The sequence below is a fragment of the Rhodococcus sp. F64268 genome, assembly GCF_023015605.1.
Lineage (GTDB): Bacteria > Actinomycetota > Actinomycetes > Mycobacteriales > Mycobacteriaceae > Rhodococcus.
Genome location: NZ_JALKAI010000005.1, coordinates 172,112 through 222,889 on the forward strand (window position 1 = coordinate 172,112; position 50,778 = coordinate 222,889).

Below are 50,778 nucleotides of genomic sequence, written 5' to 3' on the forward strand. Positions count from 1 at the left end.
AGGGCCCGGAGGCAGTGCGAAACCGTCGATCGTCTCGGCGGTGCAATCGCGCCACGCAAGGTCGTTCTGCGGTACCGGGAGCTGGGCCGTACCCGGGTCGCGTTGTTCGGGTTCGGCCGGTTGCTCGCCTCCCACGTCCTGGACGACAGCCACATCGGGACGGATCGAGGGACCCGCTCCGCACGCGGCCACCACCGACGCAACTGCGAGCCAACACACAGCGAGCACCCCGGTTCTGCGCATGCGGACAGCCTGCCAGGTGCGCGCAGTGACGGTGCGCACCGGTGCGCTCGGACGCCGAGGCCGCGTACCGTTCTCCTGCTCCGATTCGGTGAACTCACCGTGAAGGGTCTGTGAAGTAGGTCCCATTACCCGGTCCTGTGCTGGATGTGCCATTTGCCGCCACTATCCTGGTGTAATGCACGAACGCCTCGTCGACCGGAATCCGGTGGTGCCCGCAGACCAACTTGTGGCACAGATGGTGCCGCCCGCCATGTTCGACGAGGTGAGTTTCGCGTCGTACATTCCGGATCCCGAACAGCCCAGTCAGGCAGCGGCCGTTGCTGCGGCCGAAGCTTTCGTCGGTAAGGTCGGCAAGATCCGCAGCGGCAAGCGCGGGTTGTTCGGCAGGAAGGCTCCGTCCACGGGTGCGGGTCTCTACCTCGACGGCGGATTCGGCGTGGGCAAGACGCACCTCTTGGCCTCGATCTTCCACAGTGCACCCTCGCCCAAAGCCTTCGGCACCTTCGTCGAACTCACCCATGTCGTCGGTGCGCTCGGTTTCAACAAGGCTGTCGAGGAGCTGTCGAGTCACAGCGTGTTGTGCATCGATGAGTTCGAGCTCGACGATCCCGGCGACACGATGCTCGTGTCGAGGCTGCTGACCGAGTTGTCGGCGCGCGGTGTGTCGATCGTCGCCACTTCCAATACCCTTCCCGGGCAGCTCGGCGAGGGCAGGTTCGCTGCGCAGGACTTCCTCCGTGAGATCAAGAAGCTCGGTTCCATCTTCGAGACACTGCGCGTCGACGGTCCCGACTATCGTCACCGGGACCTTCCACCTGCACCCGAACCGGTCGACTCGAAGGTCCTCGTCGAACGTGCCAACGAGATTCCAGGCGCGACGCTCGACGATTTCGACGAGTTGTGTGCCCACCTCAGTACGCTCCACCCGTCGCGCTACGGGAAACTGGTCGAGGGTGTCAGCGCGGTGTTCCTCAACGGCGTCCACCCGGCCCAGGACCAGTCCGTTGCACTTCGACTGGTGGTCCTCGCCGACCGGCTCTACGACGCGAGTGTCCCCGTGACGGTTGCAGGAGCGAAGCTCGACGAGATCTTCACTCCCGAGATGGTGGCCGGCGGCTACCGCAAGAAGTATCTGCGCGCCACCTCGCGCCTTCTCGCGCTGTCGCGTTTCGAGGTCCCCGCCTGACCTTGCCGTCCGGTCGGCAGTTCCGGTTCACAGGTCCGGATCTGCCGGCAGTTCCGGCGCTGGTGCGTTCCTGAGACGGCCATTCACAGGATGCGTTGCATCACGTAGTCCTCGTGGACCTGCGACCCCACCGTGAATCTGCGTTCGCCTACGACCTCGAAACCTTGTTTCGCATAGAAGCGACGGGCTCGCGCGTTCTGCTGATTGACGCCGAGCCACAATCCGGCGTGGCCGCCAGAACGTCCGAGCTCTACGGCGGCGCCCATGAGTGCGTTCGAGACCCCCGTGCCGTGCCGACCGGAGAGCACATAGAACTTGCTGATCTCGATCGACCGACGCGCGGTGAGCAACGCTGCAATCGCCGGATCGTCGGGTGGTGCGTCGATTGCCATGAGATACCCGACGATCTCACCTTCGATCGTGGCCTTGAGAACAGTTCTGGCGGGGTCCGTCAGATATTCACTGAAGCGCTCTGCCGTGAGTGCGGTCTCGATGAAGGCGGCAATGTCCGCACCCGTTGCATCGGGTGGGCATGCCAACGGGAACGTCGCTGCCGCCACGTCGGCGATGCTCTCGGCATCCCAGATGCCTGCGCGTTTCACAGATACAGGAGCGGTGGTTTCTTCGAGTGGGGGCGGCATGGTTCAAGTGAAGCAGCCGTAGTCGGACTCCCGCGTACCGACCTGGAGAATCCCGAAACTGGAGAATCCCGAAACTGGAGAATCCCGAAACTGGAGAATCCCGAAAATGGCTGAACCCCAGCCTTGGATGGGGGGTCATGGCTGGGGTTCATTACCATCGGGGGGGATGGCACTTCTCACGATACATGAGGGATTCCTCAGCTTCCAAGTTGCGGCCCGATTCACGCGGTCACGGTTTCGTCACATGCTCCGAGGCTCGACGTTTGCACTCGTCACATGTACGTCCTAGGGTGAGTGTCATGAAGCGCGTACTCGTAGTTCACCGCCGTAGCGGGGTCTGATTCGGACCGACCCCTCGCTGCGGGTCCCTGAGCTACGTGTCGGTCCTTCCTTCTCGCGGAAGAACCCTTCGATGAACGCCTTCGATTCGAACGCTGTCCACATGTCCGCTTCGGCTGAGGCAAGCATTCCCGTGTCATCTCGGCGAGACCGGTCTCGGCAAGGTCAGTATTGGCAAGGCCGGCTGCCCATGCCGTTGCGGGCCGAGGTTGCGGGACTCACCTGGGATGAGTTCGCAGCCCTCTACGGACCGCAGAACGGTCCGGTGCGTATGGGGGCATGGGCGGTCACAGCGGTGTCCGCGGGCCGCAGCTCGTATGAGGCAACACTTGCGGTGGGTGCGTCGATACACACCGCATCGGCTGTCACGAACGGTCCGGTGGCAGGAATGACGGCAATGCTCCACAGCCTCGGCATTCACCTCGAGATCCTGTCGTTTCATCAGGGCGAAGTCGGTGGAGCACCGGCGACGTTCCTCCTCTGCGGTCACGGGGACCGTCGGGGGTGGGCGATGGGAATCGGGCAGAGTGCAACCGAGTCCACGCTGCGCGCCATGATTGCCGGTGTGAACCGGCTCGGCACCGTCCACTGATCAGGAACGCAAAGTCCCCCTTCGGATTCCGAAGGGGGACTTTGATACTTCTGGTGCGCGATACTGGGATTGAACCAGTGACCTCTTCCGTGTCAGGGAAGCGCTCTCCCGCTGAGCTAATCGCGCCGGCTTCCAACGCCGGTGTGGAGCGGATGACGGGATTCGAACCCGCGACCCTCACCTTGGCAAGGTGATGCGCTACCAGCTGCGCTACATCCGCGTGTGCACGTTGTGGTGAAACCTGGGGCTGATCCACGTGCTGATCGACCCTGGTGCGCGATACTGGGATTGAACCAGTGACCTCTTCCGTGTCAGGGAAGCGCTCTCCCGCTGAGCTAATCGCGCGAGGTGGAGACGGGAATCGAACCCGTGTGCACGGCTTTGCAGGCCGTTGCCTCACCACTCGGCCACTCCACCATGAAAGGTCGAGTCCAACCTCTCGAGCGGATGACGGGATTCGAACCCGCGACCCTCACCTTGGCAAGGTGATGCGCTACCAGCTGCGCTACATCCGCATTCGCACCGTGGCGTTGTGCTCTCCGTGGTGCGGTTAAAAACTTAGCCGACCATCGCGGAATCACACAAATCTGCAGGTCAACGCAAGAAAACTCGGCAAGGATGGCGTTGGAAGTGCTGTGTGGGCGGTGTGAGAGGGGTTTCGAGTGCTCGAGAGAGAGACAGGAATGTGCGCTGAGTAGATGGGGCGGCGAGGGCTGCTCGCGCCCGATGTGCCGCCGAGTTACGCGTCCTGTTGCTCCGTTACTCGAGGGGGCGCTGCCCTGCGCGGCTGGATTCGGAGGAGCTGGTGGCGAGCGGTCGGTCGTGCGCAATTCCGAAAACTCAGTGTGACCTGCTGATTCGTGTTCGCGCGCAGGGGCGTGTTAAGTTTCTTTGCGTTCGAGCCGCTGCAAAGCGGCGCGGTCCCGTGGCTCAGTGGAAGAGCGTCCCGTTCACACCGGGGAGGTCGCTGGTTCGATCCCAGCCGGGACCACAGGTCCGCACAAGGGCACCCTGCACAGGGTGCCCTTTTTGCGTATCTTGGCATGCAACTGTCGAACGCAGCGGGAGTTGCGTGATCCGGCCGACGAGAGGTTCGTTGCCGGCTCGACGATGTGCGCGTCTGCGGCCACCGATGTCCGCGTGGGCGAGGTCGGGACAGACCGCGGTGGTTCGAGGAGGATGTGCAGGATGAGTGTCGCAGATGGCGCATGGCAGACCGTGGGGACGACCGGTGCCCGCTTCGGGTCCCGGCGTCCACGTCACCGCATGAAGCGGGACGATCTTGTATATTCGCCCCCTGAAGAGGGGGAGTGGTCGTCGGAGTCGAATGTTGTCGCTCCGCCGTCGGCCGAAGGGGGGACGCCGACCACCGCAGCACAGGCCGCTGTCACTGAGACGGGGCCCCGGGTGTCCCGCGCGAGGGATCGGACGTTCGACGGAACTGGGTACGAAAGCGCTGGGGGAGTCGGAAAATTGGAAGATCGCACATCATCGTTCGTGAGGCCCTTCGTCCGTATCGGTGGCCGTACCCGGAGCGATATGGACCTGCCGCTCGAGGCCCTCGTGTCCACGGTCCCGTCCTCGACGAGCCTGATGGCAGGCAAGTTCGCCGAGGAACACCGGGTGGTCGTCGGTCTGTGCGCACAACCGCGCTCGACCATGGAGGTGGCCGCTCTGGCGGGAATCCCCCTCGGGGTCGCCCGTGTGCTGATCGGCGACCTCGCGGGGGCGGGCATCCTGACCGTCCACAGCACGGTGGACCGGGTCGGGCCGGGCAGCGAACTTCTCGAACGGGTACTCACAGGGCTGCACTCGCTCTGAGAATTTCGGATGCCGCAACCGTGTTTCGTTCCGGCACGCCCTGTGTTCGCTGTGTGAGCGCATATCGATAGCATGGGGAGGTTGCCGACGCGCTGTGCCGCGTCGGGCAGCACCCCCCGAGAACAGGCATCGAGCCGAGGAGTCCAGCCAGTGACCACGCCCGCATCCGCGAAAACAGCCACGCTCGTCCGGGTGCCAGCGGGAACCACTGCCGGCGCCGCTGTGCGCGAAGCCGGATTGCCGGTCAAGGGACCCGACACGATCGTCGTCGTCCGCGACTCCGAGGGGGACCTGCGCGATCTGTCGTGGACGCCGGAGACCGACGCCGAGGTCGAGGCAGTCGCCGCGGACACCGAGGACGGCCGCAGCGTCATCCGGCACTCGACCGCGCATGTTCTGGCGCAGGCCGTGCAGCAGGAGTTCCCCGATGCCAAGCTCGGTATCGGCCCGCCGATCAAGGACGGCTTCTACTACGACTTCCAGGTCGAGCGCCCCTTCACTCCCGAGGATCTCGCGAAGCTCGAGAAGCGGATGAAGAAGATCGTCAAGGACGCGCAGCGCTTCTCCCGCCGCGTCGTCGAGAACCTCGAGGATGCCCGCGACGAACTGAAGAACGAGCCGTTCAAGCTCGAGCTGATCGACGACAAGTCAGGCATCGATGATCCCGAGATCATGGAGGTCGGGGGCGCCGAGCTCACCATCTACGACAACCTCAACCCGCGCACGGGCGAGGTCGTGTGGAAGGACCTGTGCCGCGGCCCGCACATCCCGACCACCAAGTTCATTCCCGCGTTCAAACTCACCCGCAGCTCCGCCGCGTACTGGCGAGGCGACCAGGACAACGCCGGCCTCCAGCGGATCTACGGCACCGCGTGGGAGTCCACCGATGCACTCGACCGCCACCTGGAACTGCTCGCCGAGGCCGAGCGCCGCGATCACCGCAAGCTGGGCGCCGAACTCGACCTGTTCTCGTTCCCTGACGAGCTCGGTTCGGGTCTTCCGGTGTTCCATCCCAAGGGCGGCATCATCCGCCAGGAGATGGAGAACTACTCGCGTCAGCGCCATGTCGACGCCGGATACGACTTCGTCAACACTCCGCACATCACCAAGGGGCACCTCTACGAGGTCTCGGGTCACCTCGATTGGTACAAGGACGGCATGTTCCCGGCGATGCACATCGACGAGGAACTGAACGACGACGGCACGATCCGCAAACCCGGCCAGGACTACTACCTCAAGCCGATGAACTGCCCGATGCACGACCTGATCTTCCGGTCGCGAGGGCGTTCCTACCGCGAGCTTCCGCTCCGCATGTTCGAGTTCGGCTCCGTCTATCGCTACGAGAAGTCCGGTGTCGTCCACGGACTCACACGTGTGCGGGGCATGACCCAGGACGACGCGCACATCTTCTGCACCCCCGAGCAGATGCGCGACGAGCTGACCACCGTCCTCGAGTTCATCCTCGATCTACTGAAGGATTACGGACTCGACGACTACTACCTCGAGCTCTCGACCAAGAACCCCAAGAAGTTCGTCGGTAGCGACGAGTTGTGGGAGACCGCCACCGACACGCTGCGTGAGGTCGCGGAGTCCTCGGGGCTGAACCTCGTGCCCGATCCGGGCGGCGCCGCCTTCTACGGACCGAAGATTTCGGTACAGGTCAACGACGCGCTCGGTCGCAACTGGCAGATGTCGACGATCCAACTCGACTTCAACCTCCCCGAGCGGTTCGAACTCGAATACACCGGATCCGACGGTGCCAAGCATCGCCCGGTGATGATCCACCGTGCACTGTTCGGCTCGATCGAGCGGTTCTTCGGTGTGCTCACCGAGCACTACGCCGGTGCGTTCCCCGCATGGCTCTCGCCGGTCCAGGTGGTCGGTATCCCGGTCGCTGCCGAGTTCGAGGAGCACCTCTTCGACGTCGTCGGCAAACTGAAGTCGGCCGGGATTCGCGCCGAGGTGGATGTGTCCGACGATCGCATGCAGAAGAAGATCCGAACGCACACCACGCAGAAGGTTCCCTTCATGCTGCTCGCCGGCGAACGCGACGTCGCCGCCGGTGCGGTGAGCTTCCGGTTCCGCGACGGTACCCAGGTCAACGGTGTGCCCGCCGACGAGGCCGTGAGCATCATCGCCGAGTGGGTTCGTCGACGCGACAACGCTTCTCCCACTGCGGAGCTGGTGCGTCCGGTGGAACGGGGAGCGACCTCTTGACGGGCGAGGGAACTCCGGGGCCGGCAGACACGTCCGACTCGATGATCGACCGAGGGGTCGGCGAATCCGACCACCTGCAGCGGCTGTGGTCCCCGCATCGGATGTCGTACATCACCGAATCTCCGGGATTGCGGAGCGAGCCGTATGAGCCGTTCACCGAGATCCCCAAGATGGCCGACGAAGAGGGGCTGGTCGTCGCCCGCGGCGAATCCGTGTACGCGGTGCTCAATCTCTATCCCTACAACCCGGGCCACCTCATGGTGGTGCCGTACCGGCGGGTGGCGAACCTCGAGGACCTCACGGTCGATGAGAGCACCGAGCTCATGGCGTTCGCTCAGCGGGCACTTCGAGTGATCAAGAAAGTGTCCCGTCCCCACGGGTTCAACGTCGGGCTCAATCTGGGTGCCGCTGCGGGTGGTTCGCTCTCCGAACACCTGCATCTTCACGTGGTGCCCCGGTGGGGTGGTGACGCGAACTTCATCACAGTCCTCGGCGGATCCAAGGTGATGGTGCAGCTGCTGCGCGACACCCGCGCATTGCTGGCTTCGGCATGGGACGAGTAGCGCCTGCCGAAGGCGGACCAGTCCCTGACCACACCCATGGTCGGACGGTGCGTCGTGGCAGGATCTGGTTCCGGACACGTCGGTCGAAGGGGAAGTCGGGGGTCTCGGGATGCTGAGCTTCTTCGGTCGCGCATCGGTTTCGAAAGTGACCGCACCGCTCGGTCACGCCTTGATCCGCACGGGCCTGACCCCGGATGCCGTAACCATTATCGGCACTGTTGCAACGATCGCGGCTGCCCTCACGCTGTTTCCTTCGGGCCACCTCTTCGTCGGCACACTCGTCATCTGGTTGTTCGTGATGTTCGACATGCTCGACGGTGCAATGGCACGTGCCCGCGGCGGCGGAACACGTTTCGGAGCGGTACTGGATGCCACGTGCGATCGGGTCGCAGACGGAGCGATCTTCGCCGGTCTGGCCTGGTGGGCCGTCTATCACGAGCAGAGCAGGCCGCTGCTGATCGCGACGCTGATCTGCCTCGTGTGCTCGCAGGTGATCTCGTATGCGAAGGCACGTGCCGAAGCCAGCGGTCTGTCGGCCGACGGGGGTCTCATCGAGCGCCCCGATCGTCTCGTGATCGTGCTGGTCGGTTCCGGGTTGACCGGTCTCGGTCTCGACTGGGCGATCCACATAGCGATGTGGTTGCTCGCCGCGGGGTCGGTCATCACAGTGTTCCAGCGCGTACTCGCCGTGCGGGACTCTCCGGGTGCGCGCGAACTGCTACCGATCGCGCCGACATCGGACTCGACGTGTGAGACGGATACCGAGGATGGGGAGCGGTCGTGAACGGCGAGGACCGGGTATGAAGGCGGCCGAGCGTCTCTCGGACCTCGGATACGCGGCGGGATGGCGGCTGGTTCGACTCTTGCCGGAACGCGTCGCGACACGGCTGTTCGATACGGGAGCCGACTTCGCTGCTCGTCGGAACGGCGGACCGAAGCAACTGCGCCGCAATCTTTCCCGCGTTCTCGGGGTCCCCCCCGAACAGGTCCCGGATGATCTGATCAGGGCTTCGACCCGGTCGTATGCACGATACTGGCGCGAGTCCTTCCGCCTTCCGTCGATGGATCTCGACGCCACCGCGGCGTCGATCGATTCCGCGGTCGAAGGCCGCGAACACATAGAGGCGGCGTTGGCTGCCGGTCGCGGCGTGGTTCTGGCGCTGCCGCACAGCGGCAACTGGGATATGGCCGGCGTGTGGTGTGTCCGCACATACGGCGGGTTGTCCACGGTGGCCGAGCGTCTACGCCCCGAGTCGTTGTTCCGTCGCTTCGTCGAGTACCGAGAGGGCCTCGGGTTCGAGGTGTTCCCTCTTTCGGGTGGTGAGAGCCCCCCGTTCGTCGAGTTGTCGGCGCGTCTGCGCGACAACAAGGTCGTCTGCCTGCTGGGAGAACGCGATCTTGCGCGCAAGGGCGTGCCCGTGACGTTCATGGGAGAATCCACGCGTATGCCTGCCGGACCGGCGAAATTGGCGATCGAGACCAACGCACCCCTACTTCCCGTGCACTGCTGGTTCACCGACGACGGATGGGGATTCCGGGTCCATCCGGAGATCGACGTCAGCGGCGGCATCGGCAGCGCCACGCAGCAACTCGCCGACCGATTCGCTGCCGATATCGCGGAGCACCCTGCAGACTGGCACATGCTGCAACCACTGTGGATGGACGACCTGTCCGACTCACGACGCGCCCGAATGGAGGAGTGAGTGAGGATCGGAATGGTCTGTCCGTACTCGTTCGATGTACCGGGTGGTGTCCAGGCCCACGTCGTGGATCTCGCCGAGGTTCTCATCGCCCGCGGCCACGAGGTGAGCGTGCTCGCGCCCGCCTCCGAGACCACAGCGCTACCCGACTTCGTCGTCTCTGCAGGTAGAGCGGTCGCGATTCCGTACAACGGCTCGGTGGCCCGGCTGAGCTTCGGCCCCGTTTCCTACGCGCGAGTGCGCCGCTGGATCAACGACAACAACTTCGACGTCCTCCACATCCACGAACCGAACGCCCCGAGCCTGTCGATGCTGGCATTGAAAATTGCCGAGGGGCCGATCGTCGCGACGTTCCACACGTCGACGACGAAGTCGCTCGTGCTGAGCACTTTCCAGGGGGTCCTTCAACCGTTCCTCGAGAAGATCAGTGGTCGGATCGCCGTTTCCGAACTTGCTCGCCGCTGGCAGGTCACCTCGCTCGGAGCCGATGCAGTAGAGGTCCCCAACGGAGTCGACGTGCCATTCTTCCGGCACTCTCCGCCGCTTCCCGGATATCCGAGGGCCGGCCGGACGGTGCTGTTCCTGGGCCGCTTCGACGAATCCCGAAAGGGCATGGATGTGCTCGTCGGTGCGTTGCCCGCACTGGTGGCGCGATATCCGAACATCGAGATCCTGGTCGTGGGTCGCGGTGACGAGGACCGACTTCGCAAGGACGCGGGACCGCACGCAGGCCACCTCCGGTTTCTCGGACAGGTCGACGACGACGAGAAGGCCTCCGCCATGCGCAGCGCCGACGTGTACTGCGCACCGAATCTCGGCGGGGAAAGTTTCGGGATCGTCCTCGTCGAGGCGATGGCATCGGGTACGGCCGTCGTCGCCTCCGAACTCGATGCGTTCAGGCGGGTGCTGCGCGACGGGCGAGCAGGGGTGCTCGTCCCCATCGGTGACTCGAAGGCGCTCGCCGACGGCATCCTGGAGGTTCTCGACGACGACGACCGCCGCGCCGCGTTGGTCGACGCCGGATCCGAGGTCGTGGAGACCTACGATTGGCCGGTGGTGGCCGACCAGATCCTGCGGGTGTACGAGACGGTCACCGTCGGCGCCGGCCCCGTGCGGGAGGTGCGGTCGTGACTCTCAGCGCTCTGACGATCCTCGTACTGTCGCTGATCGCAGCCGTCGTCCTGTTGCTCGGCCTGTGGGCATACGCGACCGCGAATCGCCTCGATCGGTTGCACGTGCGGTCGGACCTCTCGTGGCAGGCGCTCGATGCAGCCCTTGCCCGTCGCGCCGTGGTGGTGCGCAGCATCGCAGCATCCACGTCCGCGGCGGAGGGCCGCCGATTGTCGGCGCTCGCCGACCGAGCGGAACGTGCCGACCGTGCGCATCGGGAGGCCGCCGAGAACGAACTGTCCGTTGCGCTGGCCGGTCTCGATGCGGAGCGTCTGCGCCCGCAGCTGGTCGCCGAACTCGCCGACTCGGAAGCCCGCGTGCTCATCGCCAGAAGGTTCCACAACGATGCTGTGCGCGACACACTCGCGTTACGCACCCGTCGCCCAGTGCGGTGGCTTCATCTCGGCGGCACCGCCCCGCTGCCGACCTATTTCGAGATCGCCGAACGCGAAGTCGACAACGCCGGTGCCGTCGAGAGAACCGGCGACGTCGAGAAGACGGGGGTTGTTCCCTCGCAGTCACGGACGCCGGATCGGGCTCGCACATCGGCGCGGGTCGTGTTGTTCGACGACAGCGGGCGCGTGCTGCTGCTTCGCGGTCATGATCCGGCACGTCCGGAGGTGTGCTTCTGGTTCACCGTCGGCGGTGCCGTGGAACCGGGCGAGGATCTGCGTGTCGCGGCCGTCCGGGAACTCGCCGAGGAGACCGGACACGGCGTCGCCCCCGAACAGCTTGTCGGTCCGGTATGGCGACGAGTGGCCGTCTTCCCGTTCAACGGTGAGGTCCTGCATTCCGAAGAACTGTTCTTCGTCCTCCAGACACCCGGATTCGAACCGGGTTCCGAGGGGTTCACCGAACTCGAACGTCGCATGGACCTCGAGTTCAGGTGGTTCGACAACGACGGACTCCGCGAACTGGTCGCTGCCGGAGAACCGCTGTATCCGCAGGACCTGCCGGAACTCCTCGATGAGGCAAGGCGTCTTGCAGGCAGCCGAACGCACACCGCATCGAACACTCCGCTGCGCGCCATCCGCTGACCCGGCCGGCGACCGATAAGGCCAGCGCATCGCGACTGGCTATGGGGAACACCCGCCATGCGGTCATAGGCTCGGCGGGTCGCTATCCGCGTCGGCGCGCCGACCCTTCCGCGCTGTGCCGTCGTGTCGGATCGCTGCATCCCGTTCTGCTGTGTCGAGATCTTCTGAGGAGTTCAGCTGTGAGTACCCCGGACACCACCGCCCCCACCGGGACCGCCCGCGTCAAGCGAGGCATGGCCGAAATGCTCAAGGGCGGTGTGATCATGGATGTGGTGACGCCGGACCAAGCGAAGATCGCAGAGGACGCAGGTGCGGTCGCGGTAATGGCACTCGAACGCGTGCCCGCGGACATCCGCGCACAGGGAGGGGTCTCGCGGATGAGTGACCCCGACATGATCGACGGCATCATCGAGGCCGTGTCGATTCCTGTCATGGCGAAGGCTCGGATCGGACACTTCGTCGAGGCACAGGTATTGCAGGCGCTCGGAGTCGACTACATCGACGAATCCGAGGTCCTCACCCCCGCCGACTACGAGAACCACATCGACAAGTTCGCGTTCACCGTGCCTTTCGTGTGTGGTGCCACCAACCTCGGGGAAGCGTTGCGCCGTATCAACGAGGGCGCCGCGATGATCCGTTCCAAGGGGGAGGCGGGCACCGGCGATGTCTCCAACGCCACTACCCACATGCGGCAGATCCGTCAGCAACTCCGGCGGCTGAGCTCGCTACCCGAAGACGAGCTCTACGTTGCAGCGAAAGAACTGCAGGCCCCGTACGACCTCGTCGTCGAGGTTGCGAAGGCAGGCAAACTTCCGGTGACGTTGTTCACGGCCGGGGGAATCGCCACGCCTGCGGATGCTGCGATGATGATGCAACTCGGCGCAGAAGGCGTGTTCGTCGGCTCCGGGATCTTCAAATCCGGCAACCCCGAGCAGCGCGCCGCAGCAATCGTCAAGGCCACCACCTTCTATGACGATCCCGACGTGCTCGCGAAGGTGTCTCGTGGGCTGGGCGAAGCCATGGTCGGCATCAACGTCGACGACATTCCGGTGCCGCATCGGCTCGCCGAGCGCGGTTGGTAGCCATCCCTGCCTTGTCACCGGGGCCCGGCGGATAACCTACTTCCGAGTACAAACGGAAAGGTCCCGCATGGCGAAGATCGAAGACATCCTCGAGCTCGAACGAATCGAAGAGAACATCTTCCGCGGTATTGCGACGGAGACGTTGCTGCCTCGGACGTTCGGCGGCCAGGTGGCGGGGCAGGCGCTGGTATCGGCGGTCCGCACCGTGGTTCCGGAGTTCCAGGTCCATTCCCTGCACGGCTATTTTCTCCGTCCGGGAGATCCCACGAAGGGCATCGTGTACCAGGTCGACCGGATCCGGGACGGGCGCTCGTTCTGCACGCGCCGGGTCACCGCCGTCCAGGACGGACGTGCGATCTTCACGATGTCGGCGTCCTTCCACGTCGACGATCGTGGCCTCGAGCATCAGGACGAGATGCCTACGGTGCCCCGACCGGAAGAGCTCCCCGACGCGAAGACCCTCGTCGAACAGGGCCGTGAGGAGTTTGCGTGGGCGTTGCGTGAGTGGTCGAACTGGGATTTCCGATTCGTGCCCCCGGAGCACATGGTCGCGGACCGGGGCGTGGCTGCGCACCAGCGGGTGTGGTTCCGTTCGCGTGCCGCACTTCCGGACGACCCGGTCTTCCACGTGTGCACACTCGCCTACATGAGCGATATGACCTTGCTCGGTTCCGCTCATGTGATTCATCCCGACGTAGCCACCCAGGACGCGTCGCTCGATCACGCCATGTGGTTCCTGCGTCCGTTCCGGGCCGACGACTGGTTGCTCTACGACCAGACGTCCCCGTCGGCGGGGTTCGGCCGTGCGTTGACCCAGGGCCGGATCTACGACAGTGAAGGAAACATGGTCGCCGCCGTCGTGCAGGAAGGGCTTACGCGCTGTCTGCGTGAGTCCTGATCTGCTCGGACCGTGTGGAGCGGCGGCCGCCGATGATATGAGAGGAAGGCGGTCGGCCGTGGCAACTTCGCTGCTGCACACCACCCCGACGATCGGAGTGCTCGCACTCCAAGGCGATGTGCGGGAGCATCGAGCAGCGCTTGAGGCGGCAGGTGCGCGCACCGTCGCGCTACGCCGTGAACGAGAACTCGATGCGGTCGACGGGATCGTGATTCCCGGTGGCGAATCGACGACCATGAGTAGGCTCCTCCGAGTCTTCGACCTGCTCGAACCGCTCCGTACGCGTCTGAAAGACGGGATACCTGCGTACGGCTCGTGCGCCGGGATGATTCTGCTCGCCACCGAGGTACTCGACACCCGTTCCGATGCCGAGCATCTCGACGTGCTCGACATTGCCGTGCGGCGGAATGCCTTCGGTCGCCAGGTGGATTCGTTCGAGACCGATATCGACATGGTCGGCATCGACGATGGACCGGTGCGGGCCGTGTTCATTCGCGCACCATGGGTGGAGCGGGTCGGTGCCGGGGTCGATGTCCTCGCGCGGGTTCCCCACGGCCCGGCCGCGGGGCGGGTCGTGGCGGTGCGGCGGGACGCGGTGTTCGCGACGTCGTTCCATCCCGAGGTGACCGGTGATCTGCGGGTCCATCGGCTCTTCGTCGAGGCGGTGCGCTCGCACGTCGCGGGCCGGTAGGTAGACTCGACTCTCCGAACTGTCGGTTTCACCGACTTCACATCGCCGGAAGGGGCTCGAAGCGAATGAGCGGCCACTCCAAATGGGCCACCACCAAGCACAAGAAGGCGGCCATCGACGCCAAGCGCGGCAAGATGTTCGCGAAACTCATCAAGAACATCGAGGTGGCAGCTCGTACCGGTGGTGGGGACCCCGGCGGGAATCCGACCCTGTTCGACGCCATTCAGAAGGCGAAGAAGAGTTCGGTTCCGAACGACAACATCGAACGGGCGCGTAAGCGCGGTGGCGGCGAGGAAGCCGGCGGCGCCGACTGGCAGACCATCACCTACGAGGGGTACGGCCCCAACGGTGTCGCGTTGCTCATCGAGTGCCTGACCGACAATCGTAATCGTGCTGCGGGCGAGGTCCGCACCGCAATGACTCGTAACGGCGGCAATATGGCCGATCCGGGCTCCGTCGCATACCTGTTCACCCGCAAGGGTGTCGTCACGCTCGAGAAGAACGGCCGGACGGAGGACGACCTTCTCGAGATCGTCCTCGACGCCGGCGCCGAAGAGATCAACGACCTCGGCGAGTCCTTCGAGATCGTCTCCGAACCGACGGACCTCGTTGCAGTTCGCACCGCGCTCATCGATGCGGGAATCGACTATGACGCAGCGGATCCCGACTTCCGTGCGTCGGTCGAGGTGCCTGTCGATGCGGAGGGCGCGCGGAAGGTCATGAAGCTGATCGATGCGCTCGAGGATTGCGACGATGTGCAGGACGTCTACTCGAACGTCGACATCCCCGACGAAGTCCTCGCCGAACTCGACGCCTGATCGACCGCCGTGGCGTCGGCCCCCGGGGCGGGCGCCACGACAGGTCGGATGTGCACACGGGCCTGAGCCGACGACACGGCCGGTGCGTGTCCTCGAGGCCGCGGCCGTGGTGTTCCGCTAGGCTCTCGAACAACTGTTCGTAGCGCGGGAAGGGTGTGGCGGTTGCGTGTGATGGGTGTCGACCCCGGCCTGACACGATGCGGATTCGGGATGGTCGACACCGGCCGAGGCCGGGTCGTCGTGCCCGTTGCTGTCGACGTGATCCGCACGCCCCCGGATCTCGATCTTGCCGAGCGGCTGTTGCAGATCTCCGATGCCGCCGAAGACTGGCTCGACCGTTACAAGCCGGACGTTGTCGCCGTCGAGCGGGTCTTCTCCCAGAACAACGTCCGCACCGCGATGGGAACCGCGCAGGCAGGGGGCGTGGTCGCCCTGTCGGCCGCCCGACGGGGTATCCCGGTCATGTTCCACACTCCTAGCCAGGTCAAATCCGCGGTCACCGGGAACGGCAGTGCCGACAAGAAGCAGATGACCGCGATGGTCACCCGTATCCTCGGGCTCGATACCCCGCCGAAACCGGCCGACGCCGCCGACGCATTGGCCTTGGCCATCTGTCACTGTTGGCGGGCGCCGATGCTGGCGCGGATGGCGGCAGCAGAAGCTGCGGCGGAAGAACAGAAGCGACGGTACGAACAACGGTTACGCGAACAGGTCGCGGCCCGGAAGGCAGGGACACGGTGATCGCCTCGGTACGCGGAGAGGTCCTCGAGATCGGCCTCGACCACGTCGTCATCGAATGCGGTGGGATCGGGTACCGCGTCAACGCCACACCGGCCACCCTCGCGACGTTGCGTCGTGGCGAGGAGACGCGACTCGTGACAGCGATGATCGTCCGCGAGGATTCCATGACCCTCTACGGATTCGCCGATTCGGAGGCGCGGGATCTCTTCGGACTACTGCAGACGGTGTCGGGTGTGGGCCCCCGCCTCGCGATGGCGACCCTGGCCGTCCTCGAACCTGCAGCGCTGCGCGCTGCCCTCGCCGACGGGAACACCGCGGCACTGACCCGGGTGCCCGGTATCGGCAAGCGCGGCGCCGAGCGCATGATCGTCGAACTACGCGACAAAGTCGCCGCGTACGGCGTCGACGAGAACGCGCCCACCTCGTCGGCGATATCCACGCCGATCAGAGAGCAGGTCGTCGAGGCCCTCGTCGGCCTGGGCTTTCCACTCAAGCAGGCGGAACAGTCGACCGACGCTGTGCTGACGGCGAATCCCGCCGCCGACACCTCCACCGCATTGCGTGCCGCGCTGTCGGCGTTGGGTAAGGCACGATGACCGACGACACACCCGCTCCGTTCGCCGACGAGTTCGGCGAGGAATCGCCGGTGACAGCCGAATACACCTCGTCCGACGGCGATATCGAAGCGAGCCTCCGGCCGAAGAGTCTCGACGATTTCATCGGTCAACCCCGGGTCCGGGAGCAGCTGCAACTGGTGCTACGCGGTGCCAAGATGCGCGGCGGCACGCCCGACCACATCCTCCTGTCCGGCCCACCCGGGCTGGGGAAGACCTCGATGGCGATGATCATCGCAGGCGAGCTGGGATCCTCGCTCCGGCTGACATCAGGCCCGGCACTCGAACGCGCAGGCGACCTTGCCGCGATGTTGTCGAACCTGGTCGAAGGCGATGTTCTCTTCATCGATGAGATCCACCGTATCGCCCGCCCTGCCGAGGAGATGCTCTATCTCGCGATGGAGGACTTCCGGGTGGATGTCGTCGTCGGCAAGGGCCCCGGCGCGACATCGATCCCCCTCGAGGTCGCCCCGTTCACCCTGGTCGGCGCGACCACGCGTTCCGGCGCCCTCACCGGCCCGCTGCGCGACCGTTTCGGCTTCACCGCTCACATGGACTTCTACGACCCGCCCGAACTCCAGCGGATCCTGCAGCGCTCGGCCCGCATACTCGGTATCGACCTGCACGAAGATGCCAGCGCGGAGATCGCCGGTCGTTCCCGTGGCACCCCGCGCATCGCGAACCGCCTGCTACGACGTGTCCGCGACTACGCCGATGTTCGCGCCGACGGCATCGTCACACGCGAGATCGCACAGGCCGCTCTCGAGGTGTACGACGTGGACCCGATCGGGCTCGATCGCCTCGACCGTGCCGTGCTCGGTGCGCTCGTGCGCAGCTTCGGAGGCGGACCGGTGGGTGTGTCGACGCTTGCGGTTGCAGTAGGCGAGGAACCTGCCACGGTCGAGGAGGTCTGCGAACCGTTCCTCGTACGTGCCGGCATGGTGGCACGCACTCCACGGGGACGTGTCGCGACGCAGGCCGCGTGGTTGCAGCTTGGCCTGACACCCCCTCCGGACGCTGCCGCCGGCGGGATCGAGGTGCGTGCCCGCGAACCGCACGTCGATTCGTATGCCGAGGAGTGAAGGCGTCTCATCGCCGCACACCGGACGGCAGGACATACCTTCCCGTTCGAGGTAGTGGCACACTGGTCTATTGCGTCGGTCCGTGGAGGCCGACAGAGCGTTGCTGTGGCGGACGCCATGGCTACACCGGTTACGAACCCGAGGACTGACTTCAACGATGGAATTGCTCTTCCCGCTCCTGATTCTCGCACTGCTCGTGCCCACGTTCCTGGGTGTGCGGCGCCAGAAGAAGGAGATGCAGAAGGTTACCGCCCTTCAAGACTCCTTGACTGTCGGCGACCGAGTCGTCACTACAGCGGGTCTGCACGCCACCGTGGTGGACCTGCACGACGACACCGTCGGTCTCGAGGTGGCCCCGGGCGTCGTCACAGTGTGGTCGCGCTTGGTCATCCGTGAGCGGATCGAGGAGCCGGCCGTGGCCGATGACCTCGACTCGATTTCGCTCCGCAAGGACGCCGACACCACATCACCCGAGGCGGGTCCGACCGAGCACTGAGGCGTACGCTCAGCCGTCTCGACCCGCCGACGCGTCCCACGTGGTCGACACCGCGGTAGCCGGTGTCGATCCGTCACGCCCTGCGCGGCCGCTTCACCGACCCACTCACTCGTATCGAGGAGACTGACAGACCGTGGCACCTTCCAATGGATCGGTGCATCCCGCGCGCGCACTTGCCCTGTTCGGGGTGATTCTCGTCGCGTTGTATGCACTGGTCTTCTTCACCGGGGACAAGTCGCCGACCCCGAAACTCGGCATCGATCTGCAAGGCGGCACGCGAGTGACGCTGACGGCACGCACCCCCGATGGGAGCAACCCGAGCCAGGAGAGTCTCTCGCAGGCCCAGCAGATCATCGAGACCCGTGTCAACGGTCTCGGCGTGTCGGGTTCCGAGGTCGTCGTCGACGGCGACAACCTGGTGATCACGGTTCCCGGCGACGACAGTGCGCAGGCCAAGACGCTGGGCCAGACCGCCCGTCTGTACATCCGGCCGGTCATCGGTGGTCCGATCGACAGTTCCATGACGGCGGACCAGCTCACCGAGCAGGCGCCGGCGGACGGAGTGGATCCCGCCGCGCCGCAGGGCGCCGATCCCGCCGCGCCGCAGGGCGCCGATCCCACCGCACCGGAAGGCACTGACCCGGCAGCACCGGTTCAGCCGGAGTCTGCGGAGCAGACACCGAACGATGCTCCGGAACCGCAGGGCCGACCGTTCCCAGCGCAGGACCCCACCGATACTCCCGCCGAAACCGATGCTCCGGCCGAGCCCGGGGACGACTCTGCTCCCGCACCGGAGCAACCTGCCCCGGCACCGCAGGACTCCGAGCCGCTGACCCAGCAGGAGCAGGCCGCAGCCGACATCGCCGCAGCGAAGGCGACCAGGCAGAGCGAAGACCCGATGGTGCAGCAGGAAGCCGCGCTCGCCCTCGACTGCTCGGCCACCGATCCGTTGGCAGGCAACGATGATCCGGCGCTCCCGCTCGTGGCATGTTCGACCGACGGCACGGCGATCTACCTGCTCGGACCGAGCATCATCGATGGGCAGCAGATCGACGACGCGACGTCGGGTTTCAACAGCCAGCAGTCGCGTTACGAGGTGAGCCTGACATTCGATGACGAAGGCAGCACCACCTGGGCGCAGTACACCGCCGCGAACATCGGTTCGCAGGCTGCATTCGTGCTCGATTCGAAGGTCGTGAGTGCACCCGTCATCCAGGGCGCGACACCTGCGGGTAGCGCCACCTCGATCACGGGCCAGTTCACCAACACCCAGGCCGCCGAGTTGGCGAACACCCTCAAGTACGGCTCGCTCCCGTTGTCGTTCGTAGCCTCCGAAGCCCAGACGGTGTCCGCGACGCTGGGCTTCGCTTCTCTCGAAGCGGGTCTGATCGCCGGTGCGGTCGGTCTGGTTCTGGTTCTGATCTTCTGCCTCGTGTACTACCGGGCGCTGGGTCTGCTCACCGCGTTGTCGCTGGTGCTCGCCGGCCTGGCCGTCTACGCGATCATGGTGCTGCTCGGCCGCTACATCGGGTACACCCTCGACCTGGCGGGTATCGCAGGCCTCATCATCGGAATCGGCATGACTGCCGACTCGTTCGTCGTGTTCTTCGAACGAATCAAGGACGAGATCCGGGAGGGCCGCAGCTTCCGGTCGGCGGTACCGCGTGGTTGGGCTCGCGCCCGCCGCACCATCCTCTCGGGTAACGCAGTCAGTTTCATCGCTGCCGCCGTGTTGTATGTCCTGGCAGTCGGCCAGGTTCGTGGCTTCGCATTCACCCTGGGTCTGACCACGATCCTCGACGTCGTGGTGGTCTTCCTTGTGACCTGGCCACTCGTCCACCTCGCGTCCAAGTCGAAGACGTGGTCCAAGCCGAGCATGAACGGTCTCGGCGCGATTCAAGAGGTGGCGCGTGAGCGTCAGCTCGCTGCGGCTTCGGCGAAGGAGGCGTGACGATGACCGACACGACGACGGCATCGACCGGCTCGCGGAAGGGAAGGCTCTCCGGTCTGTACACCGGCACAGGAGCCTTCGAGATCATCGGACAGCGCAAGCGCTACTACATCATCACCGCCGCGATCGTGGCGGTCGCTCTGCTGAGCATGCTCGTGCGCGGTTTCACCTGGGGTATCGATTTCGAGGGTGGTACCCGGATTCAGATGCCCGCGGTGGCAGGCGCGACCACCTCCGACGTCGAAACGGTGTTCAGCGACACGATCGGATCCGAGCCGGAATCGGTGCAGACCGTCGGTGCGGGAGCGGGAGCAACCTTCCAGATCCGGTCGGAGGCTCTCGACCTGGGGCAGGTCGAGGCGGTGCAGACCGCGCTGTACGACGAATTCCAGCCGCTGGGTGCCGACGGAGAGCCGTCGCGCAACGCCATCAGCGTCGCGGACGTCAGCGAGACCTGGGGCGGACAGATCACGCAGAAGGCGCTGATCGCACTGCTCGTGTTCCTGGTGATCGTGAGCGTCTACATCGGGGTTCGGTACGAGCGGGACATGGCGATCGCGGCCATCGCCGCGATGTTCTTCGACATCATCGTCACCGCAGGCGTCTACTCCCTGATCGGGTTCGAGGTGACACCCGCGACCGTCATCGGTCTGCTGACGATCCTCGGGTTCTCGCTGTACGACACGGTGGTCGTATTCGACAAGGTCGAGGAGAACACGCGCGGGCTCATGCATCTGCACCGCCGGACCTACGCGGAACAGACCAACCTGGCGGTCAACCAGACTCTGATGCGGTCGATCAACACCACGATCATCTCGGTGCTGCCGGTGATCGCACTGATGGTGATCGCCGTGTGGATGCTCGGTGTGGGAACCCTCAAGGACCTCGCGCTCGTGCAGCTGGTGGGAATCGTGGTCGGTGCGTACTCGTCGGTGTTCTTCGCGAGTCCGCTACTAGTTACGCTCAAGGAATGGCGTGGCCCGATCGCGAAGCACACCCGCAAGGTCCTCGCGAAGCGGGAAGAGGCAGCGGCGCGTGCGCAGAGCCGTGCCGGTGACCTCGCACCCGCGGGCGGTGACCTCGCGCACGCGGGCGACGATGCCTCGGCCGCGCCGACCGTGAGCTTCGCTTCGCAGCGCCCGGCGCCTCCACAGCGGACTCCGCAACCAGGTGCCCGCCCGACCGGAAAGCGTGCCAAGAGAAGGTCCTGATATGGCTGCGAGCGAAAGCAACGAGCGACCCCACCAGCGACCCCACCAGCGACGCAGCCGACTCCTCCGGAGGTTGGTTGCGGTCGGCGCGGCACTTACCGCGGCCGCCGTGACCACCGTGGCGTGCAGCACGGAAGACGAGCCGCTGCCGTCGATCGGATACATGATCGACAACACAGTGACCTCGTACAACGCGAATACGGTGGACGGGGCTGCCTCCGGAGCCCGGCAGGCGCTGGCCAGGGTCCTGCCCGGTTTCGGGTACGTGGGCCCGGCCGGCCGCGTCGTCGCCGACACCGACATCGGTACGGCAACGGTGATCCCGGGCGACCAGCTCACCGTCCAGTACCGGCTCTCGCCCGGCAGCGTCTACTCCGACGGTGTGCCGATGTCATGCGACGACCTTGTGCTCACCTGGGCTGCCGCCAGCGGGCGTTTCACCGCGCCGGACGAGTCGGGTACCGAGACCGATCTGTTCGATGCGGCGCTCCGCGGCGGCTACGCCGACATCGAGCGCATCGACTGCGCACCTGGTTCCAAGGACGCGACCGTGGTGTTCCGTCCGGACCGTGGAGACGCCGACTGGAAGTCGCTGTTCGGTGCCACCGAGCTGATGCCTTCCCACGTCGTAGCGCGGGCTTCCGGGGTCACCGACCTGGTGGGTGTCCTGACCGGCGGTGACGTCGAGGCGGTCCGGCCGATCGCCGAATTCTGGAACACCGGGTGGGCTTTGACACCGGGAGCTCTGGATCCGGCTCTGTTGCCGTCGTCCGGGCCGTATCGGATCGAGTCATACACCGAAGACGAGGGGCTCGTCCTCGTAGCGAACGACCGGTGGTGGGGTAATCCGCCCGGCACCGACCGGATCGTCGTGTGGCCCCGAGGGACCGCCGCGCAGGCCGCAGCCGAGGACGGACGGGTCCAGGTCGTCGACAGTGCCGACGGAGCGCTCGGGCACATCTCGGCGCTCGGGGAGACGGTGGAGTCGACTACCTCGGCCTCGCGCAACCTCGAACAACTCGTCTTCGCGACGAATGGGGTCTTCGAGAATCCCGCAGCTCGCCGAGCACTGGCGTCGTGCGTGCCGCGGCAGCAACTGTTCGACGAACTCGGTGCTGCGACCGACGACGAACGATCGGGTCTCGTCGGGTCGAGATTGCTCCCGACGGATTCGCCACTGTATCCACTCGTATTGGGGCCGTCCGACCGGTTCGGCACGGTGGATCTCGACGCGGCGCGTTCTGAGCGTGACCGTTCGGGGCAGGAGCGGATCCAGGTGCGGATCGGATACACGGCACCGGACATGCGTCGCGCGCGCACTGTCGAACTGATCGCGCAGTCGTGCCGTGATGCAGGCATCGACGTCGTCGACGCGGGGGCCGAGGCGTTCGTCCCGTCGCAGCTCGGTGCGGGTGAGATCGACGCGGTGCTCGCCGGGACCGCCGGGGTGTCGGGGGCAGGCGGCCGGGCCGACATGGAAGGTGCACGTGGCGCACTGCATTCACGTGCGGGAAGCAACATCGGCGGCTACGCCAACGGGCGTATCGACGAGATCCTCGACGGTCTCCTCGTGGCCGGGGACAATGCGACGGTGCTGGGGCTCGTGGAGGAGGGCGAGCGGATCCTGTGGGACGAGATGCCCACACTGCCGCTGTTCCTGCAGCCGCGCACCATCGGATTCGCCCCGAACATGCACGCCGCGCTCAGCAATCCGACGGCAGCAGGTGCGGGTTGGAATATGGATCGGTGGATACTTACCGGGTGAACGTTCTACGCACTGCCGATCCCGACCTGCTCCGAGAGGCCGCTGCTGCGGTGACGGCCCACACGCGCTGGGTCGACGATTTTCCAAGCCCCGGCGTTCGTTTTGCCGATCTCACACCGGTGTTCGCTCACGGCCCGGCGTACGCGGCAGTCGTCGCGGCGCTGGCCTCGGCCGCACCGGACGCCGAGATCGTTGCCGGGATCGATGCCCGCGGTTTCCTGCTCGGCGGTGGGATGGCGCGCGAACTCGGTGTGGGCGTGCTCGCCGTGCGCAAAGCAGGCAAACTGCCGCCACCGGTGCAGACGTGTGAGTACACGCTCGAGTACGGTACGGCCGCCATCGAGATTCCCGACGAGTCGCCGTCGTTGCGTGGGCGCAGAGTTCTCGTGGTGGACGATGTCCTCGCCACCGGCGGGACGCTCGGCGCCACTCTGGAACTGCTCGAGCGGGTCGGGGCGGACGTCGTCGGGGTCACCGTGGTGACCGAACTCGAGGCGCTCGGCGGACGTGCGCGCCTGGAAAGCTACCCGCTGACGTCGCTGGTGCGTCTCTGAGGATTACAGTTGGCGGAAAGCCGGTGTTCCGGAGCCAGCGATGGGAGGAACGGGGATGACCCAGAATCTTGACAAGTCCCAGAGCGCTGGTGCGGCACCCGCAGCGACACCTGCGTCGAGCTCGGCGTCGCGGCGTGTGCGGGCTCGCCTCGCGCGCCGGATCACCGGTCAGCGCGGCACCACCGTCAAGCCGGTGCTCGAACCGCTGGTGACGATCCATCGCGAGCTGTATCCCAAGGCCGACCTGTCGCAATTGCAGCGTGCCTACGATGTTGCGGAGGAACGGCACGCGAGCCAGCGGCGCAAATCCGGCGATCCGTACATCACCCACCCGCTGGCGGTCGCGACGATCCTCGCCGAACTGGGCATGGATACGACGACGTTGATCGCCGCGTTGCTGCACGACACGGTCGAAGATACCGGCTACAGCCTCGAACAGCTCACCTCGGAGTTCGGGGAGGAAGTCGCGCACCTCGTCGACGGTGTCACCAAGCTCGACAAGGTCGTGCTCGGCAACGCCGCGGAGGCCGAGACCATCCGAAAGATGATCATCGCCATGGCCCGTGATCCCCGGGTGCTGGTGATCAAGGTGGCCGACCGACTGCACAACATGCGCACGATGCGATTCCTGCCGCCCGAGAAGCAGGCACGTAAGGCTCGGGAAACGCTCGAGGTCATCGCGCCGCTCGCGCACCGACTCGGGATGGCGACCGTCAAGTGGGAACTCGAGGACCTCTCGTTCGCGATCCTGCATCCGAAGAAGTACGAGGAGATCGTGCGATTGGTCGCGAACCGCGCCCCGTCCCGCGACACATATCTGGCCAAGGTGCGCGACGAGATCGGGTCCTCGCTCGCTGCGTCACGGATCGATGCCACCGTCGAGGGCCGCCCCAAGCACTACTGGTCGATCTATCAGAAGATGATCGTCAAGGGCCGCGACTTCGACGACATCCACGACCTGGTGGGTATGCGGATTCTGTGCAACGAGGTCCGCGACTGCTACGCCGCTGTCGGCGTCGTCCATTCCCTGTGGCAGCCCATGGCGGGGCGGTTCAAGGACTACATCGCGCAGCCGCGGTACGGCGTGTATCAGTCGCTGCACACGACGGTCATCGGTCCCGAAGGGAAGCCGCTCGAAGTGCAGATCCGGACGCGCGACATGCACCGCACCGCCGAGTTCGGGATTGCCGCGCACTGGCGGTACAAGGAGACGAAAGGCCGGCATTCGGGCGATGTCGCCGAGGTCGACGACATGGCGTGGATGCGTCAACTGCTCGACTGGCAACGTGAAGCCGCCGATCCCGGCGAGTTCCTCGAATCTCTGCGTTACGACCTCGCCGTCAAAGAGATCTTCGTGTTCACCCCCAAGGGCGAGGTCATCACGTTGCCATCGGGTTCGACCCCCGTGGACTTCGCGTACGCGGTGCATACGGAAGTCGGACATCGATGTATCGGGGCACGGGTCAACGGAAGACTCGTAGCCCTCGAACGCAAACTCGAGAACGGCGAGGTCGTCGAGGTGTTCACCTCGAAGGACCCGAATGCCGGTCCGAGCCGCGACTGGCAGGCGTTCGTTGTCTCTCCCCGGGCGAAGGCGAAGATCCGGCAGTGGTTCGCGAAGGAACGCCGGGAGGAAGCACTCGAAGCGGGCAAGGAAGCGATCGCGAAGGAAGTCCGCCGGGTCGGGCTACCGTTGCAGCGGTTGATGAACGCCGACCTGATGGTGGCGGTCGCCAAGGAACTGCACTACGCCGATGTGTCGGCGCTCTACACAGCTGTCGGTGAGCATCATGTCTCCGCTCACCACGCCGTCCAACGCCTCGTCGCCTTGCTCGGCGGTGTCGGCGGCGTCGAAGAAGAACTCGCCGAACGGTCCACACCGTCCACGATCCCCACCCGCTCGCGGCAGAGCGGCGACTCCGGGATCCTCGTCCCGGGCGCGCCGGGCACCGTGTCGAAGCTCGCGAAGTGCTGTACCCCGGTCCCGGGCGACGAGATCATGGGGTTCGTGACGCGCACCGGCTCGGTGAGCGTGCACCGCACGGACTGCACGAATGCGGGTTCTCTGCGTGAGCAATCCGAGCGGATCATCGAGGTCGAGTGGGCGCCGTCGCCGTCATCGGTGTTCCTCGTCGCGATCCAGATCGAGGCACTCGACCGGCATCGGTTGCTCTCCGACGTGACGAAGGCGCTGGCCGACGAGAAGGTCAACATTCTGTCTGCATCCGTCACCACCACCGGCGACCGGGTCGCGGTGAGCCGATTCACCTTCGAAATGGGTGATCCGAAGCATCTCGGGCACGTGCTGAACGTGGTCCGCAATGTCGAGGGCGTTTACGACGTCTACCGCGTGACCTCGGCGGCCTAGGTGTAGTTCCCGGGGACGGATCGAGCGGTCACCCCACCGACGTGATCGTCACAGGGGTGTTCGGTACGCCGCCGCCCAGAATCGAGCTGGCGTCGTGACCGGTCGCCGCCGCGGCATCAAGGAGTGCCAGTGACTCGTCGGTGATGCGTGCGAAGGCCGTGTAATCGGGGCGCAGCAGCGTGTCGCCGGTGATCAGGAAGAACTGACTTCCGTTCGTGTCGGCTCTGCCGCTGTCCGCCACGGCTACCGTCCCGCGCGGGTAGGCGACTATCTGCGGGGGCCTTCCCGTCGCGGTCTGTGCCGTCAACTGCTGCACTGGATACTCGTCCGGATAGGTGTAGCCCGGCCCACCTGTGCCGGTCCCGGTCGGATCGCCACACTGGTAGTACTGCTGACCGATTTCGTCGGCCAGTCGATGGCATGACGTGCCGTTGTAGAAGCCTTGTCGGGCCAGGCTGACGAAACTGTTGACCGTGCAGGGAGCACGGCCTCTGTCGAGGACGAGATCGATGCGGCCGATGGAGGTCTCGAACGTTACGCCCGCTGAGCCGGTCGTCGATGCGGATGTCGAGGGAAGTGTCGCGCTCCGGGCAGCCGATCCCGACGTCGTGTACGTGCAGGAGACCGTGGGGGAATCCACCGGAGGGGTCTCGGGGAGGCGGGGGTAACGGGACACGGCTTCGCTGGTCAGTGCGTGACTGGGAGCCTGGGTTGTGGTGGCGGGTGGAGGTGTTGCGGCTGTACCGCTGGAACAGCCGGCTGTCAGTGTTGCACCGAGGAGCACGCCTGCGGCGGCGAAACCGCGCAATCCGGACGAGCCGATCGATGTAGGAGAGATCACAGAGTTGGTAGCGTAGCCGACAGAATCACGATTCGATAGAGGTGTTGTCAATTTTCCGTAAACCGCAGACGGATGTGTCGGCGGCCGACATGGAAGACGGGGTGTTCCTCGCCGAGGCGGCGAGGAACACCCCGATTGTCAGGAACCGTGCTCTACGACGAGACGCTCACCGATTCGATCTGTACGGGGCGATTCGGAGCGCCGCCGCCTGCCGACATCGAACCGTCGTCGCCTGCCGCAGCGACCTCCTCGATGACTGCGAGGCCTGCTTCGTCGACTGTGCCGAACACGGTGTACGTCGGGGGCAGCTGCGAGTCCTCGTAGACGAGGAAGAACTGGCTGCCGTTGCTGCCGGGCTGTCCGGTGTTGGCCATGGCGATCGTGCCGCGCGGGTACACCACCGGCTGACGTAGCTGCGGTGCGCCCTTGGCGTAGAAGTTCTCCGGGTACTCGGTGTCGAATCCGTAACCCGGGCCACCGGTGCCGGTGCCCGTCGGGTCACCACACTGCAGTACCTGCAGTCCGGGCGACGTCACGAGCCGGTGACAGGGAGTGTCGTCGAAGTAGCCCTGCTCGGCGAGCGAAACGAAACTGTTCACCGTGCATGGTGCAGAGGCCCGGTCCAGCAACAACCCGATGGGCCCCGCGCTCGTGGTCATCGAAACCTCGGCGATGCCCGCAGCAGGCACATCCGAGTCGGATGGCGATGTCACCTCCTTGGCGGCTTGCCCGTCCGGTGTATAGGTGCACGAGACGGGGTCGCCGTCCGCGGGACGCTCGGGCAGTGCGCCCGACGCGGGCGGCTGGTCGGCCTCGGAACTGATGGATGTGGTCGTCGTGGTGTCGCTCGCGGAGTCGTCGGCGCAGCCGGCCAGCAGCAGGGCCAGGCCTGCGCCGGCGGCAACGGTGGTGCGCAATCGGATCATCAGTCCATCCTCACACTCGTGAGAGTTGTTTCCAGGGCCGGGGCGCCGTCCTGGCCACCACCGACAACTCCGCTCGCCGCGATCTTGTCGAGTGTCTCGAGCCCGGTCTCGTCGATTTCACCGAAGACCGTGTACTGCGGCGGGAGGACGGAATCGCCGTAGACCAAGAAGAACTGGCTGCCGTTGGTCCCCGGTCCGGCATTCGCCATCGCGAGGGTGCCGCGCTTGTATGTCATCGGTTCCTGGGATGCGGGGTCGTCGGCCGCGAACTGATCGGTCGGGAACTCGTTCGCGAATTGGTAGCCGGGTCCACCGGACCCGGACCCCGTCGGATCGCCGCACTGCAGCACCTGCAAGCTGGGGGACGTCGTCAGCCGATGGCACGTGGTCGCGTCGAAGTAGCTCTGTGACGCGAGCGACAGGAAACTGTTGACCGTGCACGGCGAATCGGCGTTGTGCAGGATCAGCCCGATGTTGCCTTGCGATGTCTCGACACTGACGCTGATGTCGGTGTTGGCCTCGCCGGAGGTGAGGATCCCCTCGGTGCGCGGAGGCTCTACCGGTTTCGACGGTTCGCGGCCATCGGCCGGATACTCGCAGCTCACGGTTTCGGCGAGGGGTTCGGCCCGGCCGTCGGGCAGTGCCGGGTACTCGGATTCGGAGGTGTCGGTCGCTGCGGTCTCGGGGGGCGTGTCCTCGGAACCTCCGTTCATGGTCCACAGGACAGCGACCGCGCCGACCACCACGACGACGCCGAGTGCCGACAGTCCGATTGTCAGACGACGCCGTTGACGTTCGCGTTCCGCTCGGCGCTCGAGCTGACGCTCGAGTTTGCGTTTCGCGGCCTGGCGCCGCTGTGCATTGCTCGGCACTGCGTTTGTCCTCCCGTGAACCGATCGATGTACTGGTGCCCGCGTTCAGGCCGAGTCGAGTTTGCCACCCCAACCTGAGAACGGGGCGTCAGGGCACAGCGCTTAGGCTGTACGAGACCACGAATGCCCACACAGTAGGAGCGATGCTCGTGCTCGTAACCGGATTTCCCGCGGGGATGTTCCAGACGAACTGCTACATCCTTGCGCAGGACAACGCGAAGGAGTGCGTCGTCGTCGACCCTGGCCAGGACGCCGCGGAGCCTCTGATCGAGTTCCTCACCGGCTCCGACATGACGCCGCGCGCAGTGCTCCTCACGCACGGTCACCTCGACCACGTCTGGTCTGCCCAGCCCATCGCCGATCGATTCTCGATCCCCACCTACATCCACCCGGATGATCGCCACATGCTCAGCGATCCAGGCGTGGGATTGGGATCGAGCCTCGCTCCGCTGCTGGAAGGAACCACGTTCACCGAGCCGCACGAGGTGATCGAACTCGCCGACGGCGACGAGATCGAGCATGCGGGCATGACGTTCGTCGTCGATCACACACCCGGCCACACCCAGGGCTCGGTCGTCCTACGCACCCGCACGAGTAACCCGGACGGTGTCGAGTTCGACGTCGCACTGACCGGCGACACGCTGTTCCAGGGATCGATCGGTCGTTCCGACCTGCCCGGCGGCAACCATGAGCAACTGCTCGCGTCGATCGCCGCGAAGCTGCTGGTGCTCGACGACACCACAGCGATTCTGCCCGGCCACGGCGGCTCCAGCACGATCGGGCAGGAGCGGACCTCGAACCCGTTCCTGGTCGGTCTCACCGGATCCCGCTGACCCGGTAAGCATCGAATCTTCCGACGAGAGAAAGCAGCGACAGTGAGCAAGGCCTCCACGTTCTCGGCTCCCAAGGGCGTGCCCGATTACGTTCCACCTCAGTCCGCCGAGTTCGTGGCGGTACGCGACGGATTGACACGAGCCGCGCGGTTGGCGGGATACGGGCACATCGAACTGCCGATCTTCGAGGACACGGGGCTGTTCGCGCGAGGTGTCGGTGAGTCGACCGATGTCGTCACCAAGGAGATGTACACCTTCGCCGATCGCGGCGATCGATCGGTCACATTGCGACCGGAGGGCACCGCAGGCGTCATGCGCGCGGTGATCGAGCACGGTCTCGACCGCGGGCAGCTTCCGGTCAAGCTGTCGTACTCGGGCCCGTTCTTCCGTTACGAACGACCCCAGGCCGGGCGCTACCGACAGTTGCAGCAGGTCGGGGTCGAGGCGATCGGTATCGACGACCCGGCGCTCGACGCCGAAGTCATCGCCATCGCGGATACGGGCTTCCGGGCCCTCGGCCTCGACGGTTTCCGCCTCGAGCTCACCTCTCTCGGCGACGACACCTGCCGACCGCAGTACCGGGAGCGATTGCAGGAGTTCCTGTTCGGTCTTCCGCTCGATGAGGAGACGCGTCGTCGCGCGGAGATCAACCCACTACGGGTGCTCGACGACAAGCGACCCGAGGTTCGGGAGATGACAGCTGGTGCACCGTTGATGCTCGACCATCTGTCCGAGAGCGCGCAGGCCCACTTCGACGAGGTGCGCGCACATCTCGACGCGCTCGGCGTGCCGTACGTCGTCAACCCCCGCATGGTGCGCGGACTCGACTACTACACCAAGACCACGTTCGAGTTCGTACACGACGGACTCGGCGCTCAGTCCGGCATCGGTGGGGGAGGCCGATACGACGGACTCATGGAGCAGCTCGGTGGACAGGCGTTGTCCGGCATCGGTTTCGGGCTGGGTGTCGATCGCACGATCCTCGCGCTCGCCGCAGAGGGCAAGACCGCGGCCACCTCCGCACGGTGCGAGGTGTACGGCATTCCGATGGGGGATGCGGCCAAGGGTGCGCTCGTACCGGTGGCGCACCGACTGCGAGCCGCGGGAATCCGCGTCGATCTGGCCTATGGCGGCCGAGGGCTCAAGGGCGCGATGAAGGCAGCCGACAAGTCCGGCGCCGTCGTCGCACTGGTCCTCGGCGACCGGGAACTCGAAGCCGGCGAGATCGTCGTCAAGGATCTCCGCAACGGTGAGCAGGAGACAGTGCCGCTCACCGACGTCGTCGCACGCGTGGGTGAGGCAGTTGACCGCGCCTGACGGTCGGCACGCGCCGAAGCCGATCGCACTCGACCTGATCCCCGCGCAGCTATTGGCTCCGCGCGCCCGGAGACTTGCGCTGCTCGCTGTTCTCGTCGGTCTGATCGTGGGCGCGATCGTGTGGCTCGTGGCATCGTGGTGGATCGCGGCCCTGGTTGCCGCTGTCGTCGGCCTTGTCCCGGCACTCGGTGCGATCGCAGTCACGAAACGGCACATCCGACTCGACGGAACGGTGATCACAGCCAGCGGACTGCTCCGATCACGCAGGGTCGAACTCGAGCACCTCGCGGGGATCGAACTGCTGGTGCGTGTGGGCCGGGTGTCGCAGGTCATCGTGCGCGTCAACGACGGCAGGCACAGCCTGATCATGATTCCGATCGCCTTGTACAGCGGTGACGGGGGCCGTGAGCTCGAAATCTTCGCGCTACGCAAGTTGGCAGATGCCTTCGCCTCGAGTGAACTTGCTTCGGCGGCCGCGATCTCGTCTGTGCTCGTCGAGCAATTACGCGCCGAAGCGCGGGATGCCGGACTCGGTGAACGCCCGTTGTACCGCGCGGTCGAACTGGCGCGCGGCGCGGGACGGGTACCTCAGACGACACTGACAGACCACGAGGTGGCATCGCTCATCGAGTGATGCCACCTCGTGATGCCTGCCGGACGGATCACCACTGGTCGTCGACGGCTCCGATCACCGCGGGGGTCACGAACGGCAGTTCGCCGACCACCTCGCTGGTGGTCCCGGAGGTGACGAGAATCCCTCGAGTGCGATGGTGTTCGGTGTCCTCGGCGCGGTGTGCTGCACCCAGCGGGGCCCCACCGAAGGCAGGTCCGCGCGCGGCGGTGCTTGCATTGCCGGCTGCACCCGCGCCGGCGGAGGTGGGGGCCGCTGCGACAGGTGCTCCGGCCGCCGGAATCGCCGTCGCACCGGAGCTTGCTGCGCCGTAGCTGCCTGCGGCGCTGCTGTATGCCGCACCTGCGCTTCCTGTTCCGAGACCTGCCGCGCCGGCACCGGACGTGACCGAGGTGGCGAGCGTGGCGGTTGCGCCCGTCGTTCCTGCCGAGGTGGGCAGGGTGGAGGCGGGCTCGCCGGCAGGGCTTGGGAAGATCTCACCGATCTTCGGTATCGCGCCTGAAGCCGAAGTGGCGAACCCACTCGGATCGAGCGGCATCGATGTCATGGCAGGTGCAGGCACCGGGATGGGCGGAGTCAGTGCATTCATCGCTACTGTGTGCCCGGTGAGTTCTCCGCGGGTCCGTGCGACGACGGCAAGCGCAGAACTGACGTGCTCGACGGCCGATGCGAGAAGAGCAGCCTGACCTGGCGGAGTCATGGCCACCGGCGCGGTCGCGACGGCGGACGCAATGAAAGACTGTGCGATGCCGGTCAACTCGATGTTTCCGCGCTCCACGGTAGCGGTTGCCGCGCGGGTCACCTGACCGATGAGGTTGCCGCGCTCGCTCAGTTCGTAGGACGCGAACTGTGCTCTGGTCGAGTGCTCGGCGGTGGTATCGGCTGCAGTGCCCTCCCATGATTCGGGAAGGGCGGACAGCGCCGATCGGCCGAGCGCGGCGGCACCGTCGAGCAGCCCTGCACCCTGTTCCAGGATGACCGAGGGATCGAGGGCTCCGCAGATGCCGGTGCCGAACATGTTTCCGAGTTCGGCGATGGGGCGGAGCAGCTCGTCGATCTCCGGCAGTGTGGGGATCGGAATCGATTGCAGCAGTTCGTTGATGGTGTCCGGCCCGGGTGCCGTCGGCGGTGCGAACGTGGGCAGTTCGGGTGCCGGTGGCAGCGGCATATCGAGCACGGGCGCCACCGGCGATGCGCGCAAGGCATCGAGTACGGTGGGTGAGACCTCGGGCGCCGGTATCGGCGCGACAGCGTTCACGCGAGGCTCCGGTCGGAGCGGGCGAGAGCGACGGCGGTGGCAGCGTCGGTGCCGTCGTACGCGGCGGCAGCCTCATGTGCCGCAATGCCGTTGGATGCGTACGCGAGTGTCAGTTGCCCCACAGCGCGCGTGTGTTCGCTCTGTGCGGCGACGAACGCTGCGAGAAAGTCGGCGCCGATCAACCCCATTGCCGGACTCAGTGATGCGACATTCGCTCCAAGATCCATCGATCCGGCCCGCGCAACCTGTTCTGCTGCATGAAGATTGGTGTTTCCGTACAGTCGTACTCCATCGGGAACCACCCGGATTCCGGCACCGGGAATCAAACCGCTCATCGAACCCCCCTCGATATCAACGTGTGGAGCACTTTAACTCGAGGTGTCCGGTAGTGCGACCGGGCCTCCATGTGGAGCGAGTTGTCGGGTGGGTGAAAGTGTGTATCGAACACCAATTCGACGCGGTTGTTGACATCGTATCGTACTAGTGTTCGACTGTGGTGTATGCGGTGGACGACGCTGGCGGTGGACGTGGACGACGGTGCGCTGCCCGGACTCGGGCGCTCCGATCTTGTGCGCCGCGTGCAGACCCCCGAATTCGATGGCATCACCTTCCATGAGGTGTTGTGCAAGAGCGCATTGAACAAGACGCCCGAGGCGTCGCGTCTACCATTCGAGTACACGGTCAACACGTTCCGGGGGTGCAGTCACGCGTGCCGCTACTGCTTCGCGCGCCCGACCCACGAATATCTCGACCTCGATGCCGGCCACGACTTCGACGCTCAACTCGTGGTCAAGACCAACGTCGCGGCCGTCCTTCGTCGGGAACTCGCGCGCAAGTCCTGGAAACGCCAGCACGTGGCGCTCGGCACCAACACCGATCCGTATCAGCGTGCCGAAGGCCGGTATCGGCTGATGCCGGGCGTCATCGGTGCCCTCACGGAGTCGGGTACTCCGTTCTCGATTCTGACGAAAGGCACGCTCCTTCGACGCGACCTGCCGTTGCTCACGCTTGCGTCACGCCAGGTCGATGTCCGTCTCTCGGTCTCCCTGGCGATCGGCGACCTCGAATTGCAACAACAGATCGAACCGGGGACGCCGTCTCCGAAGGCGAGGCTCGATCTCATCCGTGCGATCACCGACGCGGGGATGTCGTGTCATGTGATGGTCGCTCCTGTCATCCCGTATCTCACGGATTCGAGACGGCACCTCGAGGGTCTGTTCGCCGGCCTCGCAGCTGCGGGTGCGTCCGGAGTGACCGTGATTCCGATGCATCTGCGGGGATCCACGCGGGGATGGTTCCTGTCGTGGCTGGGTTCGGAGCATCCCGCTCTGCTGCCGCGATATCGGAGGCTCTACGGTCGAGGCGCCTATGTGGGCAGGGAATACATGCGTTGGCTCGACGCGCGAGTCGATCCGCTCGTCGAACAGTTCGGACTCGGGAGTGGACGAAAGGCGCCTCGAACCGCGGCCCTGCCTGCTCCCGTCCGGGAGCGTGAAACGATCGGTCCTCCCACACTTTTCTGAGATGCGGATGCGCGTGTAGAGACTTTCGGCCCGCGCCTCCGAAGGCTTTCGGCATCACCGGTGTGGGCGCTACGACAATAGGTAGTATTCACCGTCGCCACGGTCCTACCATCGAGCCGTGACCACCACGAGACGGGTTCGGCGACCCAAGAGTTGGCACCAGCGAGCAGGTCTGCCCGTGCGGGTATGGCTCGTGTTACTCATCGTCGCCGGGCTCGCACATCCGTTCCTGCCGGAGTCGCGATGGCTGCTCGTGCATCTGTTCACATTGGGAGCAGTCACCAACTCGATCGTGGTGTGGTCGCAGACCCTTGCCGAACGATTCCTGGGATTTCACCTCGCCGAAACCGAGCGTGGGCCACAGCTCATCAAGATCTATGCTCTCAACGTCGGAATCGTCGTCACGATCGTCGGTGTCGTCGGTGGATGGTTCCCGGCCACCCTCGCCGGAGCGGTACTCATCGGTGCGATGGTGGCCTGGCATGCGATCTCCCTGCTCTTGCTGACCGTGCGGGCACAGCGGGAGAGGACCCGGGCGGGGGACCGGCCTGCCGGCCATGCGCAGAGCGTGTGGTTTCTCGTCGCGTCGTCGGCGATGCTGCCGTTCGGTGCCGGATTCGGCGCAGTGCTGGCCTACGGGGCCACGGAGCAGACCGAAGCCGGATTTCTCCTTGCTCACCAGGCTATGAACCTGCTGGGGTTCCTCGGCCTGGCCGCAGCCGGAGTGCTCACCGTCATGTACCCGAATCTGATCGGGGCACCGGATGCGCCGTCGGGACGACGCCCTGTAGCCCTGGCGGTCCTGCTCATCGGTATCGCGGTGCTCACGGCCGGGGCCTTGACCGGAAACTCGCTCGTCGCAGCGGCCGGTTGCGTGGCCTACCTGGCCGGATGGATCGTCGTGGCAGCACCGTTGTTGCGCGATGCGCTATCGCATCCACCCAACGGATTCGCTGCCGCGTCCGTCACCGCGGCGATGCTGTGGTTGCTCGGGTCGCTGGCCGCCCTGGCTATCGTGCTCGCGACCGGGCCGATGGACCCGGATCGGGCAACACTGATGACCGTGCCCTTCCTGGCCGGATTCGCGGCGCAATTGCTGTTCGGAGTCATGAGTCACCTGCTGCCCACCTTGATGGGCGGGGGACCCGCGGTAGTCGGCGCAGGCGTAGACAAGATGAACCGATGGTGGATCTGGCGGATCGTCGTCATCAACACCGGCCTGCTGTTGTTCCTCGCGCCGCTCCCGAGCTGGATGCGAGTCGGGGTCACCTCACTCGTCATGCTCGCCTTCGTGATGTTCCTGCCCATCATGATCACCAGTGCCAGGGCGTCGGCGGCGGGCCGCCGAGCTGTGATGGCGGGGCAGGCACCACCCGAGCACGACCCGGCCGTACATCAGCGTGGCCTGCAGGCCACCGCGGCGCTGGCCTGCCTCGCGCTCGTCTTCTCTGTCTTCTCAGGTCTCGGCGGCGCGAGCATCGGTGGGCAGGACGCTTCGGCAGGTGTCACTCCGACCGGAAATACGACGGAGGTTCACATCGAGGCCATCGGGATGCGTTTCACCCCCGATACCGTCAACGTGCCTGCGGGTGACCGATTGGTCCTCACGGTCACGAATTCGGACGATCAGGTGCACGACCTTGTTCTTGCGACCGGCCACAACACCGGCAGGCTCGCGCCGGGTGAGGCCGCGACGCTGGAAGTGGGTGTCGTCGGCGCCGACATCGATGGCTGGTGTTCGATCGTCGGGCATCGACAGCAGGGCATGGTCTTCCGCATCGTCGCGGACGATGGTGACGGCGAGGCGATGAGCCACGGCCACGTCTCGGCAGGCGGCACGCCGACAATCGACCTCGCTGCAGACCCGGGCGAGGGTTTCGTGGCCCGAGACCCTGTGCTCGAGGCTGCACCTGTGGGCACAACACATCGCTACACCTTCGAGATCACCGAAGTGCCAGGTGAATACGCTCCGGGTGTACCGCAGACCATGTGGACCTACAACGGGCGAGCGATGGGACCGACCCTGAGGGGGAAGGTAGGCGACCTCTTCGAGATCACGATGGTCAACAACGGAAGTATGGGGCACTCGGTCGACTTCCACGCCGGCATGGTCGGACCCGACGAGCCCATGCGCACGATCAATCCGGGTGAGGAGCTGATCTATCGCTTCCGGGCCGAGCACAGCGGAATCTGGCTGTACCACTGCGCGACTCCGCCGATGGCGGTACACATCGCCGCGGGGATGTTCGGTGCGGTCGTCATCGACCCGCCGAGCCTCGGACCGGTCGATGCCGAGTACCTCATGGTGCAGTCGGATGCCTACCTCGGCGCCGGGCAGGTCGACGCAGAAAAGGTCGCGGCGGGAAATCCGGATCTGGTGATGTTCAACGGATTTGCGGGCCAGTACGTGCATCGTCCGCTGCACGCAGCGACCGGCGACCGTGTGCGCATCTGGGTCCTCGATGCCGGCCCCAACGAGACAGTCGCCTTCCACGTCGTCGGTGCCCAATTCGACACCGTCTACAAGGAAGGTGCGTATCTTTTGCGTGCCGACGATCCGGACAGCGGGGGCTCGCAGGTCCTCGACCTCGCGGTCGCGCAGGGCGGGTTCGTCGAACTGCAGTTTCTCGAACCCGGTACCTACACGTTCCTCAACCATCGGATGTTCGACGGTGACCGCGGCGCGATGGGGAAGATCGTCGTCGAATGACGGTGGGGAACGGCGAGAAGTCTGCGGCGGGTGTCGGGTCAGGTTGTCGTTCGCGACCGGTCGGCCACCAGGCTGTCGAGGATCGGCGCCCACGTCTCCTTCCGGTCCGGAAAGCACCGTGTGAGCAGATCGACCATGACGGCAGGTGCGATGGACGCTCCCGGCGACGCACCGAGTAGCCCTGCGATGGTCCCGTCGGCGCTCGTGACGAGCTCGGTTCCGAATGTGAGCACGCCGCGGCCGTGTTCGTCCGGCTTGATCAGCTGTGCACGCTGCCCGGCCTGCATGAGGTGCCAGTCGGCGGGATCCGCGCCCGGGTAGAACCGGAGGAGCTGCGCGAACTTGCGTTTCTTCGACGAAGCGAGTTGCCCGAGAAGGTACCGCACGAGGGCCAGGTTGCGCAGGCCTGCGGTGGCCATCACGACGGCGTTGCGCGGGCGGATCGTGCGGAACAGGTCGGACAACCGGCCGTGTCGTAGTAGCCGGGTGCTGAATGTGGCGTACGGGCCGAACATCAACGACCGACTCCCGTCGACCACGCGCAGGTCGAGGTGCGGCAACGACATCGGCGGAGCACCGATATCGGCCCGACCGTAGACCTTTGCGGTGTGCCGTCCGACGACCGCCGGGTTGTCGGTACGGAAGAACTGCGCTCCGACGGGGAACACGGCGTATCCGCGCACCTCATCCAGTCCTGCATTCTGGAGCAACTCCAGCGAATAGCCGCCCGCGCCGACGAAGACGAACCGAGAGGTGAGACAGAAGCGTTGCCCGCCGGCGCGGTCTCGACCGGAGATCGTCCACAGGCCGTCATCGCGGCGGTGCAGGTGTGAGACCTCGTGGCGCAATCGCACGTCGGCGCCGCGGGCGGCGATGTCTTCGGCGAGCCACTTTGTCAGCGCCCCGAAATCGAGGTCGGTGCCGGCGAGGTGGCGCGAGGCCGCCACGGGCTCGGCGTCGGTGCGGCCCTCCATCAGCAGTGGAGCCCACTCTCGGATGGTCTCGGGATCCTCGGTGTATTCCATGTCGGAAAAGGCCGGTGATGTCCGCAGGGTGTGCACCCGTGTGCGGAGGTACTCGACGTCTCGCGTGCCGAAGACGAGGTCCATGTGGGGTGTGGGAGTGAGGAACTCCGGCATGGTGTCGTTGGCTGCGAGCGACGACCAGAACTTTCTGGAGATACAGAATCGGCGCGCGATGTCCTGCGCCGTCGCTCCGTCGGTGGGATCGGGCATGTAATTGAGTTCTGCGTAGCCCGAGTGCCCGGTGCCTGCGTTGTTCCATGCGGCGGAACTCTCACCGGCGATCTCGTCGAGACGTTCGAGGAGGACGATCGAGGCATCGGGTTCGACGCGGGACATCATGGCGCCGAGGGTGGCGGACATGATTCCGCCTCCGATCAGGACGACATCGTGGACAGTGTCGGATGTGTTGTCTCTCATGGGAAACACTCCTTCTCTCGCTGGTGCCCTCAGGCTCCTCCACGGAGACCGATCCGTCCAATGAGGTGATCGAGGAAGTATCATCCGAATATGGATGGAACTCTGTCGGCCGAGGTCGCTGAGATGGTCCCGCTGCTCGCAGCCTTCGACACCGCCGCGGCGGAGGGGCACATCACTCACGCGGCCGCCGTCCTCGGTGTGCCGCAGTCGTCACTGAGCAGGCGACTGAAATCACTCGAGCAGATCCTCGGGGTGGCCCTGTTCCAGCCGGTCGGTCGGGGTGTCGCATTGACTGCAGCGGGTCGCGATCTGCACGAACGTACCCGCGGTGCGGTTCGCGGACTCGACGACGCGGTGAACGTCGTGCGCAGCAACGCCGACCCGGACAGCGGATCGGTTCGGTTCGGATTCCCGCTCACCCTCGGTCCCGTCAGCATTCCCTCACTGCTCGCCGAGTTCCACGAGACCGCACCACGGATCCGGTTCGCGCTCGTCCAAGCCCACGGCGAGGCACTGTGCGGGATGGTCCGAGACGGGCGCCTCGACCTCGCCGTCGTGATCCCGCCCCCGGACGACCTGCCTGCCGTACACATCGGGACACAGCGGATCCTGCTCTACGTCGCGCCGTCACACCCGCTGGCAGGGCGGACGCAGATCGACCTCACCGAACTCGCCGACGAGCGATTCATCGCGAACCCGCCCGACTACCATCTGCGGCAGCTCCTCGACACCTGGTGCATGGACGCGGGTTTCGTGCCGCAGGTAGCGATCGAGATCGGTGAGTTCGAGACTGCGCGCGCACTCATAGCGCAGGGACTCGGGGTCGCACTGCTCCCGGTGCCCGAGCGCCGAATCGCGACCGGTCGAGTCGCTTCCGGTGGCAACCTCGTCGGGATCGGGCTGACCGGACACCGCGAGCGGGACATCGGTCTGATCAGGGGGAATCACCGCCCGACCCCGGCAGTCGCGCGGCTGCACGATCACATCGTGCGCAGAGCGGGCTCGTTCCTTCCCGGAGGCCGATGATCGATCGAAACGGTCAATTCGGCAGCTCGAGAAGATACTTGTCGAGCACGGCCCGCACCTCGTCGGAGATCGGCGCCGCACCGCCTTGCGGTTTCGTGCCGACATCCACTGACGTCGCCAACGCCACGCACCGGCCGTGCTGGAACAGCGCTGAGCCGAGAACCAGCGACGAAGTGCCGATCTTCAGTACTCCGGTGGAGATCACGACTTCGTGGGGATAGAACACCTCGGCGAGATAATCGATCTCGATCCGGGCCAGCACCGCGCGTTCGAAGGCGGGCCCGTCGAGGGCCGAGGCGAGTTCCTCCATCACGAGCACGCGGGCCTGTTCGAAGTATCGGGCGATCGACACATTGTTGACATGCCCCAGTGCGTCGACGTCACCGAACAGCGGGGTGACTGTGCGGCGCAGCGGATAGAGGTCCTGCGACAGCCGTCGCGGATCGTGACGCATCGGGGTCCGGCCTCTCGTGCAGGTGTGGGTGTCCATCACGATACCCACGGCGGATCGAGGAAGCCGCGCCGATCTCGGTCAGTGGAGTTGCGCGCGCATCCAGGCCGGGTCGGGGTTGGTGTGTGCGCGTCCTCCGACAAACACGGTCGGCACGGTCTCGTTGCCGTCGTTGACCGCACGCACCCGTGCTGCCGCTTCGGGATCGCGCCAGATGTTCACCCAGATCGCGCGATCGGCGCGGCGGAGCAGTGATGCCCGCAGGCGCATGCAGAACATGCACCCCGGGCGCCAATAGATCACGGGGGTGTTCGTGTCGGCCGCCTCGATTCGGGCCGCGGCATCGTCGATGTGGCGCGGGAATGCCAGCGGGGATCCGACCCAGGCGAGCACAAGTAGAACGACCGCGATCGCGATCGAGGCAGAGGTGAGAGCTCCGGTTGCCAGTACGAGCACGGCGACTGCCGCGATCGCCAGCGAGGGGATCCAGGTTCTCCACATGAGCCACAGCGTACTTCCGGTTGCGCCCGGCAGAGTCGGGCGGCGATCGAGTCGGCCGCCACGCTAGCGTTGTCGATCATGGTCGTCACCGAGCGTTCACCTCGTGTTCCCGCACAGTTGGCCCAGCCGATGCTGTTGGCTGCTTTGTCGACTGCGATCGTCCTGGCGCTGCTCGCCGTGGCAGCAGTCCCCGTGCGCGACGAGTTGTATCTGGCCATCGCGCAGACTTTCGAAGGGTCGTGGTCGGGGCCCGCAGCAGGTGTCGTCGCCGACAAGGGGTTACTCGTTCTCGTGGCCACCGCAGCTGTGCTCGCGGTGCGGACCTGGCTCGAGAATCGCCGCGCCTTCGTCACTCTCGTGGTGGCAGGGGCCGGGGTCATCGTCGCGTACTTGTCGAGCGAATTCATCAAACTGGTGGTGACCGAACCGCGGCCGTGCCGTGCCCTCGGCATTCGGACCGTTCTGGATTGCCCGGAGATCGGTGACTGGTCGTGGCCGTCGAACCATTCCGTGATCGCTGCGTCGTTTGCCACCGCGTGTGTGCTTGCGGTCCGGCGAACGCTCTGGTTCGTCGCCCCGCTGGCCGCGGTGCTCGGTCTCTCACGCGTCGCAGGCGGCGTGCACTACGTTCACGACGTGTTCTCGGGCATGGCGTTGGGGGTGCTGGTCGTGTCCTTGGTGACGGCAGCATTACTGCCGCTCGCGGACCGGATCGGGGCATTCCGGGGGTCGGGTCCGGTCAGGCCTTCCAGTCGGCCGGACGAACCGCGTGGCGGCTGAGGATCGAGATGCGGTTGAACGAGTTCATCGCGATCGCAACCCAGATGATCGCGGAGACCTGCGCATCGTCGAGGACCTTTCGGGCTTCCGCGTAGCGGCAGTCCTGCTCGTACGACGACGGCAGGGTCGTCACCAGTTCGGCGAGGGTCAGTGCGGCACACTCCGCCTCGGTGAACAGGTCGGTGTCGCGCCATGCAGGCAGGACGGCGAGACGCTGCGCCTTCTCACCTGCCTTCAGCGCGTCACGAATGTGCACGTCGAGGCAGTAGGCGCATCCGTTGATCTGCGACACGCGGACATTGACGAGTTCGGTGAGCTTCCGGTCGAGGCCCGCCTCGCTCACCGCGTCTCGGACGGCGACCGCGACCGCCACCTGTGCGCGGTACACCGGGCGGGTCTGCTTGTCGATGGGGATGCGCTCACTGCGTTTCATGTGTGCCCTCCGGCCGGTCGACGATGGTGTCGTACTCGTGGTGCTCGGCGACGTATCTGGCGACGTACGGGCACACCGGCACGATGCGTCCGTCGTGCGCCGCGACGTCGTCGAGTGCGAACTTCACGAGGCGGCCCGCGAGGCCGAGGCCCCCGTAGTTCTCGTCCACCTCGGTGTGGACGAACACGCGTCGCGTGCCCTCGCCGTCCCGGTAGTCGGCGTGCCCCACGACGGTGTCGCCGTCGAGGATTTCGTAGCGACTGCGCTGCGGATTGTGCGTGACGCTGATGTCGGCGAGGCGGGGATCGGGAGTATCCGTGGACATATCAGAATCCTTCCGGCAGGTGCGGCAGCCTTCGAGCGTAGCTGCGAACGACGGGGTCGTCGGCCGTTCTCGTGGTTCACCGGGTCAGCTGGTGCGCCTGTGTTCCTGCATGTGGTTCTGGATCGCGGTGAAGGCATCGCCCATCACAGTGATGACCTCAGGGGAGAGGACGTCGAACATGGTCGCGCGTACTGCGGCGACATGGCCGGGTCCGGCCGAGGCGAGGACCGCGGCGCCGGTATCGGTCAGCTCCGCCCATGCGCCGCGCTTGTCGGATTCGCATTCGACACGCCGGACCCACCCGGCGCCCTCCATGCGGGTGATGGCACGGGTTATCCCGCTCCTGGTGGTGGTGCTCGCGTCGGAGAGTTCTCGCATCCGCAGTCTGCGGTCTTCCGCTTCGGAGAGAAGGACGAGAATCTCGTAGTCGGCGAATGAGATTCCCGAGTCGCGCACCAGCTGCTTGTCCAGGGATTGGAAGAGCATGCGGGTGGCGTCGAGATAGGAGCGCCACAGCCGGTGCTCGTCGTGGGCCAGCCACTTCGTCGGTTCCATAGTTCAACCATAGCAGGTAGTTGACGAAGCAACTATCAATTTGCCATGATAGTTGACAGATCAATCAGTTGGCGGGCGGCTTGCTGCTGCCGGTGTACGGAGGAGGGCTCGGATGGCTGTCATCGCGCAGGACCAGGATTCGTTCGCGCATCGCCGCGAGGAGATCCGCGACCGTTATCTGCTGCCCGTGGGAACGCGACCCGAATCATCTGCGCGGGGCTTGCACCACACGGCCATTGTGAGCGGCGACGTCGAGCGCACCGTGGTGTTCTATCAGGAACTGCTCGAGTTCCCCTTGGTCGAACTCATCGAGAATCGCGACTATCCCGGATCGTCACACTTCTTCTTCGATATCGGCAACGGAAACCTCTTGGCGTTCTTCGACTTCCCCGGTCTCGACATCGGCCCCTACCGGGAAGTGCTCGGCGGACTGCATCACATCGCCATCAGCATGGAACCAGCTAAATGGACGCACCTGCGTGACAAGCTGACCGCCGCAGGAATCGAAGTCGCCGAACACAGCGAAGTTTCGTTGTACTTCCCCGGCCCCGACGGCGAGCGCCTCGAGCTCATCGCCGATCCGCTCGGTGAAATGTACGGCTCGACCATCCTCTGACTCGCTCCGAGTCGATGACACCCGGTGTGTGAAGCACCGATGGCGCACACTGAACCATGAGTTCGGCACAAGACGGAAGGTCACGATCGAGATGAGCAACACCGACGCCACACCCACCGAGATCCGCTGCCGCACCGAGGATCCTCCGGTCGGTGACACCCGGAATCCGCGCGTCGAGATCATCACCTCGCGTGAGGTGCCTCTCGGCGGTCCGCGTGCCATGCCCGTGCGTCGCACCCTTCCTCAGCGACAACGTTCCCTCATCGGTGCATGGTGCTTCGTCGACCACTACGGACCCGACGATGTCTCGGTCACTGGAGGCATGGACGTCGCACCTCACCCACACACCGGCCTGCAGACTGTGAGTTGGCTGTTCACAGGGGAAGTCGAACACCGGGACAGCGACGGAGTGCACGCCATGGTTCGCCCGGGCGAGATGAACCTGATGACCGGCGGCCACGGCATCTGCCACTCGGAGGTCTCGACACCGGCGACGACCACGCTGCACGGCGTCCAGCTGTGGGTGGCCCTGCCCGACTCGGACCGCGACGCCCCACGCGAGTTCCAGCATTACGTGCCCGAACCCACCGACCTCGGCGGTGGCACTGGCAAGGTGTTCCTCGGAACCCTCGCCGGCAACACCTCGCCGGTCCGCACCTTCACACCGCTCCTCGGTGTCGAAATCGTCATCGACGCGGGCGCGACCCTCTCTCTCGACGTCGACTCCGCGTTCGAGCACGGGATCCTTGTCGACACCGGAGAAGTTGCGCTATTCGATACCGTCCTGCAGCGCGCAGCACTCGGCTACGTCGGCACCGGCGTGCCCCGGTTGACCCTGACCAACCGCGCCGATGAACCCGCGCGAGTGCTTCTGCTCGGAGGTGCGCCGTTCGGGGAGGAAATCGTCATGTGGTGGAACTTCGTCGGTCGGTCCCACGACGAGATCGTCGCCTTCCGCGATGCCTGGCAGAACGGATCCGACAGGTTCGGGCGCGTCGAAGGATACGTGGGAGACGTCGCGAGGCTTCCCGCGCCGGGTCTGCCGAACGCTCAGATCCGTCCCCGCCGCAATCCGCCCACCGCAGACCCGAACTGCTGACCCGGAGAAACAATCACCATGAGCACCGCTGTCCACGAACCGCACCTCGACGTCCGCCGCGCAGACGACCGGCCCAAGACCAAGATCGACTGGCTCGATTCGAAGCACTCCTTCTCCTTCGGGCAGCACTATGACCCCGCGAACACCCACCACGGCGTTCTGATGGTGAACAACGACGACATCGTCACCCCTGGACAAGGTTTCGACACACATCCCCATCAGGACATGGAGATCGTCACTTGGGTTCTGAAGGGTTCACTCGTCCACCAGGATTCGACCGGTCATTCCGGTGTCATCTACCCTGGGCTGGCTCAGCGCATGACCGCGGGTTCCGGAATTCTGCACTCGGAGAAGAACGACTCGTGGCGCTTCGACGGCGCCACCGGTCTGCACGCCGAACAGCACGATGAACCCGTTCACTTCGTCCAGATGTGGGTGTTGCCCGACGAAGCCGGCGTAGCACCGGGATACGAGCAGCTCGAGATCGACCGCGAACTGCTCGCCGGTGACCTCGTACCCGTAGCGTCCGGGATCGACGACCACGCGGACCACGCGGCAATTCGCATCCGGAACCGGTATGCGGCACTGCACGTGGCGCGGATGCAGCCCGGACGTCCGGTCACATTGCCCGACGCACCGTTCCTGCATCTGTTCGTCGCGCGCGGCAATATCGCTCTCGAAGGGGTCGGACTGCTCGCCGAAGGCGACGCGGTGCGCGTCAGCGGCGGAGGTGGGCAACAGCTCACCACCGATACCGGCGCCGAAGTCCTCGTGTGGGAGATGCACGCCACCGTCGGCGGCCGAGCGCCGCAGTAGGCTCGTGGATGTGGAATTCTCTTCGGCCGATCTCTCCGCCACAGCGGTAGCGCTGCTCCGTGACAGTGGGCCGCGCACGCTGTCGGGACTCGCGGAAGCTCTCGCGGACCGCGGTTTCGGAGATCGCACGCGGATCGAGGCTGCGATCGAACTCGACGATGCACTCTCCGACCCCGTAATCACCGAGCTGCGCGACGGACGCTATGTCGCGCTCGATGCCGTGCTCGACGGGCGCGTTTTCGCCCATCGGCTCACCGCGGAAGAGATCGCGGCGAATGCCGTCGAATTGTTCGACGTATTGCTCCCCGCCTTGCTGGTCCAGGCCCATTCACCGATCAGCGTCGCTGTTCCCGGATTCCACGACGATCTACTTGCGTCCCGCTCACTGACCGACAAACCCTGGGCGCAATTCGGGGTCGTCATCCTGCCCGAAGACGTTCTGGCTTCGCGCAAGGCAGGCGACCTCGTCGCGCTCACCGTCCGACACGGTGAGGTCACCGTCGAACAACTCGAAGACGAAGTGATTGCGGGCACGGTCGGCGCATGGGCGTCGGCGATCTCGGCGCGGGCCCCCGAATCGGATCTCTATCTCGAACTGGATCTGCTCGAGGCACTTGTCGCCGATCCACGACTGGCGCGCGACCGGTGCGCCCCGCTGAGCGAACAACTCGCCGAGGCCGGATTCGCACGCGCAGGCAACAGGGTGATCCGGACGGATGTTGTACCTGCCACGAGACAAGCCGAACAGGAGACCGCCGCATCCGGTTGGTTCGGCAAGACATTCGGGCTCGACGAAATCTCGGCGCGCACGGCCACTCGATTCCTGGCCGTTCTAGTGTCGTGGTCCCCCGCGGACGACGAGGACTACTCGCTCGAAGCCGACCTGGACGAGTACTTCGATGACCCCGCCGCACTGACACCACTCGCAGCTGCGGCTGTTGCGCAGCTGGTGGTGGACGAGGCGCTGCTCCGGCTCGGAATCGGACCGCGCGAGGTGATGCAGGCCGCGGAACAGCTCTTACGTCGTGGGCCTCGCGTCACGCGGGCCGCCGCACACTGGATGATCGGACGGGCCGAACTTGCGCGCGGCGATGTCCACGAGGCCGAACGCCGCTACCGACTCGCATCCTCGGAGAATCCCGGTTTCTCACCCGCATCGGAAGGTCTCGCGACATTCGCATCGATGCGAGGCGAGGCAACCACGGGTCTGCTGTTGCTCGAGCGAACCGCGACCGGAACCCAGCATGCAATGTATCCGTTCCTGCAGCATTTCAAGCCGGTCGAACACCCGGAACTGGGCCGCAACGACCGCTGCTGGTGCGGTTCGGGCCTCAAGTACAAAGTGTGTCACCTCGGTAAGGCCCACGCCGCGCTCGAGCACCGCGCCGTCTGGTTGTATGCCAAGGCAGGTCTGATCATCGACCAACCGCGCTGGCAACGACTCTTGGCCGACGTCGATCCGGCCGACGACAACGTGCGGCTGATAGCGGACGTCGTGCTGTTCGACGGTGGAGCGTTCGACGATTTCGTCGAGCACTGGGCTTCGATGCTTCCCGAGGACGAACGCGACCTCGCGCAGCGGTGGCTGGGTGCGCCACTTGTGATGGGAGTGCTCGACGAGGTGCGTCCCGGCGACGGATTCACCATTCGCGAGCCGAGCAGCGGCAAGAGCACGCGAGTGATGGATCGGACCGTGGGTGACGATGTGGGCGTCGGTGAGACCGTACTGGTCCGACCACTCCCGGTCTGCGGGCAGTGGCACAACTATCTCGGTGTGCACCCGGTTCCGGACGGCAGCCACGAAGCGGTCCGCGCGCTCCTCGACGCACCGGAGCTGTCCCCGCAGGCCCTCGGGCGGGTACTCGGGGACAGCGACCGGTGACGTCGAACGAACTTATGCGGTGTCCTGCTCGGAGGGGAGCAGTCGGGCCAGCACGTCGGTGAGGGTGATCAGGCCGACCACCCGGCTGTCGTCGGTCACGGTGGCGAGGTGATTCCTCGACTCGCGCATCGTGGCGAGCGCCTCGTACACCGGAATCGCCGCGTCGAGTGTCAGTGCCGGCCGCATGAGATCTGCGGCGGTGACACTGTCGCCGGCCTGCAGGCTGTCACGTACGTGGACGACACCGTCGATGTGCCCGTTGCCCCGGACGAGCAACCGAAGGTGCCCGGTGCGTCGCACCACGTCCTGGATCTGCGCCACGGTGGCCTCGGGCCGGACACTGCTCGGATGCGCCTGTGGGGTGACGATGTCACCCACCGTGAGCGTCTCGAGTTCGAGTGCGCTGCTCAGATGGCCGTGGTACCGCTCGTCGAGTGTCCCGACCGTGGCCGAATGCTCGACGAGATGGCGTAGTGCGTCCGGATCCTGACCCGATGCGACCTGGTCCACCGGCTCCACTCCGACCTTGCGGAGCAACCAGTTCGCCATGTGGTTGAGCTGCATGATGAGCGGCCGCATGACCCACATGAAGCCGCGCATCGGGAGCGCGAGCAAAGTCGCCGACTTCTCCGGATGCGCAATGGCCCATGACTTCGGCGCCATCTCACCGACTACGAGGTGCAGGAAGGTGACGATGATCAGAGCCAGAACGAACCCGGCGACGTCGGCGAGCCACAGCGGCGCGCCCCAGCTCTCGAATGCCGGTGTGAGCCAATGGTGGACCGCAGGCTTGGTGATCGCGCCGAGTGCCAATGTGCACACGGTGATCCCGAGCTGTGACCCCGCCAGCAGCACCGACAGTTCCGAAGCGCTGCGCAATGCAGCACGAGCCGACCGACTCCCCGGTGCCGCATCTTCGAGCCGGTGGCGCCGTGCGGCGATCAACGCGAACTCGACGGCGACGAAGAATGCACTCGCCGCGATCAACACGACGGTCGCGACTGCGACCACCCATGGATTATCCACGGTGCTTCACCTCGCCGTCCGTCTTGTCGTCCACCGCTGTGTCGTCGTTCGTGGCCTCGCCGCGCCCGCTTCCGTCGGCGCCCAGGGTCACGAAGATCGAGGACGGAACGTGCTTGTCGACCGAGCGGACCTCGGCAGTGAGGAATCTCGCCGCAGGATGCGATTCGTGCACCAGATCCGCCGGATCCGGATCGACGTCGATCGTCACCGTGTCGCCGACCTCGGGAAGTCCGCCGAACTCTGCTATCACCAGACCCGCGAGGGTTTCGTAATCCCCCTCCGGGAGTTCGGCATCGAGCGTACGGACCACTTCGTCGAGGTGCGCATCGCCGCGGATGAGCCACCCATCACCCGATCGGGTGATCACCTGGGTCTCGATCGCGGGATCATGCTCGTCTGCGATCTCGCCCACGACTTCTTCGGCGATGTCCTCGACCGTGACGACACCGGCGAAACCGCCGTACTCGTCGATCACCAGCGCCATCTCCTCTCCCGTGGCGTTGAGCTGCGCGAGTACTTCGGGCAGTGCCAGGGTCGTCGGGACGATCACCGCGGATCTGCAGACGTCTCCGGCCGTACCGGTCGGATTCTCGATTGCCAGGAGATCGTGCAGATGAACGACACCTCGAATATCGTCGGACGAGGTGCCCGCAACCGGGTATCGGGTGTGCCCGGTGCCCATCTTCTCCAAGACGCTGCTGACGGGTTCGTCGACGTCGACGAAATCCACGCGAGCACGGGGGATCATGGCGTGTTCTGCAGTGCGGGTGGGGAAGTCGAGGATCCGATCGAGCAGTTTCGACAGCTCGGGATGCAGCTCGCCGGTGTCGCGGGATTCGGCAACGATATGCTCGAGATCCCGAGGTGTGGCCGAATGCTCCACGTCATGGACCGGCTCGATCCGCAGCACTTTCAGCAGCAGGTTCGACGACGCATCGAACAGCCGGATGAGCCACCCGAAGAGCTTGAGGTACACCGTGGTGGAGAGTGCGAGCCACCGGGCGACCGGCTCGGGCCGGGCGATCGCGAGGTTCTTCGGGACGAGCTCACCGAAGACCATCTGCACCACGGTGGAGAACAACACCGCGAGGACGGTGCCGACAGCGACGCCGACGGCGGTGGGCACTCCCACTCCTCCGAGTGCCACACCGAGGCCACTGCCGATCAGGGGCTCTGCGACGTAACCGACGAGTAGGCCTGTGATCGTGATACCCAGCTGTGCACCGGAGAGCATGAACGAGGTGCGGCGAGTGACCGACAGAACGCGTGAGGCGACTTTGTCTCCGCTTTCGGCGCGGGCCTTCATCCGCGAGCGGTCGACCGCCATGTAGGCGAATTCCTGGGCCACGAAGTATCCGGTCAAAGCTGTGATGGCCAGAACGACGAAGATTCCGAAGGCGATCCCGAGTGCGGTCAGCATTCGGTGTTCCGAGTGCCGGGAACGAACTGAGGTTCAGGGACAGGGTGGTCGTCCACGGACGGGGACGGGGCGGGTCTTCGAGGTTTGCGCTTGGCGCGTCTCATAGTTCTCTCTGTGTGTATTCGCGGACAGGTACCTGTTCAGGATAGGGGGTCCGCGCCGGTGCAGTGCGTCGACTGCCGCCGTGTCGGTGCCCCCTCGGCCCCAGCGCGGCGACGATGGTAGGTCGAAGAATGATCGGTGAACAAGGGGGAGAGCGTTCGGTTCCGGCGCGGCCCGAGGCTCCGCACATCGAATTGGTGGGTAATTTCCTTTTGTCCGATGTGTGAATTATGGCCGTGCGGGAAATTTGCTCGACACTGTGTAATTCGATCTTCTCGCGGCATTTCCGAGGCTATTTCAAGGCTTCGGTGGCGAGTTCGTCTGCGGAAGGACGCCCGGTAGTTGGACTGCTTCCACCTGCGAAGATGTAGATTTTCTCATATCCGTGATCGATTCGTGATTGGAGTCCAGCCGCGGAAATGTGATTTGTTTCTCACCCGTCTGTGCTGCGGAATCTGAATTCTCTGGTAACAATTGAACCGCGGTCGCTACCGCGACCGGACCGCTGTTGATTCTCCACAGATGGGATTTACACATGCTCGCTGACCTGGCCGAATTCTTCGTCAACGCCGCTGACCTCTTCGGGGCACTCGACTTCTTCAGCGGTTCCGCTGAAGGAATCAGCAGCGCCCAGCAGTAGTTCTGTCGATCTTCGGACCCGGGGGCCACGGCCCCCGGGTCCGACTCGTTTCCGAACATCGAGGCTGGTTGCGGGCGCGCCACCTATCCTGGGCGCTATGGCAATAGCAACCGCCGACCACGTCTCGCGCGACGAACTGCTCGACTTCGTCCGCCCCCGCCACCGTGGCGTATTGATCACGTGGCGGAGATCGGGCACACCGCAGGTCTCACCCGTGACTCTCGGCCTCGATGACGACGGCAGAATCGTCATCGCGACCTACCCGCAGCGGGCAAAGGCGGTGAACCTACGCCGCAACCCACACGCGACCGTGTGCGTCCTGTCCGACGAGTTCAACGGTGCGTACGTCCAGGTCGATGGCGTCGCGGAGGTGCTCGACATGCCTGGTGCTGTCGAGCCGCTCGTCGACTACTTCCGATGTATCTCCGGGGAGCATCCGGACTGGGACGAGTACCGCGCCGCGATGCGCGAGCAGGGCAAATCGCTCATTCGCGTCACCATCGACTCGTGGGGCCCCATCGCCACCGGCGGATTCCCGCCGGAACTGCAGCGCTGACCGGCCCTCGAGGAGTCACATGGTGCATCGAACCGTCGACGTCGGTGAACGCAGGGCCCGCCTCGCCGTCCGCCATCGCATCGCTCCGGCCTATCGCGCGGCCGACGCAGTCGAAGCCGCCAGGAGCATGGTGTGCCTGCACGGCACCGATCCCGCGACCGTGTACCTCTCCACGTGGTCGCGAGTGACCGATTTCTCCGCGGCGGAACTCGATGCCGCGCTCTACCTGTCTGGGTGAGAGTGCTCCATCGTTCACGGTGGAGGTGAATCACTATCACGCAGAATGGCGTTGGGACTCCACGTACTCGGCGATCACGGACAAGGGCGCACCACCTGCGGTGCCGCAGTAATACGACCGCGACCATAAATGCCCGCCCCACAGATACCGAGACACATGCTCCGCATGGTCACGGCGCA

At 65.4% G+C, this 50,778-nt stretch carries 51 protein-coding genes and 6 tRNA genes (1 of these 57 running past the window's edge); 36 read left to right on the plus strand and 21 right to left on the minus strand.

The window, feature by feature from the left end; all coding sequences use genetic code 11:
- Positions 1 to 243, minus strand: the 5' end (the start) of a protein-coding gene (locus tag MWU77_RS15720) for an alpha/beta hydrolase (protein ID WP_206040130.1). It extends 1,317 nt beyond the left edge of the window; only the first 243 of its 1,560 coding nucleotides appear in the window; its start codon is at positions 241 to 243; its stop codon lies beyond the left edge, outside the window.
- Between the two features lie 175 nt (positions 244 to 418).
- Here MWU77_RS15720 and zapE point away from each other — a divergent pair, with 175 nt between their 5' ends.
- The gene (gene zapE / locus MWU77_RS15725; protein ID WP_247274189.1) at positions 419 to 1,429 is read left to right on the plus strand and encodes a cell division protein ZapE; all 1,011 of its coding nucleotides are present in this window, start codon (positions 419 to 421) and stop codon (positions 1,427 to 1,429) included.
- An 83-nt stretch (positions 1,430 to 1,512) separates the two neighbouring features.
- On the opposite strand, the gene MWU77_RS15730 is transcribed toward zapE, so the two are convergent.
- Positions 1,513 to 2,070 carry a GNAT family N-acetyltransferase gene (locus MWU77_RS15730; RefSeq protein WP_169688842.1) on the minus strand — a complete coding sequence of 186 codons (558 nt, stop codon included), beginning with the start codon at positions 2,068 to 2,070 and terminating at the stop codon, positions 1,513 to 1,515.
- A gap of 529 nt (positions 2,071 to 2,599) precedes the next feature.
- Here MWU77_RS15730 and MWU77_RS15735 point away from each other — a divergent pair.
- Complete coding sequence (locus tag MWU77_RS15735) at positions 2,600 to 3,001, plus strand: alpha-isopropylmalate synthase regulatory domain-containing protein (RefSeq protein WP_240959299.1); 402 nt, start codon at positions 2,600 to 2,602, stop codon at positions 2,999 to 3,001.
- Positions 3,002 to 3,052: 51 nt separating this feature from the next.
- Here the strand turns inward: MWU77_RS15735 and MWU77_RS15740 are convergent.
- The 5 genes from MWU77_RS15740 to MWU77_RS15760 all read right to left on the minus strand — a co-directional run bounded on the left by MWU77_RS15740 (position 3,053) and on the right by MWU77_RS15760 (position 3,516).
- Positions 3,053 to 3,127: transfer RNA gene (locus tag MWU77_RS15740), tRNA-Val, on the minus strand.
- A gap of 18 nt (positions 3,128 to 3,145) precedes the next feature.
- Positions 3,146 to 3,221: transfer RNA gene (locus MWU77_RS15745), tRNA-Gly, on the minus strand.
- Positions 3,222 to 3,271: 50 nt separating this feature from the next.
- Positions 3,272 to 3,346: transfer RNA gene (locus MWU77_RS15750), tRNA-Val, on the minus strand.
- Position 3,347: 1 nt separating this feature from the next.
- A tRNA-Cys gene (locus MWU77_RS15755) sits at positions 3,348 to 3,418 on the minus strand.
- 25 nt (positions 3,419 to 3,443) lie between these two features.
- A tRNA-Gly gene (locus tag MWU77_RS15760) sits at positions 3,444 to 3,516 on the minus strand.
- Between the two features lie 404 nt (positions 3,517 to 3,920).
- On the opposite strand from MWU77_RS15760, the gene MWU77_RS15765 reads away from it, so the two are divergent.
- The 21 genes from MWU77_RS15765 (at position 3,921) to MWU77_RS15865 (ending at position 25,780) form a co-directional block, all read left to right on the plus strand.
- Positions 3,921 to 3,992 (plus strand) — tRNA-Val (locus tag MWU77_RS15765).
- A 275-nt stretch (positions 3,993 to 4,267) separates the two neighbouring features.
- The gene (locus tag MWU77_RS15770) at positions 4,268 to 4,822 is read left to right on the plus strand and encodes a DUF742 domain-containing protein (protein WP_308198810.1); all 555 of its coding nucleotides are present in this window, start codon (positions 4,268 to 4,270) and stop codon (positions 4,820 to 4,822) included.
- A gap of 150 nt (positions 4,823 to 4,972) precedes the next feature.
- Positions 4,973 to 7,039: a threonine--tRNA ligase gene (gene thrS / locus MWU77_RS15775; protein WP_169688845.1), complete on the plus strand. Its 2,067-nt coding sequence runs from the start codon at positions 4,973 to 4,975 to the stop codon at positions 7,037 to 7,039.
- A 41-nt stretch (positions 7,040 to 7,080) separates the two neighbouring features.
- The gene (locus MWU77_RS15780; RefSeq protein WP_169688933.1) at positions 7,081 to 7,602 is read left to right on the plus strand and encodes an HIT domain-containing protein; all 522 of its coding nucleotides are present in this window, start codon (positions 7,081 to 7,083) and stop codon (positions 7,600 to 7,602) included.
- Between the two features lie 109 nt (positions 7,603 to 7,711).
- Entirely contained in the window at positions 7,712 to 8,386 is a 675-nt protein-coding gene (pgsA, locus tag MWU77_RS15785; protein ID WP_169688846.1) for a phosphatidylinositol phosphate synthase, read from the plus strand.
- A gap of 16 nt (positions 8,387 to 8,402) precedes the next feature.
- On the plus strand, positions 8,403 to 9,305 hold the full coding sequence (locus MWU77_RS15790) for a phosphatidylinositol mannoside acyltransferase (protein ID WP_169688847.1): 903 nt from the start codon (positions 8,403 to 8,405) through the stop codon (positions 9,303 to 9,305).
- Positions 9,306 to 10,433, plus strand: a complete 1,128-nt coding sequence (locus MWU77_RS15795) for a glycosyltransferase family 4 protein (protein ID WP_169688848.1) — start codon at positions 9,306 to 9,308, stop codon at positions 10,431 to 10,433.
- Positions 10,430 to 11,509, plus strand: a complete 1,080-nt coding sequence (locus tag MWU77_RS15800) for an NUDIX domain-containing protein (RefSeq protein WP_169688849.1) — start codon at positions 10,430 to 10,432, stop codon at positions 11,507 to 11,509. The genes MWU77_RS15795 and MWU77_RS15800 overlap by 4 nt, the downstream gene beginning before the upstream one ends.
- Before the next feature lie 179 nt (positions 11,510 to 11,688).
- Positions 11,689 to 12,591, plus strand: a complete 903-nt coding sequence (gene pdxS / locus MWU77_RS15805; RefSeq protein WP_169688850.1) for a pyridoxal 5'-phosphate synthase lyase subunit PdxS — start codon at positions 11,689 to 11,691, stop codon at positions 12,589 to 12,591.
- 67 nt (positions 12,592 to 12,658) lie between these two features.
- A complete protein-coding gene (locus MWU77_RS15810; protein WP_169688851.1) occupies positions 12,659 to 13,489 on the plus strand; it encodes an acyl-CoA thioesterase II in 831 nt (276 codons plus the stop codon).
- Between the two features lie 73 nt (positions 13,490 to 13,562).
- A complete protein-coding gene (gene pdxT, locus MWU77_RS15815) occupies positions 13,563 to 14,180 on the plus strand; it encodes a pyridoxal 5'-phosphate synthase glutaminase subunit PdxT (protein ID WP_240959548.1) in 618 nt (205 codons plus the stop codon).
- 65 nt (positions 14,181 to 14,245) lie between these two features.
- Positions 14,246 to 14,998 carry a YebC/PmpR family DNA-binding transcriptional regulator gene (locus MWU77_RS15820; RefSeq protein ID WP_169688853.1) on the plus strand — a complete coding sequence of 251 codons (753 nt, stop codon included), beginning with the start codon at positions 14,246 to 14,248 and terminating at the stop codon, positions 14,996 to 14,998.
- A gap of 162 nt (positions 14,999 to 15,160) precedes the next feature.
- Complete coding sequence (gene ruvC / locus MWU77_RS15825; protein WP_169688934.1) at positions 15,161 to 15,739, plus strand: crossover junction endodeoxyribonuclease RuvC; 579 nt, start codon at positions 15,161 to 15,163, stop codon at positions 15,737 to 15,739.
- Positions 15,736 to 16,335: a Holliday junction branch migration protein RuvA gene (ruvA, locus tag MWU77_RS15830; RefSeq protein ID WP_169688854.1), complete on the plus strand. Its 600-nt coding sequence runs from the start codon at positions 15,736 to 15,738 to the stop codon at positions 16,333 to 16,335. Before ruvC ends, ruvA begins: the two co-directional genes overlap by 4 nt.
- Positions 16,332 to 17,435, plus strand: a complete 1,104-nt coding sequence (gene ruvB, locus MWU77_RS15835) for a Holliday junction branch migration DNA helicase RuvB (protein ID WP_169688855.1) — start codon at positions 16,332 to 16,334, stop codon at positions 17,433 to 17,435. The genes ruvA and ruvB overlap by 4 nt, the downstream gene beginning before the upstream one ends.
- A 157-nt stretch (positions 17,436 to 17,592) precedes the next feature.
- A complete protein-coding gene (gene yajC, locus MWU77_RS15840; RefSeq protein WP_169688856.1) occupies positions 17,593 to 17,931 on the plus strand; it encodes a preprotein translocase subunit YajC in 339 nt (112 codons plus the stop codon).
- 133 nt (positions 17,932 to 18,064) lie between these two features.
- Positions 18,065 to 19,882 carry a protein translocase subunit SecD gene (secD, locus tag MWU77_RS15845; protein ID WP_247274190.1) on the plus strand — a complete coding sequence of 606 codons (1,818 nt, stop codon included), beginning with the start codon at positions 18,065 to 18,067 and terminating at the stop codon, positions 19,880 to 19,882.
- 2 nt (positions 19,883 to 19,884) lie between these two features.
- Positions 19,885 to 21,093 carry a protein translocase subunit SecF gene (gene secF / locus MWU77_RS15850; protein WP_247274191.1) on the plus strand — a complete coding sequence of 403 codons (1,209 nt, stop codon included), beginning with the start codon at positions 19,885 to 19,887 and terminating at the stop codon, positions 21,091 to 21,093.
- 1 nt (position 21,094) lies between these two features.
- Entirely contained in the window at positions 21,095 to 22,858 is a 1,764-nt protein-coding gene (locus tag MWU77_RS15855; RefSeq protein ID WP_169688859.1) for an ABC transporter substrate-binding protein, read from the plus strand.
- Positions 22,855 to 23,412 (plus strand): adenine phosphoribosyltransferase, encoded by a 558-nt coding sequence (locus MWU77_RS15860; RefSeq protein WP_374229884.1) that lies wholly within the window; start codon positions 22,855 to 22,857, stop codon positions 23,410 to 23,412. The genes MWU77_RS15855 and MWU77_RS15860 overlap by 4 nt, the downstream gene beginning before the upstream one ends.
- Before the next feature lie 55 nt (positions 23,413 to 23,467).
- Entirely contained in the window at positions 23,468 to 25,780 is a 2,313-nt protein-coding gene (locus MWU77_RS15865; RefSeq protein WP_169688860.1) for a bifunctional (p)ppGpp synthetase/guanosine-3',5'-bis(diphosphate) 3'-pyrophosphohydrolase, read from the plus strand.
- A 28-nt stretch (positions 25,781 to 25,808) separates the two neighbouring features.
- Here MWU77_RS15865 and MWU77_RS15870 read toward each other — a convergent pair whose 3' ends face one another.
- The 3 genes from MWU77_RS15870 to MWU77_RS15880 form a co-directional block, all read right to left on the minus strand.
- Positions 25,809 to 26,621, minus strand: a complete 813-nt coding sequence (locus MWU77_RS15870) for a peptidylprolyl isomerase (protein WP_247274192.1) — start codon at positions 26,619 to 26,621, stop codon at positions 25,809 to 25,811.
- A gap of 152 nt (positions 26,622 to 26,773) precedes the next feature.
- Positions 26,774 to 27,547 (minus strand): peptidylprolyl isomerase, encoded by a 774-nt coding sequence (locus tag MWU77_RS15875; RefSeq protein WP_169688861.1) that lies wholly within the window; start codon positions 27,545 to 27,547, stop codon positions 26,774 to 26,776.
- Positions 27,547 to 28,419: a peptidylprolyl isomerase gene (locus MWU77_RS15880; protein WP_169688862.1), complete on the minus strand. Its 873-nt coding sequence runs from the start codon at positions 28,417 to 28,419 to the stop codon at positions 27,547 to 27,549. Before MWU77_RS15880 ends, MWU77_RS15875 begins: the two co-directional genes overlap by 1 nt.
- A 149-nt stretch (positions 28,420 to 28,568) precedes the next feature.
- Here MWU77_RS15880 and MWU77_RS15885 point away from each other — a divergent pair, with 149 nt between their 5' ends.
- From MWU77_RS15885 to MWU77_RS15895, 3 genes are read left to right on the plus strand one after another with little or no spacing between them, the layout of a single operon-like run.
- Complete coding sequence (locus MWU77_RS15885; RefSeq protein ID WP_247274210.1) at positions 28,569 to 29,252, plus strand: MBL fold metallo-hydrolase; 684 nt, start codon at positions 28,569 to 28,571, stop codon at positions 29,250 to 29,252.
- Positions 29,253 to 29,294: 42 nt separating this feature from the next.
- Positions 29,295 to 30,569 carry a histidine--tRNA ligase gene (hisS, locus tag MWU77_RS15890; protein WP_247274193.1) on the plus strand — a complete coding sequence of 425 codons (1,275 nt, stop codon included), beginning with the start codon at positions 29,295 to 29,297 and terminating at the stop codon, positions 30,567 to 30,569.
- Positions 30,556 to 31,203: a hypothetical protein gene (locus MWU77_RS15895; protein ID WP_206040034.1), complete on the plus strand. Its 648-nt coding sequence runs from the start codon at positions 30,556 to 30,558 to the stop codon at positions 31,201 to 31,203. The genes hisS and MWU77_RS15895 overlap by 14 nt, the downstream gene beginning before the upstream one ends.
- Before the next feature lie 28 nt (positions 31,204 to 31,231).
- On the opposite strand, the gene MWU77_RS15900 is transcribed toward MWU77_RS15895, so the two are convergent.
- Together MWU77_RS15900 and MWU77_RS15905 are read right to left on the minus strand one after the other, a co-directional pair.
- Complete coding sequence (locus tag MWU77_RS15900) at positions 31,232 to 32,458, minus strand: hypothetical protein (protein ID WP_247274194.1); 1,227 nt, start codon at positions 32,456 to 32,458, stop codon at positions 31,232 to 31,234.
- Positions 32,455 to 32,793, minus strand: coding sequence for a type VII secretion target (locus MWU77_RS15905; RefSeq protein ID WP_169688865.1), 339 nt, complete (start codon positions 32,791 to 32,793; stop codon positions 32,455 to 32,457). The genes MWU77_RS15900 and MWU77_RS15905 overlap by 4 nt, the downstream gene beginning before the upstream one ends.
- A gap of 165 nt (positions 32,794 to 32,958) precedes the next feature.
- Here MWU77_RS15905 and MWU77_RS15910 point away from each other — a divergent pair, with 165 nt between their 5' ends.
- Both MWU77_RS15910 and MWU77_RS24970 read left to right on the plus strand, forming a co-directional pair.
- Positions 32,959 to 33,981, plus strand: a complete 1,023-nt coding sequence (locus MWU77_RS15910) for an Rv2578c family radical SAM protein (RefSeq protein ID WP_247274195.1) — start codon at positions 32,959 to 32,961, stop codon at positions 33,979 to 33,981.
- A gap of 118 nt (positions 33,982 to 34,099) precedes the next feature.
- On the plus strand, positions 34,100 to 36,691 hold the full coding sequence (locus MWU77_RS24970; RefSeq protein ID WP_247274196.1) for a multicopper oxidase domain-containing protein: 2,592 nt from the start codon (positions 34,100 to 34,102) through the stop codon (positions 36,689 to 36,691).
- Positions 36,692 to 36,729: 38 nt separating this feature from the next.
- Here the strand turns inward: MWU77_RS24970 and mqo are convergent, their stop codons facing one another.
- On the minus strand, positions 36,730 to 38,133 hold the full coding sequence (gene mqo / locus MWU77_RS15920; RefSeq protein ID WP_247274197.1) for a malate dehydrogenase (quinone): 1,404 nt from the start codon (positions 38,131 to 38,133) through the stop codon (positions 36,730 to 36,732).
- A gap of 90 nt (positions 38,134 to 38,223) precedes the next feature.
- Between mqo and MWU77_RS15925 the strand changes: the two genes are divergently transcribed.
- Positions 38,224 to 39,159 (plus strand): LysR substrate-binding domain-containing protein, encoded by a 936-nt coding sequence (locus MWU77_RS15925; RefSeq protein ID WP_206040035.1) that lies wholly within the window; start codon positions 38,224 to 38,226, stop codon positions 39,157 to 39,159.
- Between the two features lie 13 nt (positions 39,160 to 39,172).
- Here MWU77_RS15925 and MWU77_RS15930 read toward each other — a convergent pair whose 3' ends face one another.
- Positions 39,173 to 39,649 (minus strand): thioesterase family protein, encoded by a 477-nt coding sequence (locus MWU77_RS15930; RefSeq protein WP_247274198.1) that lies wholly within the window; start codon positions 39,647 to 39,649, stop codon positions 39,173 to 39,175.
- Positions 39,650 to 39,691: 42 nt separating this feature from the next.
- A complete protein-coding gene (locus tag MWU77_RS15935) occupies positions 39,692 to 40,111 on the minus strand; it encodes a glutaredoxin domain-containing protein (protein ID WP_169688870.1) in 420 nt (139 codons plus the stop codon).
- A gap of 78 nt (positions 40,112 to 40,189) precedes the next feature.
- Here MWU77_RS15935 and MWU77_RS15940 point away from each other — a divergent pair, with 78 nt between their 5' ends.
- On the plus strand, positions 40,190 to 40,891 hold the full coding sequence (locus tag MWU77_RS15940) for a phosphatase PAP2 family protein (RefSeq protein WP_247274199.1): 702 nt from the start codon (positions 40,190 to 40,192) through the stop codon (positions 40,889 to 40,891).
- On the opposite strand, the gene MWU77_RS15945 is transcribed toward MWU77_RS15940, so the two are convergent.
- The 3 genes from MWU77_RS15945 to MWU77_RS15955 all read right to left on the minus strand — a co-directional run bounded on the left by MWU77_RS15945 (position 40,851) and on the right by MWU77_RS15955 (position 42,204).
- Positions 40,851 to 41,324, minus strand: coding sequence for a carboxymuconolactone decarboxylase family protein (locus tag MWU77_RS15945; protein WP_169688871.1), 474 nt, complete (start codon positions 41,322 to 41,324; stop codon positions 40,851 to 40,853). The genes MWU77_RS15940 and MWU77_RS15945 overlap by 41 nt on opposite strands.
- Positions 41,311 to 41,649: a GNAT family N-acetyltransferase gene (locus MWU77_RS15950; RefSeq protein ID WP_247274200.1), complete on the minus strand. Its 339-nt coding sequence runs from the start codon at positions 41,647 to 41,649 to the stop codon at positions 41,311 to 41,313. The genes MWU77_RS15945 and MWU77_RS15950 overlap by 14 nt, the downstream gene beginning before the upstream one ends.
- Before the next feature lie 84 nt (positions 41,650 to 41,733).
- The gene (locus MWU77_RS15955; RefSeq protein ID WP_169688873.1) at positions 41,734 to 42,204 is read right to left on the minus strand and encodes a MarR family winged helix-turn-helix transcriptional regulator; all 471 of its coding nucleotides are present in this window, start codon (positions 42,202 to 42,204) and stop codon (positions 41,734 to 41,736) included.
- A gap of 112 nt (positions 42,205 to 42,316) precedes the next feature.
- Between MWU77_RS15955 and MWU77_RS15960 the strand changes: the two genes are divergently transcribed.
- The 4 genes from MWU77_RS15960 (at position 42,317) to MWU77_RS24975 (ending at position 46,617) form a co-directional block, all read left to right on the plus strand.
- Entirely contained in the window at positions 42,317 to 42,820 is a 504-nt protein-coding gene (locus MWU77_RS15960) for a VOC family protein (protein ID WP_247274201.1), read from the plus strand.
- A 91-nt stretch (positions 42,821 to 42,911) separates the two neighbouring features.
- Positions 42,912 to 43,919, plus strand: coding sequence for a pirin family protein (locus MWU77_RS15965; RefSeq protein ID WP_169688875.1), 1,008 nt, complete (start codon positions 42,912 to 42,914; stop codon positions 43,917 to 43,919).
- A gap of 18 nt (positions 43,920 to 43,937) precedes the next feature.
- Complete coding sequence (locus MWU77_RS15970; RefSeq protein ID WP_247274202.1) at positions 43,938 to 44,735, plus strand: pirin-like bicupin family protein; 798 nt, start codon at positions 43,938 to 43,940, stop codon at positions 44,733 to 44,735.
- 10 nt (positions 44,736 to 44,745) lie between these two features.
- Positions 44,746 to 46,617, plus strand: a complete 1,872-nt coding sequence (locus tag MWU77_RS24975) for an SEC-C metal-binding domain-containing protein (RefSeq protein ID WP_247274203.1) — start codon at positions 44,746 to 44,748, stop codon at positions 46,615 to 46,617.
- Between the two features lie 12 nt (positions 46,618 to 46,629).
- On the opposite strand, the gene MWU77_RS15980 is transcribed toward MWU77_RS24975, so the two are convergent.
- Entirely contained in the window at positions 46,630 to 47,643 is a 1,014-nt protein-coding gene (locus MWU77_RS15980; protein WP_169688878.1) for a hemolysin family protein, read from the minus strand.
- Positions 47,636 to 49,063: a hemolysin family protein gene (locus MWU77_RS15985; protein ID WP_169688879.1), complete on the minus strand. Its 1,428-nt coding sequence runs from the start codon at positions 49,061 to 49,063 to the stop codon at positions 47,636 to 47,638. Before MWU77_RS15985 ends, MWU77_RS15980 begins: the two co-directional genes overlap by 8 nt.
- An 839-nt stretch (positions 49,064 to 49,902) precedes the next feature.
- On the opposite strand from MWU77_RS15985, the gene MWU77_RS15990 reads away from it, so the two are divergent.
- Complete coding sequence (locus MWU77_RS15990) at positions 49,903 to 50,361, plus strand: PPOX class F420-dependent oxidoreductase (protein WP_169688880.1); 459 nt, start codon at positions 49,903 to 49,905, stop codon at positions 50,359 to 50,361.
- A 19-nt stretch (positions 50,362 to 50,380) separates the two neighbouring features.
- Positions 50,381 to 50,599 (plus strand): hypothetical protein, encoded by a 219-nt coding sequence (locus MWU77_RS15995; protein ID WP_240959319.1) that lies wholly within the window; start codon positions 50,381 to 50,383, stop codon positions 50,597 to 50,599.
- Between the two features lie 36 nt (positions 50,600 to 50,635).
- Here the strand turns inward: MWU77_RS15995 and MWU77_RS25145 are convergent.
- A partial coding sequence (locus MWU77_RS25145) for a transposase (protein WP_374229886.1) occupies positions 50,636 to 50,778 on the minus strand: 143 nt, incomplete at its 5' end.

Bases quoted from the DNA above. Each gene is read 5' to 3' on its own strand.
- MWU77_RS15970 (WP_247274202.1), top strand. From the start codon at position 43,938: ATGAGCACCGCTGTCCACGAACCGCACCTCGACGTCCGCCGCGCAGAC.
- MWU77_RS15990 (WP_169688880.1), top strand. From the start codon at position 49,903: ATGGCAATAGCAACCGCCGACCACGTCTCGCGCGACGAACTGCTCGAC.
- MWU77_RS15820 (WP_169688853.1), top strand. From the start codon at position 14,246: ATGAGCGGCCACTCCAAATGGGCCACCACCAAGCACAAGAAGGCGGCC.
- MWU77_RS15965 (WP_169688875.1), top strand. From the start codon at position 42,912: ATGAGCAACACCGACGCCACACCCACCGAGATCCGCTGCCGCACCGAG.
- MWU77_RS15935 (WP_169688870.1), bottom strand. From the start codon at position 40,111: ATGTGGAGAACCTGGATCCCCTCGCTGGCGATCGCGGCAGTCGCCGTG.
- MWU77_RS15940 (WP_247274199.1), top strand. From the start codon at position 40,190: ATGGTCGTCACCGAGCGTTCACCTCGTGTTCCCGCACAGTTGGCCCAG.
- MWU77_RS15905 (WP_169688865.1), bottom strand. From the start codon at position 32,793: ATGAGCGGTTTGATTCCCGGTGCCGGAATCCGGGTGGTTCCCGATGGA.
- yajC (WP_169688856.1), top strand. From the start codon at position 17,593: ATGGAATTGCTCTTCCCGCTCCTGATTCTCGCACTGCTCGTGCCCACG.
- zapE (WP_247274189.1), top strand. From the start codon at position 419: ATGCACGAACGCCTCGTCGACCGGAATCCGGTGGTGCCCGCAGACCAA.
- MWU77_RS15780 (WP_169688933.1), top strand. From the start codon at position 7,081: ATGATCGACCGAGGGGTCGGCGAATCCGACCACCTGCAGCGGCTGTGG.
- MWU77_RS15730 (WP_169688842.1), bottom strand. From the start codon at position 2,070: ATGCCGCCCCCACTCGAAGAAACCACCGCTCCTGTATCTGTGAAACGC.
- MWU77_RS15910 (WP_247274195.1), top strand. From the start codon at position 32,959: ATGCGGTGGACGACGCTGGCGGTGGACGTGGACGACGGTGCGCTGCCC.
- MWU77_RS15735 (WP_240959299.1), top strand. From the start codon at position 2,600: ATGCCGTTGCGGGCCGAGGTTGCGGGACTCACCTGGGATGAGTTCGCA.
- MWU77_RS15875 (WP_169688861.1), bottom strand. From the start codon at position 27,547: ATGATCCGATTGCGCACCACCGTTGCCGCCGGCGCAGGCCTGGCCCTG.
- MWU77_RS15930 (WP_247274198.1), bottom strand. From the start codon at position 39,649: ATGGACACCCACACCTGCACGAGAGGCCGGACCCCGATGCGTCACGAT.
- MWU77_RS15945 (WP_169688871.1), bottom strand. From the start codon at position 41,324: ATGAAACGCAGTGAGCGCATCCCCATCGACAAGCAGACCCGCCCGGTG.
- MWU77_RS15985 (WP_169688879.1), bottom strand. From the start codon at position 49,063: ATGCTGACCGCACTCGGGATCGCCTTCGGAATCTTCGTCGTTCTGGCC.
- mqo (WP_247274197.1), bottom strand. From the start codon at position 38,133: ATGAGAGACAACACATCCGACACTGTCCACGATGTCGTCCTGATCGGA.
- MWU77_RS15950 (WP_247274200.1), bottom strand. From the start codon at position 41,649: ATGTCCACGGATACTCCCGATCCCCGCCTCGCCGACATCAGCGTCACG.
- pgsA (WP_169688846.1), top strand. From the start codon at position 7,712: ATGCTGAGCTTCTTCGGTCGCGCATCGGTTTCGAAAGTGACCGCACCG.
- secF (WP_247274191.1), top strand. From the start codon at position 19,885: ATGACCGACACGACGACGGCATCGACCGGCTCGCGGAAGGGAAGGCTC.
- MWU77_RS15925 (WP_206040035.1), top strand. From the start codon at position 38,224: ATGGATGGAACTCTGTCGGCCGAGGTCGCTGAGATGGTCCCGCTGCTC.
- MWU77_RS15770 (WP_308198810.1), top strand. From the start codon at position 4,268: ATGAAGCGGGACGATCTTGTATATTCGCCCCCTGAAGAGGGGGAGTGG.
- MWU77_RS15960 (WP_247274201.1), top strand. From the start codon at position 42,317: ATGGCTGTCATCGCGCAGGACCAGGATTCGTTCGCGCATCGCCGCGAG.
- MWU77_RS15790 (WP_169688847.1), top strand. From the start codon at position 8,403: ATGAAGGCGGCCGAGCGTCTCTCGGACCTCGGATACGCGGCGGGATGG.
- MWU77_RS15995 (WP_240959319.1), top strand. From the start codon at position 50,381: ATGGTGCATCGAACCGTCGACGTCGGTGAACGCAGGGCCCGCCTCGCC.
- MWU77_RS15865 (WP_169688860.1), top strand. From the start codon at position 23,468: ATGACCCAGAATCTTGACAAGTCCCAGAGCGCTGGTGCGGCACCCGCA.
- MWU77_RS15955 (WP_169688873.1), bottom strand. From the start codon at position 42,204: ATGGAACCGACGAAGTGGCTGGCCCACGACGAGCACCGGCTGTGGCGC.
- MWU77_RS15855 (WP_169688859.1), top strand. From the start codon at position 21,095: ATGGCTGCGAGCGAAAGCAACGAGCGACCCCACCAGCGACCCCACCAG.
- MWU77_RS15810 (WP_169688851.1), top strand. From the start codon at position 12,659: ATGGCGAAGATCGAAGACATCCTCGAGCTCGAACGAATCGAAGAGAAC.
- ruvB (WP_169688855.1), top strand. From the start codon at position 16,332: ATGACCGACGACACACCCGCTCCGTTCGCCGACGAGTTCGGCGAGGAA.